The organism is Psychromonas sp. SR45-3 (assembly GCF_014163575.1).
In the GTDB taxonomy this organism is placed as follows: Bacteria; Pseudomonadota; Gammaproteobacteria; order Enterobacterales; family Psychromonadaceae; genus Psychromonas; species Psychromonas arctica.
In genome coordinates, this window is record NZ_JACJDP010000001.1 from 268,131 (window position 1) to 317,962 (window position 49,832).

40 protein-coding genes and 1 pseudogene (1 of these 41 only partly in view) are annotated in these 49,832 nt (G+C 37.9%); 17 read left to right on the plus strand and 24 right to left on the minus strand.

What is annotated here, in order from left to right; genetic code table 11:
* On the minus strand, positions 1–520 hold the beginning of the coding sequence (sthA, locus tag H5084_RS01145; RefSeq protein WP_182689276.1) for a Si-specific NAD(P)(+) transhydrogenase. It extends 911 nt beyond the left edge of the window; only the first 520 of its 1,431 coding nucleotides appear in the window; the start codon lies at positions 518–520; its stop codon lies off the left edge, out of view.
* A gap of 217 nt (positions 521–737) precedes the next feature.
* Between sthA and H5084_RS01150 the strand changes: the two genes are divergently transcribed.
* The 3 genes from H5084_RS01150 (at position 738) to H5084_RS01160 (ending at position 2,840) form a co-directional block, all read left to right on the plus strand.
* The gene (locus H5084_RS01150) at positions 738–1,097 is read left to right on the plus strand and encodes a DUF1422 family protein (protein ID WP_028868985.1); all 360 of its coding nucleotides are present in this window, start codon (positions 738–740) and stop codon (positions 1,095–1,097) included.
* Between the two features lie 168 nt (positions 1,098–1,265).
* Entirely contained in the window at positions 1,266–1,724 is a 459-nt protein-coding gene (locus H5084_RS01155; RefSeq protein WP_028868986.1) for a methylglyoxal synthase, read from the plus strand.
* Positions 1,725–1,739: 15 nt separating this feature from the next.
* Positions 1,740–2,840 (plus strand): YcbX family protein, encoded by a 1,101-nt coding sequence (locus H5084_RS01160; protein WP_182689277.1) that lies wholly within the window; start codon positions 1,740–1,742, stop codon positions 2,838–2,840.
* Positions 2,841–2,901: 61 nt separating this feature from the next.
* On the opposite strand, the gene miaE is transcribed toward H5084_RS01160, so the two are convergent.
* Together miaE and H5084_RS01170 are read right to left on the minus strand one after the other, a co-directional pair.
* On the minus strand, positions 2,902–3,699 hold the full coding sequence (gene miaE, locus H5084_RS01165; RefSeq protein ID WP_182689278.1) for a tRNA isopentenyl-2-thiomethyl-A-37 hydroxylase MiaE: 798 nt from the start codon (positions 3,697–3,699) through the stop codon (positions 2,902–2,904).
* Positions 3,700–6,942 carry a DEAD/DEAH box helicase gene (locus H5084_RS01170; RefSeq protein ID WP_182689279.1) on the minus strand — a complete coding sequence of 1,081 codons (3,243 nt, stop codon included), beginning with the start codon at positions 6,940–6,942 and terminating at the stop codon, positions 3,700–3,702.
* Between the two features lie 210 nt (positions 6,943–7,152).
* Here H5084_RS01170 and H5084_RS01175 point away from each other — a divergent pair, with 210 nt between their 5' ends.
* Positions 7,153–8,037, plus strand: coding sequence for a GGDEF domain-containing protein (locus H5084_RS01175; protein ID WP_028869256.1), 885 nt, complete (start codon positions 7,153–7,155; stop codon positions 8,035–8,037).
* A 118-nt stretch (positions 8,038–8,155) separates the two neighbouring features.
* Here the strand turns inward: H5084_RS01175 and galE are convergent, their stop codons facing one another.
* Both galE and H5084_RS01185 read right to left on the minus strand, forming a co-directional pair.
* A complete protein-coding gene (galE, locus tag H5084_RS01180; protein WP_028869257.1) occupies positions 8,156–9,172 on the minus strand; it encodes a UDP-glucose 4-epimerase GalE in 1,017 nt (338 codons plus the stop codon).
* A gap of 196 nt (positions 9,173–9,368) precedes the next feature.
* Positions 9,369–9,770, minus strand: a complete 402-nt coding sequence (locus H5084_RS01185; protein ID WP_156916126.1) for a helix-hairpin-helix domain-containing protein — start codon at positions 9,768–9,770, stop codon at positions 9,369–9,371.
* 161 nt (positions 9,771–9,931) lie between these two features.
* On the opposite strand from H5084_RS01185, the gene glpG reads away from it, so the two are divergent.
* Entirely contained in the window at positions 9,932–10,768 is an 837-nt protein-coding gene (gene glpG / locus H5084_RS01190) for a rhomboid family intramembrane serine protease GlpG (protein WP_182689280.1), read from the plus strand.
* Positions 10,769–10,806: 38 nt separating this feature from the next.
* Here the strand turns inward: glpG and H5084_RS01195 are convergent, their stop codons facing one another.
* Positions 10,807–11,223, minus strand: a complete 417-nt coding sequence (locus tag H5084_RS01195; protein WP_028869260.1) for a flagellar basal body-associated FliL family protein — start codon at positions 11,221–11,223, stop codon at positions 10,807–10,809.
* A gap of 321 nt (positions 11,224–11,544) precedes the next feature.
* On the opposite strand from H5084_RS01195, the gene H5084_RS01200 reads away from it, so the two are divergent.
* Together H5084_RS01200 and ubiA are read left to right on the plus strand one after the other, a co-directional pair.
* Positions 11,545–12,102, plus strand: a complete 558-nt coding sequence (locus H5084_RS01200) for a chorismate lyase (protein ID WP_028869261.1) — start codon at positions 11,545–11,547, stop codon at positions 12,100–12,102.
* Complete coding sequence (gene ubiA / locus H5084_RS01205; protein WP_156916127.1) at positions 12,099–12,971, plus strand: 4-hydroxybenzoate octaprenyltransferase; 873 nt, start codon at positions 12,099–12,101, stop codon at positions 12,969–12,971. The genes H5084_RS01200 and ubiA overlap by 4 nt, the downstream gene beginning before the upstream one ends.
* A 109-nt stretch (positions 12,972–13,080) precedes the next feature.
* On the opposite strand, the gene H5084_RS01210 is transcribed toward ubiA, so the two are convergent.
* From H5084_RS01210 to rep, 3 genes are all read right to left on the minus strand, one after another.
* On the minus strand, positions 13,081–14,532 hold the full coding sequence (locus H5084_RS01210) for a dihydrolipoyl dehydrogenase (RefSeq protein ID WP_028869263.1): 1,452 nt from the start codon (positions 14,530–14,532) through the stop codon (positions 13,081–13,083).
* Positions 14,533–14,629: 97 nt separating this feature from the next.
* Positions 14,630–15,361, minus strand: coding sequence for a glutathione peroxidase (locus H5084_RS01215; RefSeq protein ID WP_028869264.1), 732 nt, complete (start codon positions 15,359–15,361; stop codon positions 14,630–14,632).
* A 187-nt stretch (positions 15,362–15,548) separates the two neighbouring features.
* Entirely contained in the window at positions 15,549–17,558 is a 2,010-nt protein-coding gene (gene rep / locus H5084_RS01220) for a DNA helicase Rep (RefSeq protein ID WP_028869265.1), read from the minus strand.
* Positions 17,559–18,005: 447 nt separating this feature from the next.
* On the opposite strand from rep, the gene H5084_RS01225 reads away from it, so the two are divergent.
* From H5084_RS01225 to H5084_RS01240, 4 genes are all read left to right on the plus strand, one after another.
* On the plus strand, positions 18,006–18,587 hold the full coding sequence (locus tag H5084_RS01225) for a TetR/AcrR family transcriptional regulator (protein WP_051369180.1): 582 nt from the start codon (positions 18,006–18,008) through the stop codon (positions 18,585–18,587).
* Positions 18,588–18,591: 4 nt separating this feature from the next.
* On the plus strand, positions 18,592–19,713 hold the full coding sequence (locus H5084_RS01230; RefSeq protein WP_182689281.1) for an efflux RND transporter periplasmic adaptor subunit: 1,122 nt from the start codon (positions 18,592–18,594) through the stop codon (positions 19,711–19,713).
* A gap of 8 nt (positions 19,714–19,721) precedes the next feature.
* Entirely contained in the window at positions 19,722–22,808 is a 3,087-nt protein-coding gene (locus tag H5084_RS01235; protein WP_182689282.1) for a multidrug efflux RND transporter permease subunit, read from the plus strand.
* A gap of 383 nt (positions 22,809–23,191) precedes the next feature.
* Positions 23,192–25,180, plus strand: coding sequence for a methyl-accepting chemotaxis protein (locus tag H5084_RS01240; RefSeq protein WP_182689283.1), 1,989 nt, complete (start codon positions 23,192–23,194; stop codon positions 25,178–25,180).
* Positions 25,181–25,338: 158 nt separating this feature from the next.
* Here H5084_RS01240 and pyrE read toward each other — a convergent pair whose 3' ends face one another.
* The 7 genes from pyrE to typA form a co-directional block, all read right to left on the minus strand.
* On the minus strand, positions 25,339–25,980 hold the full coding sequence (pyrE, locus tag H5084_RS01245) for an orotate phosphoribosyltransferase (RefSeq protein WP_182689284.1): 642 nt from the start codon (positions 25,978–25,980) through the stop codon (positions 25,339–25,341).
* A gap of 3 nt (positions 25,981–25,983) precedes the next feature.
* The gene (gene rph, locus H5084_RS01250; RefSeq protein ID WP_028869270.1) at positions 25,984–26,703 is read right to left on the minus strand and encodes a ribonuclease PH; all 720 of its coding nucleotides are present in this window, start codon (positions 26,701–26,703) and stop codon (positions 25,984–25,986) included.
* A gap of 196 nt (positions 26,704–26,899) precedes the next feature.
* Entirely contained in the window at positions 26,900–27,640 is a 741-nt protein-coding gene (locus H5084_RS01255; protein ID WP_182689285.1) for a DUF481 domain-containing protein, read from the minus strand.
* A 334-nt stretch (positions 27,641–27,974) separates the two neighbouring features.
* A complete protein-coding gene (locus tag H5084_RS01260; protein WP_182689286.1) occupies positions 27,975–30,854 on the minus strand; it encodes an insulinase family protein in 2,880 nt (959 codons plus the stop codon).
* Positions 30,855–30,987: 133 nt separating this feature from the next.
* On the minus strand, positions 30,988–31,425 hold the full coding sequence (gene dtd / locus H5084_RS01265; protein WP_028869273.1) for a D-aminoacyl-tRNA deacylase: 438 nt from the start codon (positions 31,423–31,425) through the stop codon (positions 30,988–30,990).
* Positions 31,422–32,309 (minus strand): virulence factor BrkB family protein, encoded by an 888-nt coding sequence (locus tag H5084_RS01270; protein WP_028869274.1) that lies wholly within the window; start codon positions 32,307–32,309, stop codon positions 31,422–31,424. Before H5084_RS01270 ends, dtd begins: the two co-directional genes overlap by 4 nt.
* Positions 32,310–32,484: 175 nt before the next feature.
* A complete protein-coding gene (gene typA / locus H5084_RS01275; protein WP_028869275.1) occupies positions 32,485–34,308 on the minus strand; it encodes a translational GTPase TypA in 1,824 nt (607 codons plus the stop codon).
* Positions 34,309–34,784: 476 nt separating this feature from the next.
* Here typA and glnA point away from each other — a divergent pair, with 476 nt between their 5' ends.
* The 4 genes from glnA (at position 34,785) to glnG (ending at position 39,378) form a co-directional block, all read left to right on the plus strand.
* Entirely contained in the window at positions 34,785–36,203 is a 1,419-nt protein-coding gene (glnA, locus tag H5084_RS01280) for a glutamate--ammonia ligase (protein ID WP_028869276.1), read from the plus strand.
* Positions 36,204–36,332: 129 nt separating this feature from the next.
* Positions 36,333–36,872, plus strand: a complete 540-nt coding sequence (locus H5084_RS01285; RefSeq protein WP_259396654.1) for a DUF4124 domain-containing protein — start codon at positions 36,333–36,335, stop codon at positions 36,870–36,872.
* Between the two features lie 11 nt (positions 36,873–36,883).
* Positions 36,884–37,945 (plus strand): nitrogen regulation protein NR(II), encoded by a 1,062-nt coding sequence (glnL, locus tag H5084_RS01290; protein WP_051369182.1) that lies wholly within the window; start codon positions 36,884–36,886, stop codon positions 37,943–37,945.
* Positions 37,946–37,977: 32 nt separating this feature from the next.
* Entirely contained in the window at positions 37,978–39,378 is a 1,401-nt protein-coding gene (glnG, locus tag H5084_RS01295; protein ID WP_182689288.1) for a nitrogen regulation protein NR(I), read from the plus strand.
* 117 nt (positions 39,379–39,495) lie between these two features.
* Here the strand turns inward: glnG and recG are convergent, their stop codons facing one another.
* Complete coding sequence (recG, locus tag H5084_RS01300) at positions 39,496–41,568, minus strand: ATP-dependent DNA helicase RecG (protein ID WP_182689289.1); 2,073 nt, start codon at positions 41,566–41,568, stop codon at positions 39,496–39,498.
* A gap of 132 nt (positions 41,569–41,700) precedes the next feature.
* On the opposite strand from recG, the gene H5084_RS01305 reads away from it, so the two are divergent.
* Entirely contained in the window at positions 41,701–42,549 is an 849-nt protein-coding gene (locus tag H5084_RS01305) for a phospholipase A (protein ID WP_028869281.1), read from the plus strand.
* 2 nt (positions 42,550–42,551) lie between these two features.
* Here the strand turns inward: H5084_RS01305 and H5084_RS01310 are convergent, their stop codons facing one another.
* The 4 genes from H5084_RS01310 to H5084_RS01325 all read right to left on the minus strand — a co-directional run bounded on the left by H5084_RS01310 (position 42,552) and on the right by H5084_RS01325 (position 46,815).
* The gene (locus tag H5084_RS01310) at positions 42,552–43,958 is read right to left on the minus strand and encodes a GTPase/DUF3482 domain-containing protein (RefSeq protein WP_182689290.1); all 1,407 of its coding nucleotides are present in this window, start codon (positions 43,956–43,958) and stop codon (positions 42,552–42,554) included.
* The gene (locus H5084_RS01315) at positions 43,951–45,411 is read right to left on the minus strand and encodes a DUF2868 domain-containing protein (RefSeq protein ID WP_182689291.1); all 1,461 of its coding nucleotides are present in this window, start codon (positions 45,409–45,411) and stop codon (positions 43,951–43,953) included. Before H5084_RS01315 ends, H5084_RS01310 begins: the two co-directional genes overlap by 8 nt.
* A gap of 16 nt (positions 45,412–45,427) precedes the next feature.
* Positions 45,428–46,114 (minus strand): tRNA (guanosine(18)-2'-O)-methyltransferase TrmH, encoded by a 687-nt coding sequence (gene trmH, locus H5084_RS01320; protein WP_182689292.1) that lies wholly within the window; start codon positions 46,112–46,114, stop codon positions 45,428–45,430.
* Positions 46,115–46,227: 113 nt separating this feature from the next.
* Positions 46,228–46,815: a superinfection exclusion B family protein gene (locus H5084_RS01325; protein ID WP_028869285.1), complete on the minus strand. Its 588-nt coding sequence runs from the start codon at positions 46,813–46,815 to the stop codon at positions 46,228–46,230.
* Between the two features lie 284 nt (positions 46,816–47,099).
* On the opposite strand from H5084_RS01325, the gene oxyR reads away from it, so the two are divergent.
* Complete coding sequence (gene oxyR / locus H5084_RS01330; RefSeq protein WP_182689293.1) at positions 47,100–48,002, plus strand: DNA-binding transcriptional regulator OxyR; 903 nt, start codon at positions 47,100–47,102, stop codon at positions 48,000–48,002.
* Between the two features lie 198 nt (positions 48,003–48,200).
* Here oxyR and rplQ read toward each other — a convergent pair whose 3' ends face one another.
* The 3 genes and pseudogenes from rplQ to rpsD all read right to left on the minus strand — a co-directional run.
* Positions 48,201–48,581: a 50S ribosomal protein L17 gene (rplQ, locus tag H5084_RS01335; RefSeq protein ID WP_028869287.1), complete on the minus strand. Its 381-nt coding sequence runs from the start codon at positions 48,579–48,581 to the stop codon at positions 48,201–48,203.
* A 35-nt stretch (positions 48,582–48,616) separates the two neighbouring features.
* Entirely contained in the window at positions 48,617–49,603 is a 987-nt protein-coding gene (locus H5084_RS01340; RefSeq protein ID WP_025565960.1) for a DNA-directed RNA polymerase subunit alpha, read from the minus strand.
* A gap of 25 nt (positions 49,604–49,628) precedes the next feature.
* Positions 49,629–49,832 (minus strand): annotated as a pseudogene (gene rpsD / locus H5084_RS01345) (30S ribosomal protein S4); the annotation flags it as partial.

Sequence of the window (49,832 nt, forward strand, 5' to 3'; positions counted from 1 at the left end):
AAACATTTGGAGAATTAAAGTCGATATCAACGGGATGATATGGTCGAGAGCCAGTCGCGATAATAATATCTTGCGCAGTAATCGTTTCCAGAGAGCCATCTGCACTTTTAATTCGAATCGAATGATTATCAATAAAAGATGCTTCTCCAAAATGTAAAGTACAATTATTACGATTATAAAAGCTACTGCGCATTTTAACTTGTTTACTGATCACTTGCTCTGTGTGGCGTAATACATCAGCAAAAGTAAATGACTGTTTTTGAGGATAATTATTAGTGAATAATGCATTATTTTTAAGCTCAATCAGTTGTGTAACACTATGGCGAAGCGCTTTTGATGGTATGGTTCCCCAATGTGTACACCCCCCACCTATATCACGATATTTCTCAATCACAGCGACACGTTTACCCGCTTTAGCAAGCTTCATCGCAGAGCCTTCCCCGCCTGGTCCGGTGCCAATGACAATTGCATCATAATCATAACTTACAGGTGCTTTTTTAGGATTTTTTGGTGTAGACATGACTCAACCTTCAGTGATAAATAATAGTAATATTAACAATCTAACAGTATTTGTCACACATTCCTGTAACAAAGCGTGCTCTCTAAGGGTATTAAACATACATTATAAATATGAAAATATCTTTAACTTCTCACATCGTTACAAAAAAGGAGAAATAGAGGTTAGTTCATGTTATTTTTAGGTTTTAAATTTAAATTAATAGATAGGAGTTAGTGTAATGCACGATAGTAATATCTCAGTAAAATGGTTAATTCATGCTTTTTTAATAGGGCTATCTGTTAACGCATGTTTTTCTATTTTAACAATTTCACAAATAACATTTTCATTGTTTCCATTTTTTACGCTGTACTTTGCAACGAGCCGCTTTTACCAGTTGTATGTTAGTGAAGCAGATAATGAAGCCAGTGTTCGTCCTGCATGGGCAGCCTTTTTTATTGGTTTATTCTCCTACGCGGCATTTATTGGAGCATTACACCCAGAGCTAGGATCAAACTTCATCTCCATCACTATCACTTTAATTCTAGCTATTTGGCTAATGTATAAAATGATGTTTGGTGATAAACATTACTCAGCATAAGAAGCATAGTTATAGTAAATTTTAAAATAACCTAACTGGTTATAAACCAATTGAGATGGTGGATTTGATTAACACCTTGTATTTCGTGTTGCGCAATTCACTCATTTTTCTAGATGATATTAAATCACCCTGTAGGGGTGATTAGTATTACTCTTTAAAGGGCAAATAATGGATTATACTACCCGCAATATCCCCGCTTCAAAGCAAATAGCTTTAGTCGCACATGATGATATGAAATATCAATTAATTCAATGGGTTGCTAAACGCGCAGAGCAATTAAAACAACACCATATATTCTCTACTGGCACTACAGGCACTTTGCTGGCAAAACAAACAGGCTTACCTATCGAGTGTCTTTTATCTGGACCAATGGGAGGAGATCAGCAGTTAGGTGCTAAAATTGCGGAAGGTAAAATTGACTTACTTATTTTCTTTTGGGATCCAATGAGTTCAGTGCCCCATGAACCAGATGTAAAAGCATTATTACGTTTGGCTGCGGTATGGAATATTCCAATGGCAACTAATATATCAACCGCAGACTTTATCATTGATTCATATTATATGGATAAAATTTATACAACCCGCATCCCTGACTATCAAAAATATTTAATTCGACGCACGCAATAAAGTTTGGAGTTCATCTTGCAAAGCTTAACTGACATTTATATTTACCCGATCAAGTCCACTAAGGGCATTCAATTACCGCAAGCATTAGTAGAAGAAAAAGGTTTAGAAAATGATAGGCGTTACATGTTAGTTGACATGCAAGGGCAGTTTATTACGGGTCGAACACATCCTCAATTAACTCAAATCAGTATCGAATTTTCTAAAAAAGGCTTATTTGTTAGTGCACCGAATCAGCGTAGCTTCTATATTCAACGGGAGCAGTTTTCGAAGCAGTCATTAGCGGTTGATATTTGGGCAGACACAGTACAAGCGCAACACTGTCATAGCGATTATGATCAATGGTTTTCAAATTTCCTGAAACAACCGTGTCAGCTTGTTTACTTTGCCGAGAGTAGTGTACGCTGTGTTAAAAATAAGCAAACACAGGTCGGTTTTGCCGACGGTTACCCGCTATTACTGATTAATCAAGCCTCCGTCGAGCAACTTAATACACTGCTTGATAATCCTATCAGTGCACTGCATTTCCGCCCTAATCTATTAATCAAAGGAGATAGTGCCTTCGTTGAAGATAGCTGGTCTCGTATTAAAATTGGAGAAGTAGAGTTTGAGGTAAGTAAACCCTGCTCTCGCTGTATTTTTACTAATGTAGATCCTAAAACTGGTAAAGCGGATCTTGAACAGCCGCTTAAAACACTAGCGCAATATAGGTTCCACCAAGGTGATATCGATTTTGGCCAAAATTTAATCCCTTTAAATCAAGGAATTATCCGTAGTGGAGATCAAGTTCAAGTATTGGCTTCGCAGCAAGCGCCTGTTTATGAGTCGATGTTAGCAACTGAAGAAAGTAATAAAAAAGCACTACAGATAAACTTTGTAAGTACCGGCCTAGAAGTCACAGGTGATAATCAGCAATTGCTATTAAATCAAGCTGAACAGGCTGGAGTCAATATTCCCTATTCATGTAGAGGTGGTAAATGTGGACGTTGTAAAACAAAGTTATTATCCGGCGAAGTGGATGTATTAAATGACCAGGGTTTATTTAAAGAAGAAATAGAAGCTGGTTATGTATTAGCCTGTAGCTGTATACCTTTGTCCAATATCAGCATTGATCACTAATGATAAATACTTAAATGGTTACAGAAAGCCAGACCAATAAACTTTAAATGATTCATGGGAGCTAACAACATGAATCATTTTTAATAGAGCGAACAGATGCATCAACAGGGCAACCACTATGAAACCTAAAGTCTTCATCTGGCGAGCTAATCAACTGCCCTTCTAACTGGCCAAAATATTGAATACGATCATTAATATCTTTTCCCGCTATTTGCTCTGCTAATACTAAATAATCTTGATAATGACGCGCTTCCGAACGTAATAAAGAAACATAGAATTTATTTAAGATAGGGTCTAAATGCGGTGCTATTTTAGCAAACCGCTCGCAGGATCTAGCTTCAATATAGGCACTGCAAATCAGTTTATCAATCAGCATATTAGGCTCATGTGTTGTGACATGGCTTAACAACTCTTTGGCATATCGACTTGAGCCAACAAAATCAAAAGTAATATCGCGCGCGTGCATTATCTCTACTACTTGATAAAAATGATGTAACTCTTCTTTGATCAACAAGATCATCTTATCAATTAAATCCTGTCCATAAGACGTGTTGTCTTTTGCGACAATTTTTTTGGATAAATTATTGTTAGCTAATGCTTTCCAATCCCCCTGCTTGCGATATACAAAATCATTATAAGGTGTCAACCAAGCCATCAGGGCATCACCACTTTGCTTGTCTACCGCATAACGACGAATTAATAACATCGCCGTCTGTGCCGCTTTTAACTCGCAAATCATATGATCAATTAATAGCGCAGATTGATTCTCCAGCAATTTTGCTTTATCTATCCAAGCTTGCGGTGTCTGCGTATGTAGAAACGCTTTTATCGGCGCTAATAATTGCTCATCTGCGCGCATCTAATAACGCTCAAATAGTTTTAATAACGCATCGCTATTATCAGGCGCAAAGTTCTCTTCTTGCTCTTTACCGTATACGCTATCAGCAAGCTTCTGCTTACGAGATTGCAACGCTAATACACGTTCTTCAACTGTTTGCTCACAAATCAGTTTATATACAAACACAGGTTTATCTTGGCCAATGCGGTATGCTCGGTCAGTGGCTTGGTTTTCTACAGCGGGGTTCCACCATGGATCATAATGAATAACCGTATCAGCAGCGGTTAAATTAAGGCCGACACCACCTGCTTTCAAGGAGATTAAGAACACTGGCACATCACCGCCTTGGAACTTATCGATAATTTCACTGCGGTTACGGGTTTGCCCTGTTAATTTAACAAAATCAATACCAGTTTCCTGTAAGGCTTCTTCAATCAAGCCTAACATTTGTGCAAATTGAGAAAAGATAAGAATACGTCTTCCCTCTTCTACCATTTCTGGCACAATTTCCATTAAGAAATCTAACTTAGCTGAACTTTTTATTTGCTGAGCATGCTCTAATTTCACCAAACGAGGATCACAACAAGCCTGACGTAACTTTAACAATGCGTCTAAAAATTCAATACGGCTTCTTGCCATGCCTTTTTCACGCAGTAAGTCACGTACTTTTGCTTCCATCGTAATACGAATGCTTTCATACAGAGTACGTTGATCGTTTTGCAGTGCAATCGTATGAATGATTTCAGTTTTAGCAGGTAATTCTTTAGCCACTTCATCCTTAGTGCGTCGTAATAAGAAAGGTTTAGTTTTTTGAATTAACCATTGCTGAACTTGATGATTACCCTCACCTTCAATACCTTTACGGTACACACGATTAAAGGTGCTGTATGAACCTAAGAAGCCTGGCATCAAGAAATCAAACAAAGACCATAATTCGCCGAGATGATTTTCCATTGGCGTACCGGTTAAACACAGACGCTGTTTAGCATCAATTTGTTTAATGCTCTTAGTCATTTTAGCCAGTGGGTTTTTAATGGTTTGCGCTTCATCCAAAATAAGATCAGAGAATGAAAACTCAGCAAACTCTTTAAAGTCACGAGCAATAAGAGGATAAGTAGTGATCACTAAATCATAGTTGTTGATATCTTTAAAGAATTGATGGCGACTAACACCATGCAAGACTAATACTTTCAAATCCGGAGTGAATTTAATCGCTTCATTTAACCAGTTACCCACTAACGAAGTAGGACAAATCACCATCGCAGGTAACGGCAACAACTGCTGTTGCTTTTTGTATAATAAGTAAGCTAACGTTTGTACCGTTTTACCCAAGCCCATATCATCGGCTAACACACCAGAAAACCCATATTCATTCAAGAACATAAGCCAGTTTAAACCTTCCTTCTGGTAGTCGCGTAAGTCGGCAGCTAGCCCTTCCGGTGCAGGTACATCTTGAATACCGCTAAAATTAGCTAATTTTTTAGCCAACGCTTGTACATGTTCCCCCCCAACCCAACGATTAATTTCAGGAAGTTGTGCTAATAAAGCAGCCTGATTCTGAGGTAAATTTATTTTACTGTCGCTAACTTCGCCTAGCTCTTGCAAAATAGATAAAATAGGTTGGATCGATTCGCGTTTAACACGTAGTGGACGACCATTCCCCTGAGCTAATAAAATATCGTAATCATTCTGCTGCCAGTCTTCATTACTACGCAACCATTCTAATAACAACGGTAATAGTTCGATACGCTTACCTTCCACTTCAATGGAAACACCTAAATCAAACCAGTTACCTTTTTCATCAATATCAATATCGATACTATCAACTTGCTGACTTTGTAGTGCTAAGTCCTTAGCAATATCAAACTGCCAACCTAATACTTCTAAACGTGCTTTATGCGCGGTTAATAGTGATAACCACTGAAACTCTTGAGATCCCCCTAATTCAGGCGGTAAGATACCTTGAGTATCCTTACTAACAGTATACTTAGGGTCATACATATACACATCAAGCAAACAAAGTTCATTAAACTCATTTAAAGCAGCTAACTCTGCATCAATATCTCTTGTAACACTGACAATTTGTCCTTTGTGCATATATTGATTACGTTGTTTATCTTCTAAGATGCTTGGTGTTAATAACAACACGCCATATTTAAAATACAAACGTCCTAAAAATAGACTTTGTCCTTTAATCTGTTGTACATCTAATTTAAAAATAACCTGTAAGGTCTCATCAATATGCTGAATATCGTAATGCTGCGGGTTAGGTAATACATTTTGTGCAAAACCCAGTGATACTTCTTGCGTAAAGTGCGCGCACTGTTCTTCACCTAATGGTGGAGTTTGTAACAAGGAAAGTAACCAATCACGATTAAAGTGAGTATCAAGTAGGCCAAATTGGTGACTATCAAGATCATAAAAATAAGGTTTAGGTGTTGGGATCAACAGCCAGTTTTCACTGCCTTCAAGATTGACCATTAACTGTTTCAGGCCATCTTCTAGCGATAACCATTCCAAAGTCACCGGACGAGAACCTGATAATGTTATTTTCTGGTCAAGGTGCTCCCAGAAGCAACGCCCAGTCTCTAATATTTTTTGTAAAGCCAATAAGTCCAGCTCAGTTTTAATATAAGTTTTGCCTAACTTAGTCGCTCGTCCTTCTTTAGTGAGTAATAAGCGTAAGATTTCAACATCCTCATCTTCTACCCATTTAAAGCTTTCCATCCAACTTTCATTGTCAGCAACAGACACTAAGTCTTTTTCACTAAAAACATGCGTATTTTCACTTTTCAAAAAGCGCACGCTACCATATTCAACTTTGATATAACGGTGTTCATGATTGAGGACTTTTTTATCAAAGGAAAAACGGAAGTATCCTTGATAAGCAGAGGCACGTACTTTTTCTGGTTGGCCTACTTTACCGTTTAACATTTCATACCAAGTTTGATAGCTATTTTCGATATTATAATTTGGCGTATCTGCTTGATAAGCTAACAGTAAAGCAACAGCATGCTTACAATTCCAGCCAACAGGACAAGAACAAGTGCTGTGAATAATATAACCGCCTTTGTTAGACGGTTTAATGGATGCTTTAGTCTTATAAGGCGTGTCATTGGTCCCTTTGACCAATCCAACAAGTGAATTACTCGATTCATCGTAATCGCACGCTAATACACGACTTTCTTTAAAATAGAGGGTACCTCGGTCAATAATATTACGACCAAAACTTGTTGATATATCTTGCTGAGTCACTTTAGGCATCGGAAAAAACCATCTAAAAAACGGATCGTTAATGATAAAGAGATAGTGGGCAGAAATAAAGGACTAATAATGGAATTACAGAATTCCTACGATTAACACCTTCATTTATTTACTAAAAAACGCAATTATAGTAGGTTATATAGAAATATTTATTTATCATCAATATTAACTAAACTAGATCATTATATAATCACAAGAGATAAAAATTAATTGATAAAAAATAAAGCCCTTAATCCACTGTATTTTTTTGTTATCGCCTACATTGCCCTACAAGCGTGGATCTTCCCAACTGTCTATAAAATAGACTTTTATGACATATTCTTTAAGTCTGTTATTGCCATTACGCTATTCTTATTATTGATTCAATTAAATAAAGTTAAGCATAACCGTGAAGTACATAAGTACTTAATGAGCGGATTTTTCTTTCTTTTTGTCACCCTATTAACTACAACTCTCGATGAAATATTTGTTCAACCTTGGTTACTCAAAGTCTTATTCAAAGATATAGGTCAAATGATTGGCTTTATATTGGTATCTATAGGTATTAACAACTGGATAATACAAAATAGCGATCAAAGCTCTAAATTAAAACAGTTATCAGAGATTGATGAATTAACCAACTTATACACTAGACGCCATTTTAATGAACTACTTTCTAACGTACTTGTTACTCAATGTGCAGAAAAAGAATCATTCTCTATTTTATTAATTAATATCGATAATTTTAAACTTATTAATGAGCAACATACCCAAACAGGGGGTGATGTTGTCCTCAAAAAACTTGCGAATAAGTTGAGTGACTGTATTCGTAAAACCGATACTGTTGCGCGCTGGGGCGGAGAAGAGTTTATTATATTATTAAACAATAGTAATGATGTCATCGCTAAGCAAGTCGCTGAGATGATCCGTGCTAAAAGTGAGCTATTATGTGTGGAATATCTTCAAGATATTATTAATATTACTGTCAGTATTGGCGTAGCAACTTACCAAAATGAGGTGAAAAGCAGCGCATTAATTAACCGAGTAGAGCAATGTTTATCTGAAGCCAAAAAAAGCGGTAAAAACAAAGTATTAGTAAGCGGTAATAAGGGTTAAAACGCATAGCTTTTAAACCGCCATGACACAATGAAATAAGCGACTTATTTTCTTAATGCGTTTACACCTTAAAACATCACAGCGATAAAATGTAAACGCTAAATATGCTTATAACTAATTATGTCTTATACCCATTAGGGTTATTTGATTGCCAGCGCCATGTATCTTGCATCATCTCATCTAAGCCACGCTCAGCTTGCCAATTTAATTCTGCTAACGCTTTTTCAGGTGCGGCATAACAGGCTGCAATATCCCCTTCACGACGTGGTGAAATCTTGTATGGGAGAGTTTTACCACTAGCCGTTTCAAAAGCGTTGATCATATCAAACACAGAATAGCCATTCCCAGTACCTAGATTATAAATGAACACCCCTGTGTCACTTTGTATGCGATGCAATGCTTTTAAGTGCCCCAACGCTAAGTCTACAACATGAATATAATCACGAACACCTGTACCATCCGGCGTATCATAATCATCACCAAATATAGCTAAGGCTTTCAGTTTTCCTACCCCAACTTGCGAAATATAAGGCAATAGATTGTTTGGAATACCATTAGGATCTTCACCTATTAAACCAGATAGATGAGCACCAACAGGATTAAAGTAACGTAAAATAACAAACGCCCAACGAGGATCAGACTTGGCAACATCTGCTAATACCATTTCAACCATTAATTTTGATGTACCGTATGGATTAGTTGTCCCCCCTACTTGAAAGTCTTCTCTGATCGGTAAAGAGGCAGGATCACCATAAACGGTTGCTGAAGAGCTAAACACTAATTTAAATACGCCTGCATCTTTCATTGCATCTAAAAGAGTCAAGGTGCCCTGTACATTAGTTTGATAATAAGAAATAGGTTTGGCGACTGATTCCCCTACTGCTTTCAAGCCTGCAAAGTGAATAACAGAATCAATAGTATGTTGGCGAAATACATCATCCAAAAAATCTTTATCTAAGATATCTCCTTGATAAAAGACAGGTGCTTTACCTGTAATTTTTTCAACTCTATTTAATGATTCTTGCGAAGAATTACATAAGTTATCTACAATAATAACTTGTTGATCTTTCTCTAATAGCTCAACCACCGTATGTGAACCAATATAACCAGCACCGCCAGTCACTAAAATTGTCATAAATTACCTACTACTAAGGTTATTAAAAATAAAAAATAAAACGAAAGGGATTAATCTTTTTCAAGATGCGTTATCAGCATAAATTCTACCTGTTAACTTTATCATCTTGAATGATAAAAGGTATAAATCGTAACACCCTTGTTACGATTTATACCTTATCGATGAGTAATAAATAGAGGAGTTATCAATTGAGGAACTATAAGCTTAGATAAGGCATAATTTTTTGTAATGTCGTTGCGCCAATACCTTTAACGTTAACCAGATCTTTTAAATTAGTGTAATTACCATTTTTTTTGCGGTAATCAACAATGGCTTGTGCTGTTTTATCACCTATTCCATTAATCGTCGTTAATTGTTTAACACTGGCACTGTTAAGATCTATTTTTGATAATTTTCCAACAGCAGCAGTAGTTGAAGTCACTTTTTTCTTCTCACTAGCAACCGTTGTTTTTGCTTTCTGCGTTACTGTACTACTCTTATCAAGACTAGATGACACCTTGCTATTAAGATCGGCAGCTAACACAGATTGGAAACTAGCCGGTAATAAAAACAATGATGCAGCAAGAAGTAAACCACGCGTATATTTTTTCTTCATCATATTATCCTTTTTTTATTAGAGGTATCATTCAATTTAGCTTGTTCTATCATTAAATCAATAAAAAATCACAAAATAAACTAACAAAAAAATCCTTACTTAATTCATTCGATCCAGTCCCTTAGATCCGTTATGCTAAAAGCTTCGATTTTAGAGGACTTATTATGATTGAGTTACACCGTTTTGAGCATTTACGTATTGCACAGGCATTTTCTGATTTTTTAAGCAGCCAAAACATCACCAATATTATTGAACAAAGTGAATTCCAATATCCAATAATGATTAAAAACAAAAACCAATTAGCGCAAGCAAAACTTGAGCTAGCATTATTTTTGGATAACCCAAATCAAAGCAAATACTTATCAGCAAGTTGGAAAACCGGTAAAACCGAACCAGCATCATCGCAGTTAGCTTATGCCAATGTGAGCTTGTTATCTAACTTCAAAAATCATGGTGGGCTGTTCACTCACAGTATTTTTATAATCTGCATAATTATTTATGCACTTACTGCGTTTAATGTTTTTAATCCAATGAACTCACTTTTTGCCTTCTTCAGACAACAGCCATTTGACTATATTGAAAGCTGGCGATTTATTACCCCTGCTTTTTTACACTTCAGTCTATTACATATAGTGTTCAATTTATTATGGTGGTGGCAACTCGCAGGCTTAATAGAAAAGCAACACGGTAAACAACGCCTAATTTTATTATTTTTATTTTCAGCAATTGCATCAAATTTGGCTCAATTCTTTTTAGTTGGACCCTACTTTGGTGGTCTAAGTGGCGTCGTTTATGGACTAGTAGGTTACTGTTGGTTAACTGGGCAATTAAACAAACAAAGTCAGGTACATTTACCCAATAGTATGTTTGTTTTTTTATTAGGCTGGTTAATCTTAGGGTTTGTGGACTTATTACCCGCTAATGTTGCAAATTATGCACACTTAATAGGTCTATTAGCGGGGCTTACATTGGCAGCAGTTTGTCATAAACTCAAACTATAAATATACGACCAAGGAAAATGTCACATTAGATCGTAAATTTATTGCTCTAAATACTTAGTGAAGAGTAGGTTTTCAACGGGTCTGGTACCAATAAATTCAAACAGCACATCATTTACCTCTGTTAAACAACGTTGCCTGATCGCATCACGTTCGCTATTAGATTTGATTTGGCTTTCATTTTGTTCGCCAAAAATAGTAATAATACGATCCCTAATTAATGGCGCATTCATTTCTACCTGCTCATAAGCAGTGCTCGATTTAACCATTAAATCAACACGTAAGCGTACGTAACCTAAACGTTTTCCGGGTTTAATATAGTTAGTGATAATATCTGGGCTCAATGCGAAATATTGATAATCAGGGGCTTGTTGCCCTTCTTCCTCTTCAGCAACTACCGAGGTAAGCGGTGCAAGTAGTGCAAAATAAAGCACACACAAAAACACTTTTTTAAGCATACTTAATTCCTTCAAGGAAAGATGTTAATATTTTTGAACAGTATATACCCATTACCATTCGAGATACCAAAATCAGCAAGGCATAAGGTTGAAGATGTAATGGGTTAAATCGATATTTCAAAACAACTAAGACATTTGCTGCACGGCCTCCCCTGTGAGTCACTAACTCGGAAACCTATACTGGGTCCATTGTCACCATATTACGCCTTGTTTTGGACTGAATAGTGCATCTTGATTGGCAGCAGGTATAATAGCTTAATAATAAAGTGTTTGCTTGATGTGGGCAGATAAAATAACTGGTTTTTTAAATTAAAGGTTTGTATGTTTAATCAAATGCTTAACATTGCGTCATCAACTCAATGGCAAGAAAATAGTAAATCGCAAAATTGTACCAAATACATTCTGTCGTGGTTATTAGATGAAACATCTTTGACTAAGAAACTTGAAAAAAAATGCCAAGAGTTTACGGTAGAGGTTAAGCAACAGCTTAATACAAATGCCGAACAAGCAACACTTTCCCCACATTTTCCCGTACCAGAACAAGTTTTAGTCCGAGAAGTCCTTTTATATTGTGATGGTATACCTAATGTCTTCGCGCAAACAGAAATCCCTTACAGTACACTATCAGACAAACAACAAAACTTAGCTAATCTTGGAACTGAACCCTTAGGGAGAGTTATATTTCAAGATAAAACATTACAACGCAGTAATATTGAAATTGCTGAATTTACAGTTGGTTCTCCATTACATCTGTATTGCGCCTCATTACAACAACCTTGCGAACATTCTTTATGGGCAAGACGCTCTATTTTTTATATTGAAAATAAACCCTTACTCGTTAGTGAAGTATTTTTACCTGCTTCAGGAATTTACTCATGACCGCATATTTGACCCCAGCTAAACGTCAAGCTTTTTTAGAGTTAATGCGTGTTGATAAACCAATTGGTACCTTGCTTTTGTTATGGCCTACTTTATGGGCATTGTGGATGGCAGCGCAAGGCTTACCAGATATAAATGTTTTGATTGTTTTTTGTCTGGGTGTGTTTTTTATGCGCAGCGCAGGCTGTGTAATCAATGACTTTGCCGATAGAAAAGTGGATGGATTTGTCACTCGAACCAAAAACCGTCCATTACCTTCAGGAAGAGCCACCAGCAAAGAGGCCGTATATTTATTTTTAGGGTTATCTTTATGTTCTTTTTTATTGGTACTAACGCAAAATAATTTAACCATTCAACTGTCTGTTATCGGTTTGTTTCTTGCGTTTATTTATCCCTTTATGAAGCGTTTTACCCATGTACCTCAATTTGTATTAGGGCTTGCTTTTAGTTGGTCGATACCAATGGCTTACGCAGCGCAAGCAAATACATTATCTAATACTATTTGGCTTCTGTTTATTGCAAATATTACCTGGACTGTCGCCTATGACACTATGTACGGCATGGTTGATAAAGAAGATGATCTTAAAATAGGCATAAAATCCACCGCCATCTTATTTGGGCAATATGACAAGTTAATTATTGCTCTATTACAAATTATGACCTTAATATTGTTAATTATTGTGGGCCTCATAGAAAATCTAAATTGGCTTTATTATGGGGCTTTAGTGGTGGCAGGTTTGCTCTTTTTACAGCAACAAAAAAGCATTAAAAGTCGCGATGAAAAAGCCTGTTTTAAAGCTTTTCTAGATAACAACTATGTGGGTTTAGTGATATTTATCGGTTTTATCCTCACTTATTTATTCCCCTAAATCAGCAAAGCTCACCAGTTAAAGGTTATCTCAGCTATCCCCCGTAAAAAAACGGTTAACTCTCACTAACCGTTTTTTGCTAACAGATAACATGACTGGTTGTTGTCAATTAACAACCCGGACCACATTCCATACACTCGCTGATCATTGCCGAGCCTAGTTTTAATTTAGCATTCAAATCACGCAACGCCGTTCTCACTCCTTCTTCAATAACCGGATGGTAGAAAGGCATATCTAACATTTGCGATATAGTCATACGGTTCTGATGTGCCCAAGCTAAAAGGTGCGCAAGATGTTCAGCTTGTGGACCAATAATTTCAGCCCCTAAAAAGCGACCTGTACCTTGTTCACCGTAAAGGTTTAATAGCCCTTTATTCTTTAACATGACGCGGCTACGACCTTGGTTTTCAAAGGAGACACTACCTGTTTCAAAACACCCACAACCAGAAAACTTCTCTGTTATCTGTTTATGACTAAGGCCAACCATCGCTAATTGTGGATCGGTAAACACAGCAGCGATTGATGAACGACGTAAACCGACACGAATATTTGGGTAAACGCCCGCATTACTGCCTGCAATTTTACCTTGGTCTGCCGCTTCATGTAATAATGGAATTTGATTACTCGCATCACCAGCAATAAAAATGGTCTGCACAGAGGTTTGCATTGTATAAGGGTCCGCAATCGGTACACCACGACCATCACTTTCTAGTTGAATATTCTCTAAACCTAAGTTATCAACATTTGGACGACGTCCGGTTGCTGCGAGTACATATTCAACTTCTTTAATTTGTTCAACACCTTGTTTATCAATATAAGTGATTTCAACTAACTCACCTTTACGTTGCATATTTTTTACATTCGCGTCGGCATCTAAATAAAATTCATCGCTAAACGCTTTTTCTGCATAAGCCATGACTTCAGGATCGGTAAAGGGACCTACTTGCCCACCCATTCCAAACATTAAGACTTCAACACCTAAACGATGTAACGACTGCCCTAATTCTAATCCAATCACACCAGGGCCAAATACTGCTACTGATTTTGGTAAATCCATCCAATCAAATACATCATCATTAACAACTAGCTTATCACCAAGGTCATTCCAAACGGGTGGATAACTTGGACGAGATCCTGTTGCAATAACAATACGCTCTGCATTAACAATTGTATGATCGTCTATCTGTAATTGTGTTTCTGATATAAACGTTGCTTTACCAATTAATTTTTCATCAGCATTAATTTCATCAACCGCTTCAACAACAAAACCAACAAAACGATCACGCTCATCACGTACACGTTGCATCACTTTTTTACCGTCAACGCGAACATCACCATCAACAAATACACCAAAGGGTTCAGTATGCGCAGCACTATGTGCCGCTTCGGCAGCTGCAATTAACAGTTTGCTTGGCATACAACCAACACGAGCACAGGTAGTTCCAAATTTTCCACCTTCAATTAATACCACTGAGTCTGTTTTTTCTTTAGCTGCTCGGTAAGCTGCTAAACCAGCTGTGCCACCACCGATAACGGCAACTTGTACATTAATTTGCTTCATATTGTTTCCCGATTTTTGTTGATTTATTGAATTTTGGATTTAAAAAAAGCGCATGTCAGAAATTCAACATGCGCTATTAAACTAATTACTTAGTCAACTAGCTATTTGCGTAGGCTATAGCTGCTTCACTATCACCAAGATGCTTACCATCTACAAAAATTTGTGGCACTGTCGTTTGTCCTGATACAGCTTTTAGCGTTACGCTAGTTGCATCAGTACCTAAAACAACTTCTTCAAAACCAATACCGTTCTCTTTAAGTGCTGCTTTCGCTTTTGCACAGAAAGGACAACCAGGTTTAGTAAAGATAGTTACCGCAGCTGGTGCTTTAGCATTTGGGTTAATGTAGTTCAACATAGTATCCGCATCAGATACTTCAAACGGGTCGCCCGGCTGGTTTGGCTCGATGAACATTTTTTCAATCACGCCATCTTTGACCAGCATACTGTAACGCCAGCTACGCTTGCCAAAACCGATATCACTCTTATCGACTAACATGCCCATACCTTCAGCAAATGCACCAGTACCATCTGGAACAACAGTAATATTTTCAGCTTCTTGATCTGCAAGCCATGCATTCATTACAAAGGTATCATTCACACTTAGACAAACAATATCGTCTACACCATTCTTTTTAAATACACCCGCTAACTCGTTGTAACGTGGTAAATGTGTAGAAGAACATGTTGGAGTGAAGGCACCAGGCAATGCAAATACAACAACTGTTTTACCTTTGAATAATTGATCAGTTGAAACATTTACCCATTCATCACCTTGACGAGTTGGAAAAGTAACATTTGGTACGCTTTGACCTTCGATATTATCTAACATTTGTAGCTCCTAATAATTATCAATTGTAGTTTTAAGTTTGCTAACAAGCTGTTGCTTGCTGCGATGGAGTTATTATGCAAAATAAACGATAATAGTTAAAATCGTTTATTATTTGCAAAGTGATAGTTAAAACCTATTTAAAGTAGTTTTTAACTATCAAATTTTATAATTTTCATCGTATAGACTATTAATCAAATAATGCTTTCAAACTTGCAATCCCTTTATCTGCTAATTGTTTCTTTTGCTCATCAGTACGTTTTTTAGGCCCACTTTCCCATTCCACATCTTCCTGTGGTAATTCATTTAAAAAACGACTCGGTGTTGGTTTAATGACCTCACCATACTGACTTCGTTCCTTAGCTAAAGTAAAAGTTAATTCCTTTTGTGCTCGCGTAATACCGACATACGCTAAACGTCGCTCCTCTTCTACATTATCTTCATCGATACTGACCTGATGTGGTAATAACCCTTCTTCCATACCAATCATATATACGTAAGGAAACTCTAGTCCTTTCGATGCATGCAAGGTCATCAACTGTACTTGATCTAATTCTTCTTCACTTTCATTACGAGATAACATATCACGTAGAGTAAGACGTGCAACCACTTGCTCTAGTGTCATCTCTTCATCAAGATCATCACCCTTGAGCATTTCAGTGACCCATTTGAATAATGTCGACACGTTCTTCATTTGCATTTCAGCCGCCTTCGGGCTCGGGCTACTTTCATACAACCAGTCTTCGTAACCTATATCACGAATTAAGTCGCGGACGACATCAATATCATCTTCTGTCTTCAAACGGTGATTTAATTCAACTAACCACTTTGTAAAAGCTTGTACAGACTGAAGCCCCTTGCCATTCAAGGTTTGCTCTAAACCAATTTCAAAGCTTGCAGCAAACATACTGATATGACGTAAATTAGCATAATTACCTAACTTTTCGCGACTCACGGCACCAATGCCTCTGGGTGGTTTATTGACCACACGAATAAAGGCATTTTCATCATCATGATTAACTAAAAGCTTTAAATACGCCATGATGTCTTTCACTTCACTACGCGCGAAAAAGGAAGTACCACCGCTTATTTTGTAGGGAATACGATTTTCCATCATCACTTTTTCTAATAAACGACTTTGATGATTACCTCGATACAGTACGGCATAGTCTTTAAAGTTGGCGCCATTCATAAACTTATGGCCCGATAACTCCATCACCACCCGTTCAGCCTCATGTTGTTCATTTTTAGCAAATAAAACTTTGATTGACTCTCCATAGGCTAATTCGCTAAATAAGCGTTTATCAAATTCATGCGGATTATTAGCAATTAATACATTGGCCGCTTTTAACACCCGTTGGCTAGATCGATAGTTTTGTTCTAGTTTAATCACCTTTAATTGTGGAAAATCCCTTTGTAGAAGTACTAAGTTTTCTGGTCGAGCACCACGCCAAGAATAGATAGATTGATCATCATCCCCTACCACAGTGAAGCGGGCACGTTCACCCACCAAGGATTTAATTAATTCATACTGACTAGTATTTGTATCCTGATACTCATCCACTAATAAATAGCGAATTTTTTTCTGCCAACGTAAGCGCACCTCTTCTTTATGTTTCAGTAATAAAGTTGGCAAAACAATAAGATCATCGAAATCTAAGGCATTGTAGGCTTTTAGCTGACGTTGATATAAATCGTAGCAATGGGCAAAAATAACATCACGCTCACCTTTTGCTTGTTTAATCGCTTGAGGCGGCAATATTAATGCATTCTTCCAATTTGAGATTTGTGTCACTAACGCTTTTAAAAGATCAGTATCTTCTTTGAGTTGTTTTTCAGTGAGTTCTTTTAATAACGCTAACGTATCTTGATCATCAAACAAAGTGAAACCAGCTTTCATACCCAGTGTTTTCACTTCACGCTTAATAATCTCTAGACCCAATGAATGAAAAGTAGATACCATCAACCCACGAGACTCTTTTCGCCCTAAGGTTTGACTAACGCGCTCTTTCATTTCTCGAGCGGCTTTATTAGTAAACGTTACCGCCACAATGTTTTTTGCCTGGTAATCACAATGCTGTACTAAATAGGCGATTTTATTGGTTATAACGCGGGTTTTACCACTGCCTGCACCAGCAAGCACCAAACAAGGTCCGGAGATCATTTTGACAGCGGCATCTTGTCCTGGATTTAATTTCATGACATTTCCTAAAAAAATAAAAAGCAGTTTGATTCTACTTATCTTTTAACTGAAAGCTAGTCTCTGATCTTTAGCCTTCAGGATCTAACCTCAAACTGAGGTAGTAGAGGTACTTCGCTAGTGAATGATTACAACACTAATGACATCACAGATAAATTAAGAACCAACTTATATAGGAATAGCCGCTTTGCTTGGTTTTATTTATCGCACGCTGAAATTATTTGCTTTAAAACAAAACCGAAATAGAAATAGCAACGTATCTATTCACTTATCAATGCACCTAACTCAACACACCTAAAAAGTTACCTATGAAGGTATCGAATCATAGAGAGTTGTTGGATATGGGTTTATTGGATATAGGTTTATTTTAGAAATATTTAGATTTTTTATTGCAATAACGCGCTATTAAACGATAATGAACATTCATTCATTTTTAATTGTAGAACTATGGATAAACGTACTCAAATTCTAAATGCAGCAGAAAGTATTCTTGCACAACATGGTTTTTATGCCTTCTCGATGCATCATTTAGCAGAAACTGCGGGCGTTGCAGCAGGCACTATCTATCGTTATTTTGAAAATAAAGAGGCATTAATGGATGCCCTTCAAGTGTTTATTCGCAAAGAAGCCGCTAATGATGTTTTTACTGGTTGGCAAGATAGCTTCACTGCGAAACAAAAGTACGATTTGATGTGGAATAATGTCTTTGATGCGGTACTAGCAAACCCGAAACGTCTGATTGTCATCGAAATGCTACATTGCGTCCCTAATATCAACCAAGCACAAATAACGTTATTGGACGATATTGCCTTTAAGCGTCTTATTGATTTTTACCAACAAGGCATCACAACAGCACGATTTTTAGATTGGCAGCTCTTAGCCTTAATGGCAGTCAGCTTTGATACTTCAATTAACCTAGCAAAAAGAATAATACGCAATGAGCTTACTTTTGATCAACAACAGTTAGATCAAGTGAGAGAAGCTTCATGGGCGATTATTCAAAACCCAAATTTTAACCAACAGGACTAAGATAATGAAAAAATGGATAGCCTCAGCCATCATTTTGGCGATACTCGTATTTGGCAGTGTTATCGGCTTTAACATGTTTAAAGCGCAGAAAATTAAAGAGTTTCTTGCTTCTCGCCCTATTCCTGAATTCCCAGTGACATCCACAACGGTTAAATTGGAAGATTGGACTCCTCATTTACGTGCTATTGGGTTTATTGAGCCTATTCAAGGCGTAACTGTTGCCAATGAAGTGGCCGGTAAAGTGACTAAAATCAACTTCACATCAGGTCAAAACCTACAAAAAGACGATCCTATCATCTATCTAAATAGCGAAGTAGAACAAGCTAACTTAAAAGCTGCAAAAGGTCGTATGCCAGCTGTTGAACGTAACTACAAACGAATGAAATCATTATCTACAAGAGGTTCTGTTTCACAGGGGCAAGTAGATGATGCAGAAGCGGAATTTCTTGCTTTACAAGGTGAAATAGAAAGTTACCAAGCAACCATCAGCCTTCGTACCGTTCGAGCTCCCTTCTCAGGCATTGCTGGATTACGTAATGTGTTTTTAGGTCAATATCTTGCAAGTGGTACAGATATTGTTCGTTTAGAAAATATTAGTCGCATGCAAATGCGTTTTACCATTGCTCAAAATGACCTCAATAAAGTGCATATTGGTCAAGCAATGAATGTATTTGTTGATGCACGACCTGATACTTCTTTTACCGGTGTTATCTCTGCTATTGAACCTGCCGTTAACTATCAAAGTGGTGTTATTCAAATACAAGCATCAATCCCAAATGATGAAAAAATACTGCGTTCAGGTATGTTCGCTAAAGCGAATATCATTTTACCCACTGTTGAAAAACAAATAATCATTCCTTCAACTGCCATTAATTACACACTTTATGGTGAAACTGTTTACGTGATAACAGAACAAACAACAGACGATGGAAAAACGTTCTTACAAGCGAAACAACAAATCGTGACACTAGGTAAAAGTAAAGAAGACAAAGTACATGTTTTAACGGGATTAAAAGAAAACGATGTGATTGCAACTAGCGGTCAAGTTCGTTTAAGTAATGGCTCACGAGTTAAACTCGTTGAATCACAAGCCCTTAATACTCCTTCTGTTCTTCCAGCATTGTAGGTGATGGTATGAAATTTACAGATATTTTTATAAAGCGTCCCGTTTTAGCCATCTCTCTGAGTTTGCTTCTTGTCTTATTAGGCATTCAAGCACTGGCTAAAATGCAGGTACGCGAATACCCAAATATGACCAATACTGTGGTTAAAGTAACCACCAGCTACTATGGTGCAAATGCAGACTTAATACAGGGCTTTATTACTCAACCTATTGAACAAGCTATTGCACAGGCCGATAATATCGATTTTATCAGCTCACAAAGTTTTATGGGTAGCTCAACTATTACTGTGAATATGAAACTTAATACAGAACCTAGTGGCGCTGTTGCAGATATTCTAGCAAAAGTAAACAGTGTAAGTTCACAGCTACCTAGTGAAGCAGAAGATCCTACTATTGATGTCAGTACAGGCTCTACCACTTCAGTTATCTACATTGCTTTCTCAAGCGACAATTTAAACTCTAGTCAAATCACCGATTACCTAGAACGCGTTGTTAAGCCGCAATTATTTAGTATTAATGGTGTTGCTAAGGTTAACTTATATGGTGGTACTAAGTTTGCTTTACGAATTTGGTTAGACCCTGAACGAATGGCCGGTTTTGGATTAAGTACCGCTGAAGTTGTGACTATATTACAGGCTAATAATATTCAGTCGGCCTCTGGTCAGGCGATGGGTTATTTCACTCTATTTAACGGTAGCGCTGAAACTCAAGTTAAAAATGCAGCCGAACTAGAAAACCTGATCATTGCAACACGTGAAAACGGAAAGACCATTCATTTGCAAGATATAGCGCGTGTATCACTTGAAAAAAGCCACGATACTTACCGTGCAATGGCTAATGGTGATGATGCGGTAGTCGTTGCCATTGACGCAGCACCCACGGCAAACCCACTTGATATAACAGCAGATGTAAGGCTCATGCTACCGGCTTTAGATGCCAGCAATCCAAGCTCAATTAAAATGAAAGTATTGTATGACTCTACCATTGCCATCGAAGAGTCAATTAATGAAGTAATAAAAACTATCGCTGAAGCAGGCTTAATTGTATTGATCGTAATGATCTTATTCTTAGGTTCTTGGCGTGCCGTTATCATTCCAATCATTACCATTCCACTATCGCTAATTGGTGTGGCTGTTGTAATGCAAATATTTGGTTTTACCATCAATCTCATGACGTTGTTAGCGATGGTATTAGCCATTGGTTTGGTGGTCGATGATGCGATTGTTGTGGTAGAAAATATTGACCGTCATATCAAAGCAGGTGAAGAACCTTTCCGTGCAGCTATTATTGGTACGCGTGAAATTGCGGTTCCGGTTATTTCTATGACCATTACATTAGCCGCAGTATATGCACCTATCGCTTTAATGGGGGGGATTACAGGTTCATTATTTACAGAATTTGCTTTGACTCTGGCTGGCGCGGTATTTGTATCGGGCATCGTGGCACTCACATTATCACCTATGATGTGTAGTAAAATGTTGAAAATTAATCATAAGCCAAATCGTTTTGAGCGTACTGTGGATTCTGTCTTAACTGGGTTAACTAATAAATACAGCCGTGCATTAAACATCCTAATGTTACGTCGCCCTGCTGTGATTATTTTTGCATTACTGGTTTTTGCTTCACTGCCAATGCTATTTAAATATATTCCTTCTGAACTAGCGCCAAGTGAAGATAAAGGTGCATTGATGATGATGTCTAAAGCACCTGCGAATGCGAATTTAGACTTTATTGAAAACAGTATGCGTTTGGTCACTGATATCATTTCAGATCAGCCAGAGGTAGAGAGTAGCTTAGCCATGTCTGGTATTCCTAATGCTAACCAAGCATTTGGTATCGCTATCATGAAAACATGGAGTCAACGAGACAAGGATCCAAAACAACTTTCAGCGGCCATGACACCTGCATTCAACGCTATTCCATCAGTGGCAACAACAGCGTTTCAAATGCCTGAATTACCAGGTTCATCAGGTGGTTTACCAGTACAATTTGTAATAACAACGTCTAATCCATTCCAAAGTTTAGTGAGTATTGCCAGCGATGTATTAGCCGCAACACAAGCTAACTCTACTTTTGTTTATTCAGAGCTCGATCTTGCCTTTGACTCAGCGACGATGAATATCAGTATCGACCGCGATAAAGCAGGAGCCTACGGGATCACGATGCAAGATATCGGTATTACCCTAGGCACCTTATTAAGTGATGGTTATTTAAATCGTATCGATTTAGATGGGCGAAGCTATGAAGTGATTGCACAAGTTGAGCGTAAATATCGCTTATCACCAGATAAACTAGGTGACTTTTTTGTGCGAGCACAAAATGATGACATGGTACCGTTAAGTGAGTTGATTAGTATTGATATCACGGCAGAACCGCGCTCCTTACCGCACTTTAACCAACTTAATAGTGCAACAATCGGCGCTGTATTGGCCCCTGGTAGCACTATGGGTGAAGCGATAACCTTCTTTGAAGAATTATCGACCACTAAACTACCACAGGGTTACCGCCACGATTACCTCGGTGAAGCACGTCAGTTCGTAACAGAAGGCGGCGCTTTATATGTCACTTTCCTACTTGCTTTGTTCATCATTTTCTTAGTACTTGCAAGTCAATTTGAAAGTATTCGAGATCCATTGGTGATTCTAATGACGGTTCCGTTAGCAATTAGTGGTGCGCTAGTTGTACTTGCTTGGGGCGCCGCCACAATGAATATCTATACTCAGGTAGGTTTGATAACCTTAGTTGGCTTGATTACTAAGCATGGTATTTTAATTGCTGAAGTAGCAAAAGAAGAGCAGTTACACCATGGTTTGAATAAGATAGAAGCAGTAAAAATAGCCGCTGCAGTTCGTTTACGTCCTATTTTAATGACCACCGCCGCAATGGTAGCTGGATTGGTCCCACTTTTATTTGCAACCGGTGCAGGTGCAGTTAGCCGCTTCGGTATTGGTGTTGTAATTGTCGCCGGTTTATCGATCGGTACCTTATTTACTCTGTTTATTTTACCGGTAATTTATTCATTCATTGCCAGCGAACATGAAAAGGTTCCTGAATTTGACGAAGATAAAGCTTTAAAGGTAAATGCTACCAAAGCGTAAGCGCTAACTAGTAAATAATATAATTAACAAATAGTTACATTGATTTATTTTACAACGCCACTGATGATTATTTCTCAGTGGCATTTTTTATTATATGACTTCCATTAGCTAGGCGATTGAGTATTACCGAGAAAAAATTAATTTAAGGCAAAAATCAGGTCAAATGACAGATCGCTTTGTGAAATTTATTACACATAAGTGATGTATTTATTATTTGAATCTAAATAATATTGATCAGCTGTTTTACAAAATTATTACTATCAGCCAGCAAAACCTACCTACCTCTCTTTTGTTACTATTAAATAACATTTTTTGACCTATTTGTTGAAAAATTTACTTTTTACCCTACTGTTAAAACATACTTATTTCAGCGGGGATAAAACATGCTTTTTTTGATCAATAATATTTCAATTCGCGGTAAACTTTTTGCTCTTACTTTATTGCCCCTGATTGGCTTTATCAGCTTTGCAGGTTATTACTCTATGCAGGCTTATCAAGAAAAAGTGATGCTAGAAAAAATGTTAGTACTCACAGACTCTGCTGCAGTAAGCTCGCTCTTGGTTCATGAACTGCAAAAAGAACGTGGTGCATCGGCTGGTTACCTATCTTCAAAAGGTGAAAAATTTCAACAAACAATCAAACAGCATCGTCAAACCACTGATCAAAAAAATAGAGACTTACAAGCTTTTATAACCTCAGCATCACTTACGCCACAATTAACGACCCTCTTTAACAAAGTGAATCAGCAATTAGATAAACTACCTAGTTTACGCCAACAGATTGATAACTTGTCTATCAGCGTTAGCGATGAAGTCGCTTTTTATTCAAACCTAAATGCGCTACTGCTATCCATTATCAATAACACAGCCAATGAAAATGAAAATTCGAAACTGGCAATATCTGCTGTTACGGTTGGTAGTTTTTTACAACATAAAGAACGTGCGGGTATAGAACGGGCAGTACTCAGTAATGTTTTCTCTATCGATCATTTTACCCCTGTATTATTACAAAAATTTATTAGCTTATTAGCAGAGCAAGCCGTTTACCTAGATAAATTCAAAGCACATGCAACAACGGAACAACTCGCCATTTACCAAAACAACCTCACAGAGCAAGCTTTAAAAAATGTAAAAGACTATGAAAACCTTGCACTAGATAACTTTGAGAAAGGTGCTTTTAATACTGACCCAAAGGTTTGGTTTGATACGATCACTCAAAAAATAAACTTATTAAAAACGGTCGAAGTGGCACTACTTGAAAATTTACGTGAACATAATCAATTACTTGTAGATGATAAAGAAGCCTATTTATTTTCACTTTTGATCATTATTTTAATTTCATTTGTACTGATACTATTACTGTCTTTTTATATTACTAGCCAATTAAATAAAGGTATCCATGAAATTACTAGTAAGCTCATTAGCATTACAACGGATAACGACCTCACTCTGCGTATCGACGTAAATAGTAAAGATGAATTAGGTGAAATAGGACTAACAATAAATAAGTTGGTTAAACATCTACAAGGACTAGTCAATAAAATTCAACATACTTCTACTGCACTAAAAAGTAATTTAGCTGAAAACATTAAAAGTAATCATATTATCGAAGGTAACATAAATAGTGGCACTGAACAGGTGACACAAGTCGTTACTGCCACTACGGAGATGAGCAGCACCGTTAATGATATTGCGCGTAATGCAATACATGCATCAAGCGAAACAGAAAAAGCCAATACTCAGAGTCAAGATGGTAATCGGGAAGTGGAAGAAACGATTCAAAATATCAGTAACTTATCTATCGAATTACGCAATGCATCAACGGTGATCGACAATTTAAATGGCTCAGTGATTAACATAGGTAAATTTCTAAGTGTGATCAATGAGGTTTCAGAGAAAACTAACCTATTAGCACTCAATGCAGCAATTGAAGCCGCACGAGCCGGTGATTATGGTAGAGGCTTCTCTGTGGTTGCTGATGAAGTACGTAGTTTGGCATTCCAAACAAAAGAATCCACTAATGAAATAGAGATGATGATCACTGAGCTGCAATCAAGCTCTAAGGATGCACAAAAGGCAATGAGTAACGGCATTGAAATGGTCAATAAAAGTGTTGATGATGCTAAGCAAGCAGGACAGGATATCTTACTCATAACTCATAGCATTCAAGAAATAAGCCAAATGAACGAGCAAATAGCGACCGCGGCTGAGCAACAAAGTAGTGTAACAGAAGAGATAAACCGCAATATGTTACATATACAAGATGGTTATACTGAAATGCAATTAAGCTATGGCAACATTGATAAATGCAGTGAGATGGTTGATTCATTAGCCACTGAACTGGAGAAAACAGTGAATCAATTTAAGATTTAGCATGTACCACAGAAAAAGCAGAAAAAGCACTAAATAACAGTAATAAAGGCAAGGTAATTGATTACCTTGCCTTTATTTTTAGTGCTATTTACTCACTATAAATCAAGGATCAAGCTAGTTCGTAAAGTTAATAGCTAATCGAATGACAAAGCTAATAACTAAATACCATATTTAGCACGGTAAGCTTGGACAGATTGCAAGTGTTGTTGCATTTCAGGCAAGGTTTCAAGGTAGCTCACTACATCCGCAAGTTGCACGATTGAAATCACTTTTGCATCATAGTCGCGCTCGACTTCTTGAATAGCAGAGAGTTCAGCTTTACCTTTTTCTTGGCGGTCTAACGCAATTAATACACCAGCAAGTTGAGCATTATTTGCATTGATTATATCCATTGACTCGCGAATAGCCGTACCGGCAGTAATAACATCATCCACCAGCATAATCTTACCTGCTAGCTCTGAACCGACCAAACTGCCGCCTTCACCATGTGTTTTTGCTTCTTTACGGTTAAAGCAATAAGGCACATCTAGATCATAATCATTAGATAAGGCAACCGCAGTTGTTGTCGCGATTGGGATCCCTTTATAAGCAGGCCCAAATAATAGATCATAAGCAATGCCAGAGTCTTGTAATGCAGCGGCATAAAAACGTCCTAAACGCGCAAGATCTCGACCTGTATTAAATAAACCTGCATTAAAGAAATACGGACTAATACGCCCAGATTTTAGGGTAAATTCACCAAATTTTAGTACTTGTTTCTCAATTGCGAATTCAATAAATTCTTTTTGATAATCTTTCATTTTCTACTCCATGTTTAATGCTTGTTTTTGTTCCATCACTAATTGCTCAATACCGCCTTTAGCTAAGCTTAACATAGCTAATAGCTGTTCATGACTAAATGCGCCATCTTCAGCAGTACCTTGAATTTCTATCATGCCACCGGTTTCTGTCATCACAACATTCATATCAGTTTCTGCATTAGTATCTTCCGCATAATCTAAATCACATACGGGTAAGCCCTTATAAATACCAACAGAAATTGCTGCTATCATCTGTTTTAACGGGCTTTTTTTCAGCTTACCTTGAGCAACCATCCAATTAAGTGCGTCAGCTAAAGCAATACAAGCCCCTGTAATTGAAGCGGTACGAGTCCCCCCATCGGCCTGAATAACATCACAATCAACGGTGATCATGTTCTCACCCAAAGCTTTTAAGTTTACTGCTGCTCGTAGAGAACGTGCAATTAAACGTTGTATCTCTAATGTACGACCAGCTTGCTTTCCCTGTGCCGCTTCACGATTATTACGGTTATGTGTCGCACGTGGCAACATAGCGTATTCAGCGGTCACCCAGCCCTTACCTTTACCTTTTAAAAAGCGCGGTACAGAACTTGAAACAGTCGCATTACATAACACCTTAGTATTACCTACTTCAATTAGCACAGAGCCTTCCGCATAATTAGTATAGTGGCGCGTAATTTTGATATCACGATGTTGCTCAGGTGCTCGATTACTTGGGCGCATAGATAAAAAACCTTATGGATGAAATGAACGCAGAGTATACCCGTTCTATAACAAGGAAAAAACGTTAGCTATAAGAAAAATAAAAGGAAAAGTGATAATAGCAATGCTAATAATTGCAGAGAAGAAAGCACTGAAAAAGAGAAAGCTAGCATTGCTAGCCTCTCAATTAATACTCATTAAAACGGCGATGCGGTTGTTAGAATGCGTACAATAATGTCATATTAGTTTCAGTATCCGTGCTTTTTTTATCATCCAACGGTTTACTGTTATAACGAACAATAATTGCAAATTTCATTGCTAATGCACCAATAATGTTAGCGGTTAATGAAGTATCTGAACGACCGTTTATTTTACTTCCCCAATCAGCAACAAATTTTTGTTGGAATTTAGAAGAGTTACTAATTTTCATTTGAAAATCAACTACACCATGTGCAACAGCATTGGCTTCACTATCATGCCCTTCCTCCAATGCTGACTCACGATCAAGCTTTTGATAAATATAACCAGGCCCTAATTCTGCTTTCAAAGTCATGGTATTGTTATCGATAAAGCGATATCCGTAACCAGCCGCAGTAGTTGAAGTAAAATCATAGCCAGTAAAAGGGTCAACTTCATAATTGGTATTAGCAAATAAATAACTTACGTCATCAAGCTGATAACCACCTTGCGCACCCAATAAATAACGTTTTGCTGTTACTTCGTCTTCATCTTCTTTGTATAACCCTTCAAATAGATAATCATTTTCCCAATTTCCTAATTCTTGCTTCAATGCTAGACGACCTTTAAACGAAGCAGTATCCGTATTACCCGTAGTCAAAGTTGCACCTAATTCAGCTTCTCCAGCAAGCGTTGCATCACCTTCAACAAACTCACTTCGAGCTTGCGCGGCAAATGGTATCGTTATTGCGATCGCTGTAGTAAGTAGCAATTTTTTCATTTTTCTATCCTTCTTTGTCATTTATTTTTTTTTCATTTGAGTTAATTACTCTCGACTTAGGATCAAAAATATCAATCCGTACTGTAAAGTATCAAGTTCAACTTGTTGATATAAAGTTTAATTGTCTCTAGCCGAGGTTAAGTAATATTGAGAGGCGGACTCTAACAGTTGATCCGTGCTATTTATAAATCCAGCATGTAGATAGGTTTAGCAGAGAATTAAAGGCAATAAAGCCCGTATCAAATACGTTGTATATGGGGAATAAGATCTGTAAAAAATAAAAAAGCATCAATCATTAACGATCGATGCTTTTTATGATTTTTTATTGGTTTTTTTATTGCTTAGGGAGTTGATCTACATTAGTGATTAGCACTTGGGGTGTTAAGTCTAAAGCTTTATCTTGACTGAATTTTTTACCTTTGACCTGTACCACAACTTGTTGTGTTTGTGTCTCATCAAAGAATAAATCAGCATAATATTGTTGTACTTGTTGTAATGTCACCGACTCCAACATAGCGACATGTACGCTTTTTGTATCAATAGCGGCTTTATTGCTCATCCATTCATTTATAAGATAAGAAAATTCTCCACTTAAATTACTTGGTTTAGCTAAGTAATTAGCTATATGCGCTTTTTTAATGTCCTCAAAGTCACTTTCATCTGTTGCTGCTAACGTTGTTTTAAAGCTTTCTAAAAAGGCTTTAAAACGTCCATATAAAGCGGCACTTCCAATCGCTGGACTTTGTGTGAATAACCCGAAAGCAACACTATTATTTACTTCAAAACTGGCAGTAAAGGGTGAGTACGTCAATTGCTCTTGAGTTCTAATTTGGTCATAAAAAGCAGGTTTAAGTAGTTTATTCAGTAACTCTGCTTTTGCTAATGAAGTGGGATCTTGGTTTTTTGCTAAATACACACTAACCAAAGCATCATCCTCTAATGCAGACTCTCGTATAAAGTTTAATGCTCCTTTTTCAGGATCTGCATCAACACGTTTGATTTGATAAAAAGCATTAGGCTGAATTTTTATTTTCAGTTTCAATTTAGCAGTCAACTGTAATACATCTAATGTTGAAAAATTACCTAGTGCTAATAAACGCACACTAGATTGAGAAAAAATTTGTTTAGCTAAGGTAACTAATTGCTCGCTGGTTACAGTATCGATTTGAGATAATAGCGTCAGGTCAGACCAAGATGGTTGACGAATAATTTTTCTAAATCCATCTAAGCCCAAGTCCATTGCCTTTGTTTTAGATTTATTATTGAAACGACGTGTCAACTCTTGTTTTGCAAGGCGCAGAGATTGCTGATCAACTGACATCTGTTTAATATGATCTAATAACATCAGTAATAATTTAGTTTGTTTGTCGCTATAACCACTGGTGGTAATCAATAAACCTTCATTGCTGCTAATGGAAAAGCTTAAGCCAGCTTCTTGTGTAACAAAATTCAATTCAGAGAGTTGTTTTTGCAAAATATTTAACAATAAACTCATTTGCACTCTAGCTTGAGGACTTTGATCATTTAGGTTGTTGTTGAGCTGCAGGTTTAAAATGCCTTTAGGCTCTTTTAATTGGCTTTGCTTAAACCACACCGATAAACCTGACTCCTTGACCAGTGCTACCGCTTGGTTATTTTTTTGTTCATTAACTAAGCTTAAATTTTCAGGTAACCAATCATTACTAATTGGTAATATCATTTTTGATTGAATTGTTTTTGCTGAGGTTAACCATTGCTGCAAACGCGATTTTTTTATCTTCGCCTGCGCATAATGCCCTTGGTAGAAAGGAATGGCTTTTGTAACCACTGCATTAGGTGACACCACAAACACACGACTATTTTCAGGTGTTAAATAACCAACTAACTGCTTAATAAATTGAGGATTAAACGCATCTAAACGGAACGAATAAGAAAGTAAGTCTTGCAAAGGATAATGCTGCATATTGGCAGACAAAGACATTACGTAGTTAAAACCAGCACTCTTTGGTAAAAACTTAAAGTAATTCTCTAGGCTCTTTTTCTGCTCTGAATATTGTAATTCATTGATCCCTTGTTCTTTAATCAGGTTGATGTACGCAAATAAACTGGCTAACACGGTATCTTGATCGCTCAACCCTTTTTCAGTGAGTTTAAAGGTCATCGAAAACTGAGAATATTCATCACTGTGCGCTGCATAAAAGCCAGCACTCACTGATTCTGCTAACCCCATATTTTGTAGATAGTCCGATAAACCACCCTTATGGTCAGAACCCAATAATCGGCTAATATAGCCACCTGGTTGATACATGTATTCATCTTTCACACTCGGCACTAAAAAGTTAACTTGTAACAATTTAAGATCAGCCGTTGGTTTCATTTGCACTTCTAATGCTAATTGCTTATCTGTTAATAAAGGCGAGATCAAGACAGGTTTAGTGATATTGTTATTAGGAATTTGAGTTAAATGTTTAACCGCAATTTTCTGCATATTAACTAATGAACGCGGACTAGTCATAGCCACTTTCATTGTATTAGCGGAATAATTTTGCTTAAAAAATAGCTCTAGTTCTTGTTGTAAATTACTGCCTGGTTTATCACTAAGGGTGCTCAAATCTCCAGTACTAAAGCGTGCCATGGGATGATCAGGGTTTAATGAATAACGCTGTAACGCATACAACTTTCTCATGTCGTTATCAAAATAGGTTTTATGCTCTGCATTAACCGTATGACGTTCTTTTTCTGCATATTTTTCATCAAGCAGTGGAGCACGCATAACATCACCTAGCCTGTCTAATGCCTCTGGTAATGCACTATCATTGACCTCAAAACCATACACAGTTGCATCCTGTGCGGTATAAGCGTTGGTATAGCCTCCGTTTTGGCTCATAAATTTGCTGTATTCATTAATCACTGGATATTTTTCAGAGCCGAGAAACAGCATATGCTCTAAATAATGCGCTAAACCAAGCTGGCTCTCTGGATTATGCATACTGCCAATTGGCACAGATAAGGATGCAGCACTATTTTCCAAATCAGGGTCAGAGATCAGTAGTACTTGTAATTGATTGGCCAAACGAATCACTTGATATTGACGCGTATCATTGGGACTTTTAGTAATAGACTGTTCGAGCACCTCAAATGAATTCATATTATTCTCAGCGGCTTGCGCTTGTAAGGAAGTTAAAAAAGTACAGATCAATAAAGATGTAAATCGGATAAATATTTTGCTTAACATTAACAACCCTCTTTATAGCGACAAATCTAGCTGGAGTCCTATAGACATAACAAAGCGTATATAGTTTCAAGTAGATACAATTCGCATCCTAACTCAAGCACAAAATCATGCTTAGATTGTGTTTAAATATCGACTAAATTTGTAGCCAAAACGTGGTGGGACCATCATTAGTGGAGGTCACTTGCATATCAGCGGCAAAAATACCATTTTCAACATGACAGCCCAATTCAGAGCATTGTTGACTAAACCGTTGATATAAACGATCCGCTTCTTCAGGCTCCGCACCATTGGTGAATCCTGGTCGATTACCTTTTTTTGTTTCTGCCGCTAACGTAAACTGCGAAATAACTAATAAATCGCCACCCGCTTGTTGCACGTTAAGGTTCATTTTTCCATTAGCATCAGCAAAAATACGATAAGCTAAAACCTTTTGGGCTAAGCGCAGACAATGCTTATCGGTGTCACCTTTTTCTACCCCTAAAAGCACTAATAAACCGCTTTTAATTGCACCTACCGTTTCCCCTTCAACGGTTACCGATGCGTCAGTAACACGTTGAATCATCGCAATCATTGTTGATTCTCCGCTAATGCTTTGTCTGTTTCTTGCATCTCTTTTTCAGATACAGATAAAAATTCTTCTAGAGTAGAAGTCACTTCTGCACCAATCAATACAATTAACCAACTAAAATAGATCCAAACAAACATGATCGGAATAACCGCTAATGCACCATAAATAATTTGCTGTGATGGAAAATTAGTGATGTATAAAGTAAAAAGATCCGTTGCAAAATTAAATAATAATGCCGCGATCAGCCCACCTGTTAGTGCATAACGAAAGCTGACACGCTGATGAGGCACTAAAGTATAAACGCCCGCAAATGCTAACCAAGAAAAAACAAAAGGGATAATGCTTAATATTTTCTGCCCAAGCGATAAAAAACCACCGGTTTGAACAATAGAAAAGAGGTAAGAACTAAGGGCAATACTACCGCCAATAATAATTGGACCTAAACTTAAAATAGTCCAATAAATAGTAAAGGCCTGCACCACTGATCGTTTGTTTGTACAGCGCCAAATACGATTGATAGTTTGATCAATCGTCGAAATCAATAACAAGGCAATGACAATTAATGACGCGATCCCCATCATGCTCATTTTTTTAGTATTTTCAATAAATCCGGTCATATGCTCTTTGACTGCATTACCCGCTGTTGGCACAAAATTATTATAGATAAGATCTTCAATAATTTTATTCAACTCCGAAAACATCGGGAAGGCCGACAGCATATAAAATATAACCGCGAGAAAAGGCACAATAGATAAAAGGGTAACGTAAGCAAGATGGCCAGCAGGGACTTTAATATTATCTTCTTGGCTACGCTTCCATAAAAAAATACTGTAGCTATAAACCAATTTGAGCTTTCGTACTAATACTTGCTTTTGTAATGGCAACATAGTCTTCCTAGATGAGTTTTAAGCAATGGGAAAAAACAGCCTTAGATTCTATGGACTATATAATGCAATTAATATTACAGAGCCGATATCGCTTAACTACAAATTGTAAACAAAAAAAAGGCCTTACGATAGTAAGACCTTAATATTAGGTTTTTTGTTCGTTTAAGTAAACGAATTAACCTTTAGTTGGACGAGCAGCACGCTTACGTTCATTCTCACCCAGTAATTTCTTACGGATACGAATGCTTTTTGGTGTCACTTCTACTAATTCATCAACATCAATAAATTCAAGAGCTTGCTCAAGAGTCAAAATGATTGCTGGTGAAAGTGTTTGTGCTTCATCAGTACCAGAAGAACGAACGTTAGTAAGCTGTTTACCACGAATACAGTTAACCGTTAAATCGTTTGAACGGTTATGAATACCGATGATTTGACCTTCATATACTTCTGTTGCATGACCTAGGAATAAACGACCACGATCTTGTAAGAAGAATAAAGAGTAAGTAACCGCTTTACCAGTTTGATTACAAACCATTACACCATTTTGACGTTGACCAATTGTACCGCCTTTGTGTAGACCGTAGTGATCAAAGCTATGGTATAAAAGACCAGAACCAGATGTGATTGTCATGAACTCAGTTTGGAAACCGATTAAACCACGACTTGGGATCATAAAGTCTAAACGTACACGGCCTTTACCATCTGGGATCATGTTAGTAAGTTCCGCTTTACGGATACCTAATTGTTCCATGATTGAACCTTGATGCTGCTCTTCACAGTCAACAGTCAATGTTTCCATTGGCTCATGTAACTGACCATCAATCATTTTTTCAATAACTTCTGGACGAGATACTGCTAACTCAAAACCTTCACGACGCATGTTTTCAATTAAGATACCTAAATGTAGCTCACCACGACCAGATACTTTGAATTTATCAGGATCGGCAGTTTCTTCCACTTTTAATGCAACATTATGTACAAGCTCTTTATTCAAACGGTCAAGGATGTTACGCGATGTAACGAATTTACCTTCTTTACCACAGAATGGAGAGTTGTTTACTTGGAAAGTCATTGTTACCGTTGGTTCATCAACAGTTAATGGCGTCATCGCTTCAACATTATTTTGTGCACAGATAGTGTCAGAGATTTTAAGCTCGCCTAAACCACTAATTGCAATAATGTCGCCTGCTTCACCATATTCAATATCATGACGTTCTAGACCTAAGTAACCTAATACTTGACCTACCTTGCCTTTACGTTCTTTACCGTCAGCACCAACAATAGTTACTGCTTGGTTTACTTTAACGTGACCACGTGTAATACGACCAACACCGATAACACCCACATATGAGTTGTAATCAAGTTGTGAAATTTGCATTTGGAAATCGCCATCGCGATCTGCTTCTGGTGGAGCAACTGTATCAACGATAGTTTGGAATAAATCTTCCATGTTATCTTTTACAGTGTCCATGTCAGTACTTGCCCAACCGTTTAATGCAGATGCATAAACAACTTGGAAGTCTAATTGGTCATCAGTAGCGCCTAGGTTATCAAACAAATCAAATACTTGATCCATTACCCATTCAGGACGTGCACCAGGCTTATCGATTTTGTTAATAACAACGATTGGCTTTAAACCATGAGCAAATGCTTTTTGTGTTACGAAGCGAGTTTGTGGCATTGGACCATCAACCGCATCAACAATAAGACAAACACTGTCTACCATAGAGAGAATACGCTCAACTTCACCACCGAAATCGGCATGTCCTGGAGTATCTACGATATTGATATGGTAATCATTCCATACGATCGCTGTATTTTTTGCAAGGATAGTAATACCACGTTCTTTTTCAAGATCGTTAGAATCCATTACACGTTCTTCATTATCGCCACGTGAATCCAAAGTACCAGACTGCTCTAACAGTTTATCAACCAATGTTGTTTTACCATGGTCAACGTGAGCAATGATGGCTATATTTCTTAATTTATCTAACGACATGATGCGCCTCAAAAATAACTACTAATTAAAAATACCAATTAAATAAAAACAGAAGGTCCTGTTTTTATTTAATTGGTACAAAAAGATTTAGGCCATGAAAACACTTAAAGTGATATAGCCAAATGTGCGCACATTGTAAACATAATTTCAAAAATAGAAAGTTTTAAGTCGGTCACAGTTAGCTTAAATGCTGAAAAGTTTAAAAAATACGAACAACTGAGCGCTCAAACACAAAAGGCACCAAAAAAGAGCGGCTCAGCACCACATTGGTGCACCCGATCACATTGTACGGGCTGTGCTAGAAGAAAAAGCGAGGTATAATGGGCTTTGCCAAGTTGGCATAGTTTTAGCTACTTGTATCAGCATAAGTTTAGAAGTATAAATACTAGTTCAGAATTACGATAAATCGATTTTCATACATTTATGAATAACGATTTGTTTTTTAAACATTTCGATGTCAAATGAGGTTCTACAACATGTCTGCACAAACAATTCAAGACGTTCTAGCTCTTATTAAAGAGCAAGACGTAAAATTCGTTGATTTACGCTTTACTGATACACATGGTAAAGAGCAACACGTCTCTATTCCGCATCACCAAGTAAACGAAGACTTTTTCGAAGAAGGTAAAATGTTCGATGGTTCTTCAATCGCTGGCTGGAAAGGGATTCAAGATTCAGACATGGTATTAATGCCTGTACCTTCAACTGCTGTACTTGACCCATTTACTGACGATGCAACATTAAACTTACGTTGTGACGTACTAGAGCCAAAAACAATGTTAGGTTACGATCGTGACCCACGTTCTGTTGCTAAGCGTGCTGAAGCTTACATGCGTTCAACAGGTATCGCTGATACTATTTTATTTGGTCCAGAACCAGAATTCTTCCTATTTGACGACGTTAAATACGGTAATACAATGCAAGGCGCTTTTTTCTCGATTGATGCTAAAGAAGCAGCTTGGAATTCAGGTACTTCATATGAAGAAGGCAACACCGGTCACCGTCCAGGTGTTAAAGGTGGTTACTTCCCAGTAGCACCAGTAGATTCATCTCAAAACATCCGTTCTGCTATGTGTTTAATCATGGAAGAAATGGGTTTAGTTGTTGAAGCTCATCACCACGAAGTAGCAACAGCGGGTCAAAACGAAATCGCATGTCGTTTCAACACTATGGTTGAAAAAGCAGATGAAATCCAAATTTACAAGTACGTTGTACATAACGTTGCTCACGCATACGGCCAAACAGCTACATTTATGCCTAAACCAATTATTGGCGATAACGGTTCTGGTAACCACTGTCACCAATCTTTAGGTAAAGATGGTGTTAACTTGTTCTCTGGTGATCAATACGGCGGCCTTTCTGAAATGGCGCTTTATTACATCGGCGGTATTATCAAACATGCTAAAGCACTTAATGCATTCACTAATGCATCAACTAACTCTTACAAACGCTTAGTGCCACACTTTGAAGCGCCAGTAATGCTTGCATACTCTGCAGGTAACCGTTCTGCGTCTATTCGTATTCCAATTGTACCGACTGCACGTGCAGCGCGTATCGAAGTACGTTTCCCAGATCCAACAATGAATCCTTACTTAGGTTTCGCTGCAATGTTGATGGCTGGCCTTGACGGTATTAAAAACAAGATCCACCCTGGAGATTCTCTAGATAAAGATCTATACGACCTACCTAAAGAAGAAGCTGATGCAATCCCACAGGTTGCAGTATCTTTTGAAGAAGCACTTGCTGCACTAGATGCAGATCGTGACTTCCTTATTGAAGGTGGCGTATTCTCAAATGAAGCAATTGATGCATACATTGGATTGAAAACAGCTCAATGTGAAGCCGTTTCTCGCGCTACGCATCCAAAAGAGTTTGAATTATACTACAGCGTATAATAGAACTTTTATAAAGCATGGCATGGGTCAGTTCATGCTTTAAGTCAGAAAACCCGTCTTTGCGCGGGTTTTTTTGTCTATATTCTTTATATGAGCAACAAATAAGTTGTCCACGATATGAGGTTTTTGATGATTAAAGTTCCCATGCTCTTGTTGATCCCGTTGTTTGTCATGTCAGTATCATCATTACAGGCAGAAACAACGATTTATCATTGGGTTGATAAACATGGAAAAAGTCATTTCTCAGATACTGCAGCACCGGGTACAGAACAGATTATTGTCGAAAATAAAAATTTAATGCCGGTTAACACCAGCCAACCTAAAATAAAAAAATTATCAGAAGTTGATGACTTAAGTCTAGATAGAAAAAAAGCAATAAACTATCAAGCAGAAATTATTTCACCTCAAGATGATATGGCGATACGCAGTAACGATGGCGCATTAGATATTCACGTTAAAACAACACCTGAAAAAGAAAGTTCCCAACGTTTACAGTTATTTTTAGATGCAGAGCCCTTAGGCACACCTCAATTGTCGCCAACGATGCGAGCATTTAATGTTGACCGTGGTACGCATCAAATACAGGTTCATTTGTTGGATGAAACAGGTAAAACCTTAGCTAAAACGCAGATTGTGACGATTCACTTAAAACGCGCAGCACTTAAATAGAACTCAAAAATATGCAAAATGAACCCAGTAGCGATCTTATTTTTACCTTTCTTGAAGAAGCTAAAACCGCGTTTGTAGGATTAGATGCTTCATTAAAATTGATTTACGCCAACCCTGCGAGTGAACAATTATTGTCACAAAGCAAACAACGTTTATATGCACAAAGCCTGTATTCACTGGCTGAGCAATTCCATTTTAGCCCAGTTTCTATTGCCAACCTATTACATGAACAAGCCTCTTTTACTGAAAATGAAGTCACCTTATTCATTGATGGGCAGTCTTTATTAATTGATTTAAGTGCAAGTTACGTTAGCGTTAAATCAGATTGTTATATTATTTTGGAGATGCGTTGTATTGAGCAGCAAAAACGCATCAGTCAGGTGCATTATCAAGAGCATCAACAAAAAGCCGCGCAGGAGTTAGTCCGAGGTTTAGCCCACGAGATAAAAAACCCTTTAGGTGGTTTACGCGGAGCGGCACAACTGTTGGAAGCGGAATTACCAGATCCAGAATTAAAAGAGTTTACCCAAATAATTATTGAACAAGCTGATCGCTTAAGCGCCCTAGTAAACCGTTTATTAGGCCCACAAAAATTAGGCACAAAGGGTATCCATAATATTCATTCTGTTTTAGAAACAGTTAGAAAGTTGGTGTGTTTAGATTTACCTAAAAATATCACTATTCACATTGATTATGATCCCAGTATTCCCGATTTTGAGATGCAACCGGACCAATTACAACAAGCCTTTTTAAATATCATTCAAAATGCCGTACAAGCCTTACAAAATCAGCCCGAAGAACACCGTATTACAGTGCGTACGCGTGCCGCGAATCAAATTACGATTAATGGTTTACCACAGCGTTTAGCCACTGAAATAAAAATTATTGATACCGGCCCAGGCATACCAGAACACCTCAAAAGCACATTATTTTATCCGATGGTGACAGGCCGTAAGGATGGTACTGGTCTAGGGTTATCTATCGCACAGGAATTGATCAAACAACATCATGGACGTATTGAATTTAATAGTTGCAAGGGTAATACAGAGTTTTCTGTTTATTTACCAATTTAACTTCCATCTATGTATAAAAATAAGGAACTAAAATGGCCGCTTGGATTGTAGATGATGACCATGCCATTCGCTGGGTATTAGAACGCACATTAAAAGCTGAAAACATCGAGCATGCGAGTTTTCCTGATGCTGAGTGCCTATGGCAACAATTGCTCATTGAACAACCTGAAATAATCATTTCTGACGTACGTATGCCAGGGATTGACGGACTTGAGCTGATGCAAAAAATTCATCAACGCTACCCATTAATTCCGATCATTATTATGACTGCACATTCAGATTTAGATAGCGCAGTGAATGCTTATCAAAGTGGTGCCTTTGAATACTTACCTAAACCCTTTGATATCCATGAAGCAACTGCATTAATCAAACGCGCAATCAACCATAGTAAAGAATTAAAACAACAGAAAAAGCCTAATAATCAACCGATTTCAACCCCTGAAATTATTGGTGAAGCACCGGCCATGCAAGAGGTTTTCCGTGTCATCGGACGTTTATCTCGCTCCAGCATGAGTGTATTAATCAATGGTCAATCGGGTACAGGTAAAGAGTTAGTGGCTCAAGCCTTACATAAACACAGCCCGCGTAAAAACGAGACTTTTATTGCGCTGAATATGGCGGCCATCCCTAAAGAATTGATTGAAGCAGAGTTATTTGGCCATGAAAAAGGCGCGTTTACAGGTGCTGCAGCCAATCGACAAGGGCGATTTGAACAGGCAGACGGCGGTACGCTCTTTTTAGATGAAATTGGTGATATGCCTCTAGATGTTCAAACTCGTTTGCTACGTGTACTCGCTGATGGTCAGTTCTATCGTGTAGGTGGCCACCAAGCAATCAAAGTAGATGTTCGAATTATTGCAGCTACACATCAAAACTTAGAGAAAAAAGTGCAAAGCGGAGATTTCCGTGAAGATTTATTTCATCGTTTGAATGTAATACGCTTGCAACTTCCCGCACTAAGAGAGCGCCGCGAAGATATTCCACTACTCGCAAACCATTTTTTACATAGTATTGCCAATGAATTAACCGTTGAAAGCAAACAACTCACCAAAGCAACACTCAATTACCTGAGTGAACTACCTTGGCCTGGCAATGTGCGTCAATTAGAAAATATTTGTCGTTGGTTAACGGTAATGGCTAGTGGACAAGAGGTTCATATTAGTGATTTACCTCCTGAATTAGGCCATCAAGATATTCCTGAACAAGACGGTGAGCCAGTGATATGGCAAGAAAGCCTGAAAAAATGGACTGATACTCAATTAAGGAATGGTGAAACCAATATATTAGGGCAATTATTACCTGAGTTTGAAAAGATAATGCTACAAAGTGCACTAAAGCATACGCAAGGTAAAAAACATGAGGCAGCTAAACTACTCGGATGGGGCCGTAATACCTTAACGCGTAAATTAAAAGAGTTAAATTTAGCAGATTAACGACATAACCAAGGTTAACTGACTGCCACAGTGTTAAAAATTAACAAATTTGTGATCTCACCAACCTATCGCACCAATATGGTGCGATAGGTTGGTGAACTATTTAGCTATTCCACTTCAAACTTGTGCATAATCAGCTCTATCACCCAACCAACGTTCAATTAGTGGTCTAATATATTCAGGATGGGAGCGTATTAATAATAAAGCCAATTGTTGGACTTGCGGTATAAGTCCTTGATCTCTTAATAAGTCAGCAATTTTCATATCGGCGATCCCAGTTTGTTTTGTACCTAACACTTCGCCTGGTCCACGAATCGCCAAATCTTGCTCTGCAATATAAAAACCATCATTACTTTCTCGCAGTACATTTAAACGTTTTAAAGCCGTTTTTGATAAAGGATATTTATACAATAAAACACAATGGCTTGCGACTTCGCCACGGCCAACACGACCACGTAATTGGTGCAGCTGTGCTAATCCTAAACGCTCTGGATTTTCGATAATCATTAAGCTCGCATTAGGCACATCAACACCTACTTCAATCACAGTCGTTGCAACAAGTAGATCTAACTCTCCGGCTTTAAAAGCATCCATCACATATTGTTTTTCAAGCGCTTTCATTCGCCCGTGCACCAAGCCAATACGTAAATCAGTTAATGCTAACTGTAAATCATTAGCCGTATCTTCAGCGGCCTGACACTCTAAAACTTCTGACTCCTCAATTAATGTACAAACCCAATAGGCTTGACGCCCCTCTGTTTTACAAGCTTGGTAAACGCGTTGAATAACTTGATCACGGCGAGAATCTGCTAATGCCACCGTTTTAATCGCAGTTCTTCCCGGTGGTAACTCATCAATAACTGAAACACTTAAATCTGCATAAGCCGTCATCGCAAGCGTCCGCGGGATCGGCGTTGCAGTCATAGTCAGCTGATGCGGTACTAAACCATTATTCACACCTTTTTCTCGTAATGATAAACGTTGATGTACACCAAAACGATGTTGCTCATCAACAATCACTAGTGCTAAGTTATGAAAAACAACATTTTCAGAAAATAGCGCATGTGTCCCTACCACCATTTTTGACAATCCGAGGGTAATATTTTCCGTCTGGTCTCGCTTTTCCTTCACTTTCATTTTTCCGGACAACATACCAACTCGAATACCGAGAGGTTCAAACCATCCCTTAAAATTTAATAAATGTTGTTCAGCAAGTAGTTCAGTAGGTGCCATTAGTGCAACTTGATACCCAGCTTCAATCGCTGTTAATGCAGCTAATGCGGCGACTAATGTTTTACCTGAACCTACGTCTCCCTGCACTAAACGCATCATTGGTAGGTTTTGAATTAAATCCTGTTGTATTTCATGGTTAACTCTTTGCTGTGCACCAGTAGGGGAAAAAGGTAGATTATTTAATAATTTTTTACTCAGCTCACCATTACCTTTAAGCGCTGGAGACAGGTGTTTCTGCGACTGTTCACGCAACACTAACATACTGATTTGTTGTGCTAACAACTCTTCTATAATTAATCTCTGTTGGGCTGGGTGAGTACGATCTTCTAACTGTTCAATACTGGCCGTTGGCGGAGGTCGATGAACTGTCATCAATGCATCAAATAAGCTAATAGGATGCGATAATAATGCTGTGGGAATTAATTCTTGTACTTGATTTTGTTGCAGGTGTTGTAAGGCTTGATCAGTTAATTGACGTAAGCTATTTTGTTTCAAACCTTCCGTTGTGGGGTAAATAGGTGTTAATGCTTCTTCTACTGATATAACTTGGTTTTCACCCACTAAAGAATAATCAGGATGAGTCACCTCTAAACCTTGGAAACCGCGTTTAAACTCTCCAAAACACTTAATCCACTGGCCTTCTCTAAAACTGTTTTTTTGTGCCGCATTGAAGTGAAAAAAGTTTAAGGTAGCCACCCCATCACCATCGCTAATTTTACACTTTAAGATACGCCGTTTACCAAATTGTACTTGGCAGCTAACGACTTCACCTTGCACACTGACCTGCATACCGTCTTTGATCGCATTAATGGGATAGATTCGCGTGCGATCTTGATAATGTAATGGTAAATGGAAAAGCATATCTTCCACTGAACTTAAGCCTAATTTGCTTAACCTCTCAGCAACTTTCGCTCCCACCCCCTTTAACGCAGATAGAGGTATTTTGTTTAAATTCATGGTTTATCCCAGCCACTGATTGATGTTATGTTTTATGAACAAGCTTCCAATAATTCATACATATTGCTATACCAAAAGTAGTTTATGCGTAAACTAGCACTTATTATTATTATATTGTTAAGGTTATTTGTTATGCGTTACATCTATTTGGTTTTGGTTTTTTTTAGTTCGATAGCTTTTTCGGAAACCAGCGCTATCGATGAACGTATCAAGGATGAAGCTAAAAGCGAACAATTTAATTTTTCAATTATACCGCATAAACCAAACTATATAATGCCGATTTATTTTAATGAAAAAATTGCAGACTATGCTATTTATCAAGGTAGCGATGGAAAAAGCAGTTCACAACGCACTGAAATAAAGTTTCAAATTAGCCTTAAAGTACCACTATTTCAAAAAATCGGTAACTTGCCTATCTCTGGTTATGTTGCTTATACGCAGCTTTCTTATTGGCAAGCCTATAACACAGAGTACTCATCGCCATTTCGTGAGACAAATTATGAGCCAGAAGCTTTTATATTGTGGGAGACGGATCAAGAATTAGGTTTAGGTTGGCGCTTTAAAGCGGCACAATTTGGATTTACACACCAATCTAATGGCCGTACAGAGCCTACCTCTCGTAGTTGGAACCGTCTCGATGGTAGCTTACTGTTTGATAAAGGCAACTTAGTTATCTCCATTAACCCTTGGTATCGGTTTGAAGATGCCGACGATGATAACCCGGATTTATTGGATTTTTATGGGCATGGACAAATCATTACCGCTTATAAGTACAATGACCATGTCTATTCATTAACCAGTCGTAATAATATTGAAAGTGGTTTCAGTAAAGGAGCAGTGACAGCCTCTTGGAGTTTCCCTATTTACGGTAAAATAAAAGGCTATGTACAAGTTTTTTCTGGTTATGGCAACAGCCTAGTGGAGTATAACGAATACACTAATACGGTAGGCCTAGGTATTTCAATTTCTGACTTTCTTTAACCTTAATTGGTATTGCAGCTGGTATCGTTACTAATAGCAGCTAGACTCTCAGAAATTTGCTTTATTAATAGTTGTTTTTTAGCTTTTAATGGTGGCTGCTCACTATTATTAGAGTCTAACCACTGTGGATGTTGCCGAGCACTCTTAAGCCATTGATTCCACGCCTTAGGTAAGGTTGTTTTTTCTGAGTTTATCTGCGCTAGAGATAGTTTAGTCACACTCGCATGCCCTCGTTGCTGCAAGGCAATAAGTAAGCTCAATTGACGAGCCCATAAAATATGTAACGTCAAATCATCTGCACACAGATAACGATGCCCTTTGACCTTGGCATGTATCTCATCATAATAACGCTGTTTAACCCCCCATAATACGCCCATCACGCCGCCAGCAACCGCTGCCGCACCTAATGTTAGCCCTGCAGCAACCAAGTCAACAGCAACACCAATACCAGCCCCTTTTACAAAGTTACTGGTTACCTTGATACCAAACTCTTGTAGGTTATCAGAGGAAAAAAGATCTAACTCCCATTGGCCTTGTTGAATAGGTAAATCATATTGGTCGATATCCTGTTGCTTAAATTGATATAACGCAAGCAATTGATTTAAAGCACTTGTTTCTAAATCACGGATTGTAACCTGCAGTTGATTACTGATTTTAGCGATACTCTGTTCATTATTATCAGCTTTAAATCGACACGCTGCAGCTTCTACCAGTAACCTAGCAATTAGTTGTTGCGCGGCTTTTTCTCGCTGCTGCCATTGTACTTTTCTTTGCTCTATCAATGCTTCAAGTTGCTGCTCTCTGTGTGCTAAAAGTGTTTGCATCTTCTGATAAATTTTCAGTTCATCGGAAAACCTAAACACAACGCTATCAAAGCTAACATGAGCATGCAGATTCAAACGCGCTAGTTGCGTTTGCCAATTACGCATATTATCGCTACCAGCTTCAATAAAATTAAGCACTGGAATAATGGGTTTAGCCGCATAGCTGAGAATTTTTAATTCATCTCGGTACTTACCTAAAATAGGCTCTCTGATATCGATAACATAGAAGATAATATCATTGCTTAATAACGCTTTAAGGACCTTCAATTCTTGGCTTAATTCAGGATAGCTATTTTCATTTTTAATAAAAGATAACAGCCGGTCAATACCATCATCATGCTCTGAAATCGATTGCTCATCAATAACACTTAATAAATGAATGGAATCTTCTAAGCCAGGCGTATCATAAATAACTAAATTATGATTATCATCAACACGAATTTCAGCTCCTTCAACATGTCGAGTTGTGCCTGCTTTATCGGCAATTTCACCAAAACTAGCATCTCGTAGTAGAGTACGAATTAAGGAGGTTTTACCTGTATTGGCGTGACCAACAACAGCGACGGACAACAGTTCCTTATCCATTTTCCAACTCCTGATGTGTGTTAGGGGGAGTCATCTTTTGACCCAGGTACGTTATGTATTGTGAGGAGATATTCACTTTAGCAGCGATCTCAATCCAATCTTCTAAACGACTCGCTATTTTTGCTTTGTTCACGGGGTGATCGGCCAATAAAAGTAAATACAGCTGCACATTGCTTTTATACTGGCATTTTTTAGCAAAGCTTAACCAACCGCGATCTGGCACACGCTTAACATCCACATACAAAATAACATGCTCTGCTGCCGATGACTTCAATGCAGAGAGTGCCGCTTGTTGACTGATATTATCTAACACATTGATTAAGTCGACTGAGTAATGTTTCAATACATGTTTATCAGCTTGTTGAAGATTACGTTGATTGAGTTCAATAGCAATCGGATAAGCGTTTTTCGGCATCACTAATGACTGATTATACTGACTAGACTCTTTGTTTTGGTGGTTGTTAGCATTGCCTTGATGCAGGTCAGCATCACTAATAAAACTGGCTTTTCCAATGGGATGCAAAATATTTTTTAGTTGAATGTAGTAGGCATCTGAAAGATCTAATTGGAAGTTTTTTTTCTTCTGTTTAATGCTTTGATAAAACACTAACATCAAAATAATTCTAGGTAACAAAGCGTAAACGATTAAACTAAATATTAATAGGTTAGACCAGCTAATCCGGATTTCTTGTGCTACTTGTAAAGGGTTAACAGTGCCAATACTAGCATGGCTCACATCACTTGGCGTAGGCACGTTAATGGCTAAAAGATTAGGTAAATAAGTTAACCATTGGGTTAGTTTTAAAAAAGTATCTTCACTTAAAATAGTAGTTTGCCAAATAAAGTCTACCTGATGCGTTGCTAACACTAAAAATAATGACAAGGTTGCACCGAGTAAATAACTACTCCACCATAAATGGCTAATCAATGACAATTGTACTCGTCCCATGTAAGCACCAAACTTATGTTCAAAATAAAATTGGAACAGGTCAATATAATGGATATGTTTAGTGGTCACTTTATGCTGTAATTTATCCACCAAAGTCAGCATCGATAAGATCAAATTAGCTAACCAAGGCAGACTCAATGCGTGGCGCTTAAAATACACAATCCCCCAAATAATTAAAGACATAATATTAGGCGCAATAAACAACACAATGGCCCAAAAGAAGTTAATTTGAGTGCTCGACTCATTGACTAAAAACTGCGAAACACTACTTGCACCGACTATCAAAAAAAACACACACATTAATCCAATAGAAAACGTAAGTAGTTGTTGTAGATGTTGTAGTACGGGGCTAGCTTGGTAACGTAATTCTGCAAGTTGGGTACGCTTAGATAAAGCATCATTAAGGTTTAAAGTACTATAATCTGCATTAAAACGATTAGATGGAGATGATTTTTCAATGATACGAATGCCCTCCGTTAACAAACGGTTTTGGTATAGGTCCATTAAGTACTCCCTTTAATTATTTACGACCACGGATAGCATTCCACCAATCTTCTGATGCGTCAATCTGTCCTTGCTCATCAAGTGGTGGATAAGGCAGACTTTTCTCGCGACATAACTGTCGATAAATAGGATGACCACCTTCAAATAAGATGCGGTGTTGTTCTTCCTTAGGTAAACGACAGGTTTGCCCATATAAACCCGCGATTTCTCGTTGCCGTTGCGCTTCGTACATGATCAATGCAGAAGCCACAGAGACATTCAAAGACTGACACATACCAACCATTGGAATAATCACATCTTGGTCTGCTAAAGCTAAGGCTTCTTCGCTAATACCATACTTCTCCTGACCCATTATAATGGCTGTCGGTTTGGTATAGTCAACTTCACGAAAGTCTATAGCGGTAGCAGATAAGTTAGTAGCAATAATTTGCATCCCCTGTTCACGCATCACAGCAATCGCATCCTGTGTTGTTTCATGTGAATGAACATTAACCCATTTTTGGCTACCAGAAGCAACGTTACGGGAAATTCGAGTACTATCGATATCCCAAGTTGCATGCACATTATTAATTCCCATCGCATCAGCAGTGCGCACTATCGCAGCTAAATTATGTTGCATATGAACCTGCTCCATAAAAACGGTTAAATCAGGCTGCCGACGGTTTAGCATGGTCGTTATTCGGGTAAAACGTTCGGGGGTCATATACTCTCACACAGGGAAATTATAAAAGAGAGTATTATACAGAATTATTGACGGAGGCTAAAGGTGTGTCAAAAAAGCAGACTGTTTTCTGACACAAGGTTTAATAAGTATGATTATAAAGAGATATAATTATTGCGAGCATATTGTGGACGAGCTGCTTTTAATACTTCAGCTTCCGCTTCAGTTAATTTTCCAGTGGGTAACCCAATCACCTTATGGGTCAGTTGTTCACGTGCATCAATCGCAATAGAAAGCTTAATAATTCGACTACTGCCTTTGATCTCTTGAGTTTCAAATGCAGGAGCAAGCACTCCAGAAGCCAATAAATTACTCACAGCCGGTTCAGTTAGCGGTAATGCCAACACGGTTTTACGTTGAATAATGAATTCACGCAGTAATGCTTTCTCTTCAAAGTCTAATTGACGGATCATTTTATTACGACGCGCTAATAAATGCTGTCTTTCATAATATTCGGTTAAACGACTAAATGAAGAAGTCAATACACGCGTCAATAAATACGAACCTGTTAACAATGCCAGTATCCATAAATATGGGGCATAAGTATTAGGTAAAAGATCTGAATTATTCAGAGAAAATAAAGAACTAGGCATAACCAGTAATACGGCACAACTAAAACACATCCACATCATAGTCGTGGTAATACCTTGCTGTTCTGTCAAACGTTGAAATAATCTTTTCATAGTTAGCTCCTGCCAATAATTTGTCGTACAACGCTATAAAAGCAGGATCTATGCCAGTATTAAAGGACAAGAAGACCAATATTGAAAATAGCATAAAATGTACGCCTTTAAGCATCACGTTCACTTCATTGTAAAACTTATAAATTTTTGTATCTGAATGAAAACGAGTATAGAAAATGATAATTTCAATGTAGATCTGACATAATAAGAGTTGAATCTGTTAAAGAGTGACGCCATTATTGATATTACTCACCGGACAATAACAAAACCCTATAGGCTAAATAATGAATTTTAGAGATCTTGAGTACTTAATTGCTTTAGAGGAATTAAAACATTTTCGTAAAGCAGCTGATAAATGTTTTGTTAGCCAGCCAACGCTGAGTGGTCAAATAAAAAAGTTAGAAGAAGAATTGAATGTGCAACTGATGGAGCGTTCTTCACGTAAGGTTATCTTCACTCCCGCTGGTAACGACATTGTTGCAAAAGCAAAAACCATACTATTAGAAGCTAAGTCGCTTAAAGAAATTGCAAAAAGCCATAACGAACCAATGCGTGGCACATTGCATATTGGGCTTATTCCGACCGTGGCACCATATTTATTACCACTTATCATTCCGGTTATGAAAGAAACCTTTCCTGACTTGGAGTTGTATTTACATGAGAATCAAACGGAAGTACTACTCAAACAGTTAGAAGAAGGTGAACTAGATTGTTTAATGCTCGCATTGTTACCAGGTATGGAACATTTTAATCAGTTAAATTTATATGATGAACCACTTGAATTAGCATTATCAGATAAACATGCTTGGTCAAATAATCGTGTAATCAATTTACAAGAGCTAAGTGGAGAGCATGTATTAATGCTTGCTGATGGACACTGTTTGAGAGACCAAGCAATGGGGTTCTGTTTTGCAGCGGGTGCCATTGAAGATAATAGCTTTAAAGCAACCAGCTTAGAAACGCTACGGCATATGATCAGCGCCGAAAATGGCTTAACCTTGTTACCACAATTAGCGATACCATTAAACCGATATCAATCAGGCGTAAAATACATTCCTTTTGAAGCGCCAATACCAATGCGAACTATTACGCTGTTAAGTCGTAAAAATAGTGCACGTCAGGCTTGTTTTGATCAGCTAGCGGTGTTAATCAACAAAGCGGTACAAACTAAGTTAGATGAGTATTAGCAGGCGGTGATTATGATAAGAAGATGTTAGTAGTGATGTGAGCTAAAATTTTATGGAATTATTTGAGCACATGAGGTTAGTGATAATTGACCTCAACTAGATTGATTTTTAGCATTGTAAGCAATGCATTTTAGCCAAAATTAAGAGACAAAAAAGCCGAACTTGCGTTCGGCTTTTTTCATGCAACTATAAAGAAACTTACGCTTCTTCGTCCGCTACAACTGGACGGTCTACAAACTGGATGTAAGCCATTGGAGCTTTATCGCCAGTACGGAAACCACATTTAATGATACTAGTGTATCCACCAGGACGAGTCGCATAGCGAGGACCTAGTTCATTAAATAATTTTGCCACTACTGCATCATCACGAAGACGAGCAAAAGCTAGACGACGGTTAGCAACACTATCCGTTTTAGCTAGTGTAATTAATGGCTCAATTACACGACGCAATTCTTTTGCTTTAGGCACGGTAGTTTTAATAACTTCGTGCGTAGCAATCGAGATTGCCATATTACGAAACATAGCCTGACGGTGGCTGCTGTTTCGGTTAAGTTGACGTCCACTTTGACGATGGCGCATAACCTAATCCTTATTATTCGTAAATCGGTTTTAGACTAATCTTCAATTAAACTTGCTGGTGGCCAGTTTTCTAGGCGCATACCTAGTGACAGTCCACGTGAAGCAAGTACATCTTTGATTTCAGTTAGAGACTTCTTACCTAAGTTAGGTGTTTTAAGAAGCTCAACTTCAGTACGTTGTACTAGATCACCGATATAGTGAATCGACTCTGCTTTCAAACAATTAGCAGAACGAACAGTTAGTTCTAAATCATCTACTGGGCGTAAAAGAATTGGATCAAACTCAGGTTTTGCATCAACAACAGGTACTTCATAAGTAGTGCGTAAATCAACAAATGCGTCTAATTGCTCAGCTAAAATTGTAGCTGCGCGACGAATTGCTTCTTCAGGCTCTAAAGTACCATCTGTTTCCATATCGATAACAAGTTTGTCTAGATCGGTGCGTTGTTCAACACGAGCTGATTCAACACTGTAAGCAATACGCTCAACAGGACTGAAAGTCGCATCTACTAATAGACGACCAATTGGACGCTCATCTTCTTCGCTATGAATACGTGATGAAGCTGGAACATAACCGCGACCTGATTCAATTTTAATACGCATGCTGATTTCAGCATTGCCCGTTAAATTACAGATCACATGTTCTGGGTTGACTATCTCTACATCACCATCATGAATGATGTCGCCTGCAGTAACAGGACCAGCGCCAGATTTAGTTAAACTAACTAAAACTTCATTTTTACCTTCAAGCTTAACAGCTAGACCTTTAAGGTTAAGAAGGATCTCTAGGATATCTTCTTGCACGCCTTCTTTGGTGCTGTACTCATGTTGTACACCATCAATCTCGACTTCTGTTACCGCCGTTCCCGGCATAGATGATAACAAAATACGACGAAGAGCATTACCCAAAGTGTGGCCAAAACCACGTTCTAGTGGTTCAAGAACCACCTTAGCTCTAGTTGTTGAAATTTGTTCGATATCAACTAATCTTGGTTTTAGAAAATCAATTACAGAACCCTGCATTTGTGCCCTCTCTTAACAGTTAACTTTACTTAGAGTAAAGTTCGATGATTAACTGTTCGTTAATCTCAGCAGATAAATCTGAACGTTCAGGTTGACGTTTGAACTCGCCTTCCATCTTCGTTGTATCAACTTCAACCCAAGCAAGGGCTTCACGTTGACCAGCGATTTCTAATGCAGCGCCAATACGTGATTGCTTTTTAGCTTTTTCACGAATTGCGATAACATCGCT

Coding starts and splice junctions, on each gene's coding strand:
- rep (WP_028869265.1), bottom strand. CDS start 17,558: ATGAAATTAAATCCAGGACAAGATGCCGCTGTCAAAATGATCTCCGGA.
- typA (WP_028869275.1), bottom strand. CDS start 34,308: ATGTCGTTAGATAAATTAAGAAATATAGCCATCATTGCTCACGTTGAC.
- rplQ (WP_028869287.1), bottom strand. CDS start 48,581: ATGCGCCATCGTCAAAGTGGACGTCAACTTAACCGAAACAGCAGCCAC.
- H5084_RS01255 (WP_182689285.1), bottom strand. CDS start 27,640: ATGAAAAAATTGCTACTTACTACAGCGATCGCAATAACGATACCATTT.
- H5084_RS01315 (WP_182689291.1), bottom strand. CDS start 45,411: ATGGACCTATACCAAAACCGTTTGTTAACGGAGGGCATTCGTATCATT.
- oxyR (WP_182689293.1), top strand. CDS start 47,100: ATGAATTTTAGAGATCTTGAGTACTTAATTGCTTTAGAGGAATTAAAA.
- pyrE (WP_182689284.1), bottom strand. CDS start 25,980: ATGAAAGATTATCAAAAAGAATTTATTGAATTCGCAATTGAGAAACAA.
- H5084_RS01200 (WP_028869261.1), top strand. CDS start 11,545: ATGTTTAATCAAATGCTTAACATTGCGTCATCAACTCAATGGCAAGAA.
- glpG (WP_182689280.1), top strand. CDS start 9,932: ATGATTGAGTTACACCGTTTTGAGCATTTACGTATTGCACAGGCATTT.
- trmH (WP_182689292.1), bottom strand. CDS start 46,114: ATGACCCCCGAACGTTTTACCCGAATAACGACCATGCTAAACCGTCGG.
- galE (WP_028869257.1), bottom strand. CDS start 9,172: ATGACAATTTTAGTGACTGGCGGTGCTGGTTATATTGGTTCACATACG.
- H5084_RS01240 (WP_182689283.1), top strand. CDS start 23,192: ATGCTTTTTTTGATCAATAATATTTCAATTCGCGGTAAACTTTTTGCT.
- H5084_RS01225 (WP_051369180.1), top strand. CDS start 18,006: ATGGATAAACGTACTCAAATTCTAAATGCAGCAGAAAGTATTCTTGCA.
- H5084_RS01260 (WP_182689286.1), bottom strand. CDS start 30,854: ATGTTAAGCAAAATATTTATCCGATTTACATCTTTATTGATCTGTACT.
- H5084_RS01235 (WP_182689282.1), top strand. CDS start 19,722: ATGAAATTTACAGATATTTTTATAAAGCGTCCCGTTTTAGCCATCTCT.
- ubiA (WP_156916127.1), top strand. CDS start 12,099: ATGACCGCATATTTGACCCCAGCTAAACGTCAAGCTTTTTTAGAGTTA.
- H5084_RS01195 (WP_028869260.1), bottom strand. CDS start 11,223: ATGCTTAAAAAAGTGTTTTTGTGTGTGCTTTATTTTGCACTACTTGCA.
- H5084_RS01325 (WP_028869285.1), bottom strand. CDS start 46,815: ATGAAAAGATTATTTCAACGTTTGACAGAACAGCAAGGTATTACCACG.
- H5084_RS01285 (WP_259396654.1), top strand. CDS start 36,333: ATGATTAAAGTTCCCATGCTCTTGTTGATCCCGTTGTTTGTCATGTCA.
- H5084_RS01215 (WP_028869264.1), bottom strand. CDS start 15,361: ATGTTAGATAATATCGAAGGTCAAAGCGTACCAAATGTTACTTTTCCA.
- rph (WP_028869270.1), bottom strand. CDS start 26,703: ATGCGCCCAAGTAATCGAGCACCTGAGCAACATCGTGATATCAAAATT.
- H5084_RS01150 (WP_028868985.1), top strand. CDS start 738: ATGCACGATAGTAATATCTCAGTAAAATGGTTAATTCATGCTTTTTTA.
- H5084_RS01230 (WP_182689281.1), top strand. CDS start 18,592: ATGAAAAAATGGATAGCCTCAGCCATCATTTTGGCGATACTCGTATTT.
- miaE (WP_182689278.1), bottom strand. CDS start 3,699: ATGCGCGCAGATGAGCAATTATTAGCGCCGATAAAAGCGTTTCTACAT.
- glnL (WP_051369182.1), top strand. CDS start 36,884: ATGCAAAATGAACCCAGTAGCGATCTTATTTTTACCTTTCTTGAAGAA.
- H5084_RS01310 (WP_182689290.1), bottom strand. CDS start 43,958: ATGGATAAGGAACTGTTGTCCGTCGCTGTTGTTGGTCACGCCAATACA.
- H5084_RS01155 (WP_028868986.1), top strand. CDS start 1,266: ATGGATTATACTACCCGCAATATCCCCGCTTCAAAGCAAATAGCTTTA.
- H5084_RS01270 (WP_028869274.1), bottom strand. CDS start 32,309: ATGTTGCCATTACAAAAGCAAGTATTAGTACGAAAGCTCAAATTGGTT.
- H5084_RS01185 (WP_156916126.1), bottom strand. CDS start 9,770: ATGATGAAGAAAAAATATACGCGTGGTTTACTTCTTGCTGCATCATTG.
- H5084_RS01305 (WP_028869281.1), top strand. CDS start 41,701: ATGCGTTACATCTATTTGGTTTTGGTTTTTTTTAGTTCGATAGCTTTT.
- H5084_RS01170 (WP_182689279.1), bottom strand. CDS start 6,942: ATGCCTAAAGTGACTCAGCAAGATATATCAACAAGTTTTGGTCGTAAT.
- H5084_RS01210 (WP_028869263.1), bottom strand. CDS start 14,532: ATGAAGCAAATTAATGTACAAGTTGCCGTTATCGGTGGTGGCACAGCT.
- H5084_RS01340 (WP_025565960.1), bottom strand. CDS start 49,603: ATGCAGGGTTCTGTAATTGATTTTCTAAAACCAAGATTAGTTGATATC.
- glnG (WP_182689288.1), top strand. CDS start 37,978: ATGGCCGCTTGGATTGTAGATGATGACCATGCCATTCGCTGGGTATTA.
- glnA (WP_028869276.1), top strand. CDS start 34,785: ATGTCTGCACAAACAATTCAAGACGTTCTAGCTCTTATTAAAGAGCAA.
- recG (WP_182689289.1), bottom strand. CDS start 41,568: ATGAATTTAAACAAAATACCTCTATCTGCGTTAAAGGGGGTGGGAGCG.
- dtd (WP_028869273.1), bottom strand. CDS start 31,425: ATGATTGCGATGATTCAACGTGTTACTGACGCATCGGTAACCGTTGAA.